This window comes from Desulforhabdus sp. TSK, from assembly GCF_022836495.1.
Taxonomy (GTDB): domain Bacteria; phylum Desulfobacterota; class Syntrophobacteria; order Syntrophobacterales; family Syntrophobacteraceae; genus Desulforhabdus.
Genome location: NZ_BQXM01000030.1, coordinates 1 through 57,671, shown reverse-complemented (window position 1 = coordinate 57,671; position 57,671 = coordinate 1). Strand labels below are relative to the sequence as shown.

Genomic DNA, 57,671 nt, shown 5'->3' with positions numbered 1-57,671 from the left:
CGCTGCTGGTGAAAAACGCTGTTGGGCTGTAACTCGTGGTGGCAGTGCGTCTGTAAACTCTGTACGTTTCGGCACTTGTACTGTCCCAGATAATATGAATGCAGCCCTCTCCGGAAAGAGAGTGCACATTCCCAGGCGCTTCGACAATCACTATGGCCTCGCCGTCACCGGGAGCCAGAAGGATCAGGAGCATAAGAAGTATTGAAAGCAACCGGATTACAACGGGCACACTGGGAGGAAAGGTCTGAGGTGAGGCATCGATGGTCCGGCATAAAACCTTGAAATCTCGCGACGGAGATGAAGAAACGTCTCTCGGCAGCATATGGCGTTCCTTTCACTGTGGAGGATCGACAAAATCGGTCCATGGTCGTCTCAACGACAAAGTCCCGAAGATCACCCCAAATGAATCGGAAAGGGCTCGTCAAAGCTTTATTCATGAAAGGAAAAAAAACATACAGTACGGGTAGTGGGGAAGGATGTATCTTATGGGATGAGTGATTTCCGCATAGACAAGCTCTACCGGGTGGACCGGACAGGGCTCGTCCACGCCAGGACAAAGAAGGGGGCGGATTGACGTTGACTCAAGCGTTTCATCTGTTATTTTCATTAGAAGAAAAGAGAGATTATGGCACTGTTGACTTTCGACACATTGAAATTTTTGAAAAAACTCCGTAAATCAGGCTTCAATGAAGATCAAGCGGAAGCTCTTTCAAAAGCACTCAAGGAAGCACAGCAAGCCAGCATTGAAGATCTTGCCACCAAATCCGACTCGCGTGAACTGGAACTTCGTCTCACCATAAAACTGGGCACCATGATGGCAGGCTCTATCGCGATCGTCGCTGCCCTGGTAAAACTTCTCTGATTTTTTCATGCAGTGAGAAAAATAGCGAAGCTCTTTACTTGTTAACTTGACACACGTGCCTCGGAGTAAATCGGCCACCCGTTCGACCGACTATACAAAAAGGATGGGATGGATCTGGTTAAAGTTAAAAAGCCAAGGGCGACCCCATTTTCTCAGGGGGGCTCTTTTCGGCTTCACCGACTTCAAAGGACAAGGGCTCGTGGTTCCTGCCGTTCAACAGGGGCTTCAATGACGGCGCGGGCAAACGGTACCGGATACAGCACTCGGCTGGAAGCGGCAAGAGCAATTCCATCGCGTGGCTGGCGCACCAATTGATCGGGTGAGAACGTAGGGGCAGACCCCAGTGTGTGCCCTAACATTCTGTGTTTGCCCTGGCGATGGGCAGACACTGGGGTCTGCCCCTACATTCGTTTCGGTCATCGTGGTGACCGACCGCCGGGTGCGGGACAAACAGAAGGGGGATACCATCAAACAGTTCGCCCAGGTGTCGGCGACGGTCGGCCACGCCGTGAGAAGCGGCGATCTGCGGCGCTTCCTGCGCGAAGGCAAAAAGATCATCATCTCGACGGTTCAGAAGTTCCCGTTCATCCTGGACGAGATCGGACACGAGCACCGGGGCCGGAAGTTCGCCATCATCATCGACGAGGCGCACTCCAGCCAGGGCGGGCGCACGTCGGCGAAGATGAACATCGCGCTGGCACCTCGCACGGCCGAGCGAACGGTCCCCCCAAACGCACGAAGGCATGTTGATGGCGGCGGAAGATCGGCGGGCAGGCGCGGGCCATGGTCATCTGCAGCGGCATCCAACGGGCGATCCAGTACTTCCATGCGGTGTCGGCGTACCTGGCCGAGCGCAAGAGCCCGTACAAGGCCATCGTCGCCTTCTCCGGCGAGCACCAGGACAGCGGTCGGCGGGTGACCGAGGCGACGCTGAACGAATTCCCCAGCGCCCAGATTGAGAAGAAGTTCCAGCAGGACCCGTATCGGTTCCTGATCGTGGCAGACAAGTTTCAGACCGGCTACGACGAACCGCTGCTGCACACCATGTACGTGGACAAGATGCTTTCCGGCATCAAGGCGGTGCAGACGCTGTCGCGGCTGAACCGGGCGCATCCGCAGAAGAGCGACACGTTCGTGCTCGACTTCATGAACGACGCCGACACGATCACAATGGCCTTCGCCGACACCTACCGCACCACGGTGCTCAGCGAAGAGACCGACCCCAACAAGCTGCACGATCTGAAGGGCACGATCGAGTGCTACCAGGTCTACGCGCCCGACCAGGTGCGGCACTTGGTCGAGCTGTTCCTCGGTGGCGCGGACCGCGACAAGCTGGACCCGATCCTCGACGCCTGCGTGGCGGTCTACAACAGCGACCTCGACGAAGACGGACAGGTCGACTTCAAAGGCAAGGCCAAGACGTTCGTGCGGACCTACCAGTTCCTGGCGTCAATCCTTCCGTATACGAACCGCGACTGGGAAGAGCTGTCGATCTTCTTGAACTTCCTCATCCCCAAGCTCCCGGCCCCGGTCGAGGAAGACCTGTCGAAAGGCATTCTCGAAGCCATCTACATGGACAGCTATCGCAACGAGGTCAAGGAGACGCTGAAGCTGACCCTGGCCGACGAGGATGGCGAGGTCGGCCCCGTGCCCCCCAGCGGCGGCGGGCGCAAGCCCGAGCCGGAACTGGACCGGCTGAGCAACATCATCAAGGCGTTCAACGACCAGTTTGGCAACATCGACTGGAAGGACGCCGACCGCATCCGCCAGGTAATCGCCGAGGAGATTCCCGGCAAAGTCGCGACCGACAAGGCGTACCAGAACGCCAGGAAGAACAGCGACAAGGCAGCAGCACGCCTGGAGCACGACCGGGCACTGCAAAAGGTGATCATCGGCATGCTGACCGATCACACGGAGCTGTTCAAGCAGTTCAGCGACAACCCCAGCTTCAAGAAATGGCTGTCAGATACGATTTTTGGCGTAACCTATGAGGAAGATGTTTGAGAGCAATGCCCCGTGAGCAAGTCGGACGCCCAAGGAGCCGAAGCCATAAAAGAGAATGGGAAGAACTTGAATTAAGGTAGTTAATTAATGATGATCCACCATTCCGAATGGATAACGTGTGAATAAAGCTAGTAAAAACGTGCCTGCTTGAAAGAGCAATATTCATGTTGGGCGGAGGTTACCGCCCCCCCCCGGTCGACAGCAGTGCCGAAGTAATCAGCCGAATCGCCTTGGTACGTGATCCGTATGCCAGATGATGTATGAGGGGGGTGGCCGCGAGGTCCCTCCCTATCCCGATTATCCTTCCCAAACGGGCGTCGCTTTAAGAGGGATTGACAGCCTGTAGCCATACGGCTACAATTAAATTATGATTGAGATCCGTAAAACCGATCTATACGGTAACTGGCTCGATAGTTTGAGCGACATCCGTGCGCGTGCTCGTATCTTGGCACGGGTCGAGCGGCTGGCTACGGGAAATCCGGGAGACGTAAAGCCCGTAGGTGAAGGCGTTTCGGAATTGCGGATCGATTACGGACCCGGTTACCGGGTGTATTATAAAAAGCACGGGCGGGAGCTGGTAATTCTCCTTGCTGGCGGCGACAAGCATACCCAGGCCAGTGACATCAGGACTGCCTTGCGCCTCGCCCGCAATCTATAGGAGCCTGTCATGAGCAGAACAGTCACTACTCGCTACGATGTTGCCGAACATCTTCGTACATCAGAGGAAATGGCTGCATACCTTGAAGCTTGCATGGAAGAAGCTAATGGGGATGCCGCGTTCATTGCCAAGGCATTGGGAGATATAGCACGCGCCAAGGGCATGAGTCAGGTGGCACGGGACGCTGGCTTGTCCCGCGAAAGTCTGTATAAGGCACTATCCGGGGAGAGAAGCCCCGGTTTTGATACGATTCTCAAGGTCATAAGAGCACTGGGTTTGAAACTGCATGCTGAAGCAATCTTGATCGATTCTGCTGTGGCCGAACAAAAAAATGCAGCGGACAGCGAATCCATGGATGCGTAAAAGCAAATGGTTTTTCTCCATGTTTTAAGCACTTACGCCTCCACTGATTTTGGGCGTTACACCTGCAACCTGGAGTGAATATGAGCCGTTGGGCAATACCTGACTGGCTCGAAGTGGAGGTGAAGGCGCGAGATAAGGCCTGCGTCTATTGTGGCACCCAACTGATTGAGCAGGTGCCTCCCCAGGGACCCCGGAAAGCAGTGGCTACCTGGGAGCACATCATCAACGACGCAAACCTTGTTACTCGTGAGAATATTGCCCGTTGTTGCGTGGCGTGCAACTCAAGCAAGGGAACAAAGAGGCTCGCGGATTGGCTAAAGTCGAGTTACTGTAAGAAGCACGGCATCAACAAGGATACGGTTGCGGAAGTTGTCAAAGATTCTTTGCGGGCTAATCCCTGAAACGCTTGAGGCTCGGACGCAACAGCAGGGAGTTGGAATCCTCCGATGAAGTTCGAACGGGATCCAAAAAAGGCAGGTAGCAACCTGAAGAAACACGGAGTCTCTTTTGAAGCGGCGGTGACCGTATTCTATAACCCCTTTCGGCTACCTTTGACGATCCAGACCATTCCGTCACCGAAGCTCGCTTTATAACCATCGGTCATTCCACGGACAATCGGTTACGCTTTGTCCCTCATTCAGATCAAGAGCAAACCATTCGGATCATCAGCGCACGAATTGCGACCGCGCATGAGAGGATGCGTCATGAAGACCAAACATAAAGAACCCACGGATGAGTTGCGCCCAGAATATGAATTTGACTACTCAAAGGCCGTCCGCGGTAAATATTATCGACGACTTTTGGCCGAAGGCGCAAATATCGTGGTGCTCGACGCAGACATCGCAGAAGCCTTTCACGATTCAGAGGCCGTGAACACGGCATTGAGATCGCTTCTCGATCTGACCCGCTCCACCCAGCGCCTAAACGCGTCGCTCCAGCGGACCCTCAAAAAGCGCGGGCCGATGAACTCTCTTTTGAATTAAACCGCTTCGCGGTCAGACAAATGGGGGCGCTCTTGTCTTATTAACTTGAAACACGTGCCTCTCAGTAAGTCGGTCACCCGTGGGACCGACAATGCAAAAAAGGATGGGATGGACTTGGTTAAAGTTAAAAAGTTAAGGGCGTCCCTTTTTTTATTATTGAATTTCTCCTTGTGCACGATTTTATAACTCTTGCAACAGGCAAGGTTCATCATGATCGGGAACCGCGTGAGAGCGAAGAGCGTGTTTTCACATGGTTCATTCTCGGAAAAACGAACTCTCCGCACCCGCGCAAGATCAAGGAAGGATAAATGGAAATGCCCACTATTTCGCTCTTTTATGGGATTATCATTAGGATGTTCTTTCGAGATATCGAGAAGCATCATGTGCCACACATCCACGCTGACTACCAAGGGAAAGTTGCTGTGTACTCAATCCCTGACGGAACAGTGCTGGCTGGTGAGTTGCCACCGAATAAGCACAAGCTCGTTATCGCGTGGATCGAGATTCATCAGGAAGATCTACTTGCCAACTGGAGCCTGGCTGTAAACGGCAAGAAACCATTTCCAATTAGAGGACTGGACCAATGAGAATAGCAAGAGTGTCTCCAAAGCCAAATTTGATATTATCAATCGTGGCAGACGACGGACGTATTGGCAATTTTGATGTCCGCCCCTATCTAGAATATGAGGCTTTTAAACCTCTTAAAGACTACACCGAATTTCAGAAGGTGTTCAACGGCGGATACTTTGTTGAATGGGATTGCGGTGCGGATTTATCAGCAGACACCATTGAGGCACGATGGCAGATTGTTGGTAAAGCAAACCAACAGACGGCAGCCTAACGAATGGCCTGAAGCGGACGCGAAGGATCGAACCATTTCAGATCTCGTGAACGAGGCTGTCAGGCTGAGGCTTGCTGAAGATGCTGAAGACTTGCTCGCCTTTCAGGAACGGGGACCCGAACCTAATTTGAGTCTCGAAAAGGTCCTCAAGGATCTAAAGTTAAAAAGTTAAGGGCGTCCCCTCATTATACGGTGGTGTTCGTCCCCACGAAATAAAATCCCCCCTGCCCCCCCTTTGATAAAGGGGGGGAACGCAACTCCTCCCCGTTTATCAAAAGGGGATTGGGGGGATTTTCATGGTAATATTTGCTCCATCTATGGATGACCATGGAGCAGATTCAAACCATTCCGACCGGCTGCCGGCCGAGGCTTAACGCTCCACTTGGTCAATGGCGGAAAGCTGCCATTTGGGGGAGCCGATATCACGGCAGAATGTCCAGAACTCCTGGAACTTCACCGGGTTGAGCTTGTCGCCTTCCAGCACCTCGCGGGTCGTCGCATCCACCGTGTAGTCGAGGAGGTTGGCGGTAAAGAGAACCGTGATGTAGTCCTTGCCCTGTTCCTGCCAGGCTTCGGACAGCTCCACTTTTCGGATGGCAATGTTTTCCAGGCGGTTGATCACGCCTTTTTGCTTCAGGGACTCGAATTCCCGGCGGAAGAATTCACTCATTTCCGGCGTCAGGATGCTTTCAATCCCATCCAGGCTGCGGTTGGTCCACCCGGCCTGAATGCGGAAGAAAAGGTCCTGCACGGTCTCTTTGAACCGGTCCTCGTCGAAGGACGGGTCATTCCGCTTGATGGGGTCCAGTCCCCGATCGAGCTCCCCATAGCCGGGAGCGGCTCCTTGAAAGGAAGTGGCACCTCCGCCATACGGAACATCCCGCTGCGGATAACCCGAGGTGCTGTCCGACTGGGGGAAGGGCCCGTCGGAATAGTAGCCCGAGGCCGAAGCCTGCTGCATACGGCGCTTTTTGAGGAACCTGTAGCCGAAGTAGAGGAGCCCCGCCAGGAGTGCGATCTCCAGGAATCCTATTCCCCCACCTCCGCCGCCCCCCGCCGCGGCATGGCCCGTACCGCCGAAAAGAAGACTGCCGAGCATACCGCCTGCGAGCCCTCCGGCCAACCCCTGCATGAAGGGGCTACGGCTGAAGAACCCACCGGAAGGCTGAGCGGCGCTGCCGGTCATGGGATTTCTCCCCGGCATGCTCATGCCCGGTGAACCGGGAGAAGTGCTCGAGGGCATCTGTGGCGAAGAGAAGCTCTTGCTGCCGCGGCTTCCCATGGACCGCCCGCCTCCGGCTCGCGCCCAGGCGCTCGACTCGATAAAGGTCGCCATCCCAAAGAAAAACAGGGTCGAAAACACCAGTATCCAAGGCTTTTTGCCGATCATTCGTACCATCCTTTCCTCACTCGTTTTCATGTTTCAGCTTTGGAGCATTCCCAGTGACTCGCTTTTACTCGCTCCTACTGCGAAAAAATCACTTCAAGGAGCCGTCCCTCCGCCCTCTTGTACAAGGGGGCGAAATGAACGATACAGCTCTATGAAATCCGTCGCGCAAACGGCCTTAGGTAGTGCAACCGAGATGCCAGGTTAACGAGTCCGGGGAATTTCAGGCGATAGCCCCGCAAGGTCGTGGGGGACGCCGGGCAATGTTGCTGATTTGATATCGCCTCGGTGAAAACCGGAGCCCGGAAAGGCTTTATTTTCCTGTATTCCGGCTTTCGCCGGAATGACGAAAGTTGGTTAAGGCAACCGGTAACTTTTCAGAGAAACAACATTGGGGATACCGGGGAGGAGTGAACAAAATGTTCAATGGGAGAATCATTTCTTTCAATGCCTGAACACTTTGTTCCATGCTGGCGATCCCGACGGGGCAGACATGAATGGAATTGGGAAGAAGACGGCCATGGGACAGGGAAGGAAAGGCGGGCTTGCGACATCCCAAGCGCCTGGGAGCACGCCTGCAGGCTTCCTGCCGGGGGTGGACGCGGATCAGTCGGACGATTCCACCAAAAGGTTGTATTCACTGATTTTTCGTCGCAGCGTGGGACGGCTGATTCCCAGGATCTTACAGGCCTCCCCGTAATTGCCCCGCGTGTGCTTCAGCACTTTCATGATGTGTGCCCTTTCGACCTCCTCGAGGCTCTGCAGCACTTCCTGTTCATCCGGATTGGGTGCAGCCTCGGACTGCGCTTTCCGGGGCTGCTCCTTTTTTTCGAGCCAGTTTTCATTGAGCTCGAGAATTTCGCCCTTGGAAAGGATCATCCCGCGGCGAAGCACATTTTGAAGCTCCCGCACATTCCCCGGCCAGTCGTAGGACTTCAGCGCCTCGAGATGCGCCTTGGGAATGCGGGAGACTCGCTTGCCCATCTCTTCATTCAAGAGATGAACGAAATACTCCGTGAGAGGAACGACATCCTCCACGCGCTCCCGCAGCGGGGGAATTCGGATGACAAAAACCTTCAGGCGGAAGTAGAGGTCTTCCCGGAAGGTGCTCTCGCGGACCATGACCTCCAGGTCCCGATTGGTGGCGGCAATGATGCGGGCCTGCATGGGAAGGGTTTTCAGCCCCCCCACCCGTTGAAACTCCCGCTCCTGGAGAACTCTCAAGAGCTTGGCCTGAAGCTCCAGGGGAAATTCCCCGATCTCGTCCAGGAACACGGTTCCTTTGGCGGCGATCTCCAGCTTGCCGATTTTGCGCTGGGCTGCGCCGGTGAAGGCTCCCCGCTCGTGGCCGAACAGCTCGCTTTCCAGGAGATTTTCCACGATGGCGGCACAATTGATGGCCACGAAAGGCTCGTCGGGGGCCGACTCCTGGTGGATGGCCTGTGCCACCATTTCCTTTCCCGTCCCCGTTTCCCCCTCCAGGAGCACGCTGGCAGGGGTTTGGGCAACCTGGGCAATGGCCTTGATGACCTCGAGCATCGCTTTGCTGCGCCCGATGATCTGGTTCGGCTTGTAGGACTTGGAAACGACGTGGCTCACTCTTGCCAGCCGCTCCCGCTCGGCCTTTTGGATGAGTATCTTTTCCAGCAGCAGATCGAGGGCATCGAGATCGATGGGCTTGTACAGGTAATCGGCGGCCCCCAGGCGGATGGCTTTGAGGGTCGCCTCCGTATCATGAAAGGCGGTGATCATGACGACTTCCCCCTCAAGCGCTTCTCTCTTGGCATTTTCCAACACTTCGGGGCCGTCCATGTCCGGGAGCTGTACGTCCAGGAGCACCAGGTCGGGCTCCTCCCGCCGCCAGCCCTCAAAGGCTTCATGCCCCGTACGATAAGTCGTTACCTCGTAGTTCTTGCCGCGGAAATAAAGCTCGAGGGTGCGTGCCAGGGAGGCATCGTCATCGACGATCATGATGCGCTTCATTCGGCGCCTCGCACGCTGGGAAAAGTGAGGCGCACGCTGGTCCCCTTCCCTTCCTCGCTTTCAACGGAAATGCTCCCGCGGTGCGCCTCCATGATCTTCTTCACAATGGCGAGCCCCAGCCCCGTTCCTTTTGTCCTGGTGGTGAAAAAGGGCTTGAAGACGATCTTGAGATTCCGCGGCGAGATGCCCACACCCCGGTCAGCCACCACAAGGGTCAGGCCGGCCCCGGAAGGGCTCTCCTCGATGGCGGCCGAAACGCGGATTTGACCGCCCTCAGGGGAAGCTTCCAGGGCGTTCTTCAGAACATTGATCAGCACCTGCTCGATCTTGTCCGGATCGCCGATGATGGGCGGGAGGTCCGGCGGCAGCTGCTGCTCGACCTGGACATGTTTCCCCCCTAGCTCGCCCTCGAGCTCCTGGAGGCACCGATCGACCAGGGTCGGGACCGAGACATCCTTCTTTTGAATCTCCAACGGCTTGCTGTAGTTGAGAAGCTCCGAGAACATCCGCTCCATCTGCACCACCTGGTCGAAAGCGATCTCGTAGTGTTCATGGAGCACGGTTTCCTTGCCGAGGGCGCGCCCGATGATCTGCAGGTTGAGCCGGATGGAGGAGAGGGGACTCCGCATCTCGTGAGCCACCGAAGCGACCAGCTCCCCGATCGCCGCCATCCGCTCCGAGCGCAGGAGCTGCTCCTGGGCTGCAATGAGCTCATCGTAAGCCTTTTGAAGCGACTCCTCCTTCCGGTGCAAAGAAGCGATGGACTCCCCCAGTCGCTGCGCCATGGTATTGAAGCTGGCGGCGAGCCTTCCTACTTCATCTTTGCTGGAAAAGGGGATCTTCTGCTGCAGGTCCCCTTCGGCCATCCGCTCCGCGGCGTCCGCCACCTGGACGATGGGCATGGAGACCCGCCGGCTGACGGCGAAAGCCATGAGGAGGCAAACGATCCCCACAAGACCCGAGGTGCAGATGCCGATGGTCTTGATCCAGGCCAGCGGCCACATGATTTCGCTCGTTTCCATTTCCGCCAGGATGCCCCATTGGTAGCGCGGCATCCAGGCATAGGAGCCCAGCACCTCACGGCCGACATAATTGTCATAGACCGCCGTCCCCTTCCTTTCCTGCAAAGCGGACCGTATCCCATGGGTATCGAAGCTCTGCTCGGCAGTCTCGTCCCAGTCCAGGAAGCGGGATTCGGAGATGATCCGGCCATCCTTGTCGACCAGGTAGGTTTCCCCCGTCTCGCCGAGGCCGATCCGCTCCACCATGATGGGATCGACGGTCCTGGAGAGGTCGAGAACCGCCACGATGAAGGCAAGGGTCCTGTTGTCCGGGCCGTTGATCTTTGCCGCAAGCTGAACGTGCCAGCCCTCCTTTTCGGGATGCTGGTAGACGGGGCCCAGCACCGGCTTGTCGCTCGATCGCAGCCGTTCGATCACTTCCTGTTCCTGAGAGCCCGGGGTGCCCACGAGATCGGGGTGGGTGGAAGAAAGCACTCGTCCGCTGGGGAGCAGGATATAGATATTTTCATAAGAAGGCGAGGTGCCCTCGATGAGCGCGAGGGTGTCCTTCAGGAGGATTGCAGGGCTTTCCGAGGGAGAAGCCTTACTCTCATGGTATCTCCGACACGCTTCCCGAATAACGGGGAGACGAGCCAGGATCTCGACGTCGTCCAATCGTTCCTGGAGCCAGGAATCCAGGTGGTTGGCCTTGCTTTCGGCTATGGTGGCCATGTGCTGGAAAGCAAGAGTCGTGAGGGTCTTCCTGGCCAGGATATAGCTCTCGTAGCCCATGATCCCGATGGGGATCACCACGATGAGCATGATGGCCAGGAAAAAGCGATGGGAGATCTTTCTCCTCAGTTGAAGCATGTCTGTTCCCTGTAAAGTGCCCGAGCTCCACGCAGCGGTGTATCAGCTCTATCAGGAAGGACTGCCGAACGAAAGGGAACCTGCCTCCGCAACGGAGGGGCAAATCGCCGCCGCATCCCCGGCACGGTTGATCTCTTCAAATTATACAGTGAGAACGGGCAGATCCCCCTGCTGCACATTCCACAAGCGTGCATAGGCGCCATTTTTTATCAGCAAATCTTCGTGCGTACCGCTTTCCAGTATTCTGCCCCTGGCTATAAGGAAAATCCGGTCGGCATCCGTGATGGTGGAGAGCTGGTGTGTCACGATGACTGTGGTCTTCCCATGGCTCAAACGCTGCAGAGCGGCCATGACCTTCTGCTCGGATGCCGCATCCAATCCGGTGGTCGGCTCATCCAAAAGCACCAGGGGACTGTCCCTCAGAATGGCCCGTGCAATAGCCAGGCGACGCTTCTGCCCCCCTGAAAGCCCGGCGCCTCCCTCCCCCAGCGAGGTGTCGTAACCCTGGGGGAATTCCTGTATGAATTCATCAGCCTCAGCTGCTTTTGCAGCCTGAATGACCTCTTCAGTAGTGGCTTCGGGTCGGGCCAGAGCGATATTCTCTCGAATGGTCATGTTGAAAATGAAAGAATCCTGAAGCACTATGGCCATTTGTCTGCGCAAGGACGAAAGGGTGAAACGGCGGATGTCTGTTCCATCGAAAAGCACCTGCCCTTGCCAGGGATCATAAAGCCTCATAAAAAGCGAGAGAATGCTGGATTTGCCACTCCCTGAATCTCCCACGAACGCGACCTTTTGACCGGGGAGCACTTCCAAATTCACATCTTCCAGGATCGGCTGATGGGGCAGGTACCCGAAGGTAACCCCGCGAACGGAAATATGGCCGCGAAAAGGCGGGGCGGAGACGGCGTCCGGGGATTCCGCAGCTCCCATGTGATACGGGTCCATCTTCATGATTTCTTCAATGCGCTCAAGGGCGGTCGAAGATTTAGCCAAGCGCCCGGTGAATTTGCTGATTTCCCGAATGGGTTTAAAAAGGCTGTTGAGATAGGCGAGAAAAACCAGGAGTTGCCCCACAGTCAGGCAACCGTGCAGGATGCGGAGAACTCCGACAAAAAGGATCACCAGGGCAGTTACCCCTACGAGCAGATCCATCGAGGCGGTGAGCATTCCCTGAAAGCGGCCGGCGGCAACCCCGTACAGGGCGCTTTCCTTACCGGCTTCGATGAATTCCTCCAAAACATCCTCTTCCAGGCAAAGTGTCGCCACGGCCTTGTGATAATAGAGGGCTTCCTGGACGCTGGAAGCCATGGCTCCCTCCACGGACCGCTGTCTTCGGATGGCATCCCGTGTGCGGCGTGTCAGGAGCATATTGGCCCAATAAATTATGGGAATCACCAGGATGAAGGTAAGAGCGTAAATCCAGTCGAGGGTAAAGCTCACCACCAGGATACCCAGAATGGTGGGGACGCTGCGAACGCCAATGGTCAGGAGGCCCTCGAGTAAATCTTGCAGGTCCGCAGTATCCCTGGAAATGCGGCTGGTGAGATCACCCGTCTGGGCGGTTTCGAAAAAAACTTGAGGTAGAACAATGAGATGCGAAAAAAGTCTGCGGCGGACATCCAGTACGACCTGCTGCCCCAGGCGGACCAGAAGGGAGTTTTGGAAGTAGAGGAGCGCGGCGTTCGACAGGTAGAAAAGGGTGAGCAATCCGATGTTCCTGTAGAGGAAGTCGAATTCATCGGATTCCAGGAAACGCTCCATGGAAGAGAGGATAAATCGGAAGAGGCTGTATTTTACGGCAGGGTCGTGACTGTGGACGCCACTTCGGCCAATTTCGTCGATGATCGTCTGTACAGGCCAGGGCAAAAGGAGCGTCAAAACAGACTGCCCCCCCAGGGCCATCGCCACCAGTAGAAGCACACCCCAGTGCTCCTTTGCGACGAGACGTATCTGGGAGCTCTTGAAAACTCCAACTTTGCGGGATTTCGATTGTGTCAATGCTGGAGACTCCTACTTTCTGCCGGCGATTTCCAAAGGATGACTCCACTTATGCTGACCTTACCGCCACAGGGGGATCGCTGACGGCGCTCTATATTGTCCGTTTTGACAATGGTCCTGCGTGATTATTATAGACTAAATGAAATTCCCACTACCCAACCAAAAACGAAAGGAAGGATCAGCATGAAAGATATCATAGGAGTTGCCTGGTTCACCGATGAATTCACCTACCGCAGGGCGCTCGAGATCGTTGCCGATCGCGACAATATGCCCGCCACGTATGAAGACTGGAAAGCGCTTGTCCGCAGGCAATGTGAATTGATCAAGGAGAGCGGTAATATCGCCATCCGCGCGGACATCGATCCGGAAACCTTCGGCGATTGGTGCAGATCGCGTGGTTTTCAACCCGATGCCAGGGGAAGGACGGCATTCGCCAACCATATCGTGATCGAGTATCAAAAGACCGGCGTAGGAACGTTCATTGAATAACCGGTAAGCTGTTTCAAGACAAGCCTCGGCGCCGGCTCGCTCAGGCAGAATGGAATTGAGCCTTCAGCCTCTGGCTTATGTTTGAAGAATGACTATTCTATCTGTCGAAGGCGGCGTTTGAAGATCCGCATATTGGTTCAAGATCTTTAAAAAAAGCAGGCATGAGGAGTGGCGGGCCACACCGAGACTCATTTCAGTCGATTGGAAATGAGGGGAGCTCAGGGAACCGACCCCTCACAGAAGCCTGAGAAGAAAGGATCCGGAATGAGCTCAAAACCTATTTTCAGCATACTCCTTACCGGTTTGGTTTCATTTTGTATATTTCAGACATCACCTGATCTGCCGAGGCTGGAAGGATTGAATGTTTCCTGGGCTGCTGGTTCTCCTGAAAAAGCTGGGAATCAGACAGCAAATTCTTCCCTGGAGGCCGGAAAGAAGATCAAACTCGATGACAGTCACTATTTCATCTACGGGTTTGAGAAAAAACCGAAGATGGGCACGAACATCCTCAAAATTCAGGTTTTCAACAGTGACGCCAAGCGTGATACTTCGTACGAAATTACAGGAAGCTCGGGCATGCCCTCCATGGGAAGCGCGCACGACACTGGGGAGCAGCCTTTCAAGCTGAACAAGCAGGGCGATTACCTGCTCCCCGTGGATGTGGTCATGCCCGGTGAGTGGGAAGTCGAGCTACAGTTTTTTAAAGACAAGATGCCGATCTTTTCCGGAAAGGTAAATTTCGATGTTTAGCATGGTCGCTCTCCTGGCTTTGAGCCTGGTGTTTGCCGTGGACTGTGCCTTTGCCGGCAATTACCTGCTTTACCTGGAAGCACAGGGAGTGGCGGGTTATTCCTCTCAGGCGAGCCAGCCCATCTATTATTCCATGGACCCCATGGATGTGATGCAAAAGTCTGGAGTCGGCTTCGACTATCTGCAGCGTTTCTCGGGAGAAAAGGGCGACTGGGGAGCACTGGCCATCCAGGGCCGAGCGGTCTACAGCGGCGCCTTCGACGAGGACAGCCACGATGAGCTGCAACTCCAGCTCTACAACGCTTATTTCAAATATAAAGCGGGGGTCGCCGATGTTTGGCTGGGGCATAATCGTATTCCTTTTGGCCTCGGGTCTTACCTGGACAGCCACGCCCTCCTCCTCCAGCCCCTCGCCATGCGGGGGTACGGTTATGACCGAGACTGGGGCGTGGGGGCAAGCCACGATTTTCAATGGGGCGATGCATCGTTGGCCTTGAGCACCGGTTCAGGCATGCGCCTCGATTTCGACGGCAATTACCTCGTTTCTGGAAGGGTCTCCAAGGGGGTTCTCAGCCAGGACAACTACAACATCGGTATCTCTACATCTATCGGGCAACCTCTCGACACCATGGGTTACGAGAAAGTGATGCCGGATCCTGTGGAAACCCGGCTCGTCGGAACCGATATGACTTACCTGTGGAACCGCCTGGAAAACCGCTTCGAAGCCGCCGTAGGAGAGAAAGATGACCAGGAAACATATGCGTTTCTCTGGCGGGTCGGCCTGAATTTTCTGGAGGAAGACAGACTCAAGCTGGAAGCTCAGCCGGTTTACAAGAAAGTTTACGGTGAAGGGAGCTACGAGATTTCGGGGGCTGTGACGTACAAGCTCACTTCGGACATCACTCTCAGAGGCATGTATACGTACGATGACGGCTTCGATGACAATCGGATCGTCTTCCAGCTCTACTGGTACCACAGGGTTCTTTAGCTTTTGAGGCTTTACTGGAAAGGCGACGCACGTAAACCATGAACAGCGGGGGTGCTGATATGCATAAAAAAACTCGTATCCTTTGGCTATTGTTTCTTCTGCTGGTTTTGCCGGCTCGGGAGTCCCGGGGAGCGGTGGGCTGCGACCTGAACGATCCCGACCGGGATGTGGCGAGGCTCTTTCCCGGCTCCACGGGCTTTAAGACCAATTACGTATCTATAGACAAAAAAGGAGGCCCTGCCCTCCTGGCTCAAATTGAAGACCGGCTGGGAGACCAGTTTCAGGGGCTCTATGAAACCATCGATGTACCGTACACCCTCTACGAGGTCTTCAAAGGGAAAGAAAAGATCGGGTATATCCATGGAGTCAACGAAAAGGGCCAGTATGGGGGACTCCAGGTGTTCCTGGCCCTGGACCTCAATGGGGTCATCAAGACGTTCTACTTCCAGAAGTTGACGTCAAAATACGGCAGGGAGCTCCGAGATTCCACGTTTGGCGATCAATTCGTGGGACTGAGTCTGAAAGACTTCTACCGCTACGATGTGAAAACAGGCAGTACAGGGGGAGATGCCGCCCTGGAAAAGATCAAGAACCCTGTCCCCGAAGCGGAGCCGGATTTCAAAGCTGCCTTGAGGGCAACGAAGAAAAACCTGATTCTGGTGGATGAGTTCATTCTGGACAATAAATATCTACCGTATCACCAGGCGGCTGGAGGCACAAAATCATGATCAACATCTTCCAGGTAGCCTATAAAAATCTGCTTCGCAAGAAAGCCCGCAGCGCTCTCACCATTGTAGGCATCGCCCTCGCGGCGTGGGTGCTGGTGAGTCTCCTGGGCTTCAACCGGGGTTACGAAATGTCCCTGAACCGGGACATCGATAACCTGGGCTTTCAGATACTGGTCACGGCCAAGGGCTGCCCCTATGAGGCGGCGACTCTGATGCTGAAGGGAGGCACAGGACTGCGCTACATGAAGGCAGATGTGGTGGCGCAGATTTCAAAAGAGCCCGAGGTGGATGAAATCACCCCCATGCTCATGCAGGCCGTCTTTGACCCCAACAAGGGAGAAAGCGGCGGTTACAGCGCCTACCTGGGTGTAGACCCTGCCACCTTTCCCAAAATGAAGAGTTTTCTGGAATTCAAGCAGGGCAAGTGGTTTACGGACCCGGAAGCCCTGGAGGCAGTCATGGGGTATGAAGCCGCGGAGCTGGAGCAACGTGAAGTGGGTGATCCACTTCTCATCACCGAGAAGAATGTGGAAGTTAAGGTTGTCGGCATACTCAAGCGCACAGGGACCCAGGATGACGGCACCATTTTCCTCCCGTTGAAAATGGTTCAGAAGACCTTCGACAAAACCGACGATCTCACGGGCATTGGGATCAAAGTTAAAAAAGAAGCCAGCATATCGAAATTGGAGGATAAATTATATCAGCTGCCCGATGTCCAGGTGGTCAGCATGTCTCAGGTCAAGCAGACCATCATGACTCTGGTTTCCACGGCAAAGGTGATGGTTTTCTCCATCGCACTCATTGCCATCCTCATCTCTGTGGTGGGAGTCGTCAACACCATCCTCATGTCCGTCATGGAGCGTCTGCAGGAAATCGGAATCCTCAAGTCCATGGGAGCCACTGCATGGGACATCTTCAAGCTCATCTGGCTTGAAACGCTCATCCTCTGCATCAGCGGCGGTGTCATCGGGGCCTTTTTCGCCCTCGGCACCGCCAGGCTCACGGACGTGCTCATACGCCGCCTCCTGCCCTATGCTCCGAGCGGCGGTCTCGTGCAGATCAACCCCTCGCTGGTGCTGCTGACCTTTGGAATCGTTATCCTCATTGGATTGCTCAGTGGGGTTTATCCTTCCTGGAAAGCCGGAAGGGTACGTCCTCTCGAAGCAATCAGAAGCCAGGTGGAATGATGAGCCAAACATCTCCCATAGTGCTGGAGGCCCATGACCTGGTCAAGATTTTTCACAGGGGCAGCGAAGACATACCGGCCATAAACCATGTGTCTCTTTCCATCCGTGAGGGAGAGTTTGTGGCTTTTGTCGGGCCATCCGGCTCGGGAAAGACGACGCTGATCAACATCCTGGGCTGCCTGGACAATCCTACTTCGGGCAAGCTCTCCCTGGACGGGCGGGTCGTGGTAGACGAAGGCCGGGTACTGTCGGAATCCGCTCTCACCAAGGTCCGGCGGGACATATTCGGGTATATTTTTCAGAAATTCTATCTCATCCCCACCCTGACGGTGCAGGAAAACGTTCTGCTCCCCTTCACTTTCTACAGGAAGCCCGGGGCGGACGCCGAGGTGGGAAGAATCCTCAAGCTCCTGGGAATCGACCATCGCAAGGACCATCTGCCGGGGGAAATTTCCGGGGGAGAGATGCAACGCGTGGCCATCGCCCGGGCTCTGATCAATCGCCCCAGAATCCTCCTGGCCGATGAACCCACGGGCAACCTGGACACACGGAGAAGCGAAGAAATCGGGGAGCTCCTGAAGGGGCTGAATCGCCGGGAAGGGCTGACGATCATCCTGGTGACACACAATCCCGCTCTCGCCAACATCGCCGACAGGATCATCGAGCTCAGGGATGGGGCGATCTACAAGGAATCATGGAGCAGCAACAGGGAGGCATGAGCGCCCGGTGAGCTCATGCCCCTTGATCGCGGTAGCGCTCCATGATCTCATCCCGCGTCAGGAGGGATTCCACCAGGGGCACCTCCTTCGAGATATTTTCCCTTCCGTTCATTTCCTGCCGGTCTACAAGGACCACGACTTTCACCACCTCGAGCCACGCCTGTCGGCAGGCGGCGATGGCCTGGAGGGTGGACCCGCCGGTGGTGATGACATCGTCCACGACTGCGACGCGGTCGCCGGCGCTGACTTTCCCCTCGATGAGACTCACGATCCCGTGGTCTTTCTGTTTTTTCCGGACCACGAACGACTGGATGGGCTGTCCCTTCAGCCAGGAGGTGTAGGCCACGGCGTTGGCAATGGCGTCCGCTCCCAGGGTCAGCCCCCCGATGGCGGCCACGTTCAGGTCTTTCACCGCCTCGAAGACGAGGTTCCCGATGAGCACCTGCCCTTCGGGGTCCAGGGTGACGCGCTTGCAATTGAAATAAAATTGACTCATTCCCCCCGATACCAGCTTAAACGAAGGGGTTTCGGAAAAACGGAATGCATATTTCAGGACCAGGTCCTTCAGACGATCTCTCATACTTTCGAATCCTTGCTGATTGTCCATATGTTCTTTTGTATTCCCCACATCTGTTTTCTTCAGCGCAAGTCTGCGCCCGTCAGCGTCCTCAGCGTGCCGCTTTTTGAACGTCCAACCGGGAGACGCTCCCAATGTTGTTGACTCAACGTCACCTTGGTCTCACTCACTGCGAAAGTCTTCCGACCGAATGCCGTACTTGCGCATGAGCTGCTGGAGAGCCTGCCGTTCCAGGCCGCAGGTGCGCGCCGCCTGGGTGACATTGCCCTGAGTTCGGGACAGGAGGTCCCCGATATAGCGCTCATGGAACCGCTGAAGGAGCTCTTCCTTGGCCTCCCGATAATCCAGGAGCTTCACAGAATCCTCCACCAGGCATTTCTTGTCCTGGAGCCGGTCCTGCCAGCCGATGTCTTCCGCCCGGATCTCCTCGCTTGGAGCGAACAGGATCCCACGGATGAGCACGTTTTCCAGTTCCCGCACATTCCCTTCCCAGGGAGCCCTCAGAAAATATTCCATCAGCTCGGCCGATACGATCTTCCGCGGGCGATTGAGCTCGGCGCAGTGCTTCTCCAGGAGGTAACTCACCAGGTGCGGGATATCCTCACGCCGCTCCCTCAGAGGAGGCAGAACGATGGGCAGCACATTGAGGCGGTAAAAGAGATCTTCCCGGAATTCACCGGCCTTGATTTTCCCTGGAAGGTCGCGGTTGGTGGATGCGATGACACGCACATCCACGTGGACGGACTTCGTATCCCCGAGGGGCTTGATTTCCTTCTGCTGCAGGACGCGCAGGAGCTTCGTCTGGATGGTGGTGCTGATGTCCCCGATTTCATCCAGGAAGATGGTGCCCCGGTGCGCCTCCTGGAAGAGGCCGATTTTGTTTTGGGTAGCATGGGTGAAGGCCCCTTTGCGGTAGCCGAAGAGCTCACTTTCCAGGATTTGCTCGGGAACCGTCGGGCAATTCACCGCCACGAAGGCCCGATCCCGCCGGTCGCTCAGGGCGTGGATGGCCCGAGACACCAGGTCCTTCCCCGTCCCCGATTCCCCCGTCACCAGGACGGTCAGGTCGGTTTTGGCCACCATTTGAATGGATTCATAGACGCGCTGCATCTTGGCGCTGCGCCCCACCAGGTTCTGAAAGGCATCTTTCAGGTTGGCCCGGCGCTGCAGATTGAGGTTTTCCCTGAGGAGTCGGCTGCGCTCCAGCGCCTTGCGCAGATTCAACACGAGGGCGTCATGGTCGAAGGGCTTGGTGATGAAATCGTACGCGCCGCTCTTGATGGCCTCCACCGCCAGCTCGATGCACCCATGCGCGGTCATCATGACGACGGTGAGCCAGGGATGCCGCCGGCGCAGCTCCTCCAGGAGCTCCATGCCGCTCATGCCGGGCATTTTCATGTCGATGAGGGCGAGGTCCGCCGGCTCCTGCTCCAGGAGGCTCAACGCTTCCGCCCCCGACCGCGCCGTTTTCACTTGGCACTGAAGCTCCGGTTCCAGGCTCCGCTGCAGGAGCTGCAGCATGTCCGGTGCATCGTCCACCACCAGAATGGTCTCTTTCATTCCTGCTTCTTGCCTGTCTGATCCATGCCGAGGCCGGCACTTCCATCCATGACGGGCAGCACCACCGTGAAGGTGGATCCTTTGCCCGGCTCACTTTCCACCAAAATTTCCCCGCCATGATCTTTGACAATACCATAGCTCACGGACAGCCCCAAGCCGGTGCCTTCCCCGGTTCCCTTGGTGGTGAAGAAAGGGTCGAAGATGCGCGAAAGGTAATGAGGCTCGATGCCGGAGCCCGTATCCGCCACCTGGATGAAAACCTGCTGCCCCGCCCCGTCGTAACGCGTGGAGACGTTCAGATTGCCTTTTTTCCCCATGGCCTGCTTGGCGTTCATGATGAGGTTCATGAGGACCTGCTTGATTTTTTCCTCGTCCAGGACCATGGGGGGAATTTCCGGGTCGAACTGTGCCTCCATACCCACCCCGTCCAGTTGAAAATGGTACCGGACGACGCTGAGCACCGTTTCCACCGTCTGGTTGATGTGGCAGAGCACCTTTTGGGTCCGCGTGCTCCGGGAAAAGCTCAACAGGTCCCCCACGATGGTCTTGCAGGTCCGAGCATGCTTCTCGATGATTTTCAAATCCTCATAGCGCTGGGTGGTGCTCTCTTCGTTGCGCAGGAGGAGCTGCGTATAGCCCAGGATGAGGCTGAGGGGATTGTTGATTTCATGGGCGATGCCCGCAGCCAGCTGGCCGACGGAAGCGAGCTTGTCCGCCTGGAGGAGCTGCTGCTGCATGGCCTTTCTCTGGGAAATGTCCTTCACGAGAAAATGAATGCCCTCTCCATTCTTATCGGCATGGGCCTCCACGGCCGCACTGAGGAGGACACTGAAATGGGCCCCGCCCGACCGCTTCAACTCCACTTCCGTGGGGAGCGTGTACCCCTGAGAAGCAAGGTCATCCTGGAGGGCCTGCCAGGCTGCGGGGTCATGAAAAAAATCCTGGAAAAAAATCCGCACTCCCCCCTGCTGTTCCCACGAAATGCCGAGCATTTGAGCCCCGGCGGGATTGAGGCTCAGAATGGCCCCATCCCCGTCCGCCACGAGGATCATGTCCCTGGAGACCTCGAAAATGCGACGGTATTTGCGCTCGGAAGCCGACAATTCCCGTGTCCTCTCCATGACGAGATTTTCCAGGTTGCGGTTCATGAAAAGGATCTTCTCATGGGCTTCCTGCAGGACCTTCTTGTCTCCCAGGATTTGCTGGTAGACCTTCCAGATGCGCTCGAAAAAGAGCGTGATGGATGCGGCAATGACGAAGGTCAGGCTGTTGATGGAACCGCTGTAAGGCTTCAGAAGGTTCCAATAATCTTCCAGGCCGACCGTGACCAGCACACGCTTGGCGATATGACCCACCGATCGTGAGATGGCGAAAGCCGCGAAGCTGTAGCAAAGCCAGAGGAGATAAATCCAGATGACGTTGCTGGAATCCTGGTCTCTCAGCCGCCGGGCCAACCGCACGCAGAGGAAGGAAAAGACGATCATGACGCTGGAGCCGGCCAGGTCCACGACCCAGATGGGAAAGAGGGGAAGGGTCATGGCGCCGGTTCCGTGGGCCGGGAGGCTCCCGCCCTCCGAAGGAGCTCCCGCAGCCCCAGGTAGAGGCAAACGATCGCGGGAACACTCAGCAGGTGGTCCATCTTGGCCAGGTAGTACAAAACGGCCAAACCCTCGGGATCTTCACCGAGGTCCACCCAGCCGTTCCAGTGGCCGGCGTTGATGGTTTCAAAGACGACCCCCCGCCCATCCAGGTAGTGGGCGATGAAGGCATCCGCATTCCAGAGCATGAACAGGAAGGCGGCATATTGCACAAAGCGCCACCCGGTCTCCTGCACCAGGCTTCTTTGCCGCAGCCAGTAAACGAGGATTCCCATGGAAAAGAGGAAAAACAAATGAGCGATCTGATGGACATAGAGCCCTTCGGAGGCGGTATGGACCTGGGTGGCCTCGGCGGTCTGCGCCGACAGCAGGACACACGAGAGGCAGAGGACACTTTCAAGGATATGAAAGGCACCGAGACAGGGCGTGGTTTTGGAGGTCCTCATGATCCGGCAATCCCTCATGGGCAAAGCCCGCTGCAAAAGCAGCTCCAGGGTCAATTCTTTTCGGATAGCGCTTTATAAAACTTAAATGTTATGTTATCAACATCGTTTTAGTTTATATCTCCGACTCTTTAGGAATCACACGTTTTGATGTATTCGCTGGATAATGGAGGGTAAAACCGCGTGAGCACCCTCATGAGTCGCCTCAGCATCTGTTTTGCCGCAGGTTGCGTGGGTGCCCTGGTCAACTCGTGGGTGGTCTGGTACCTGGGCCGCAGGGGCATTCCGCAGCAGCTCGGGGTCGGTATTGCACCCAAATGGAGCGCGACTTACCTTTATGCGCGTCTTGTCTGGGGAGGGATCTGGGGGCTGGTCTTTGCCGTGCCTTTCTGGAGAAGCGGATTCTGGACGGGGGTTTTCAGCCGCGGCATTCTTTTCAGTTTTATCCCTACCCTGTTTCAGCTCCTGGTGGTTTTTCCCGTTTTTCAGGACAAAGGCATGTTCGGACTGGCCCTCGGGACGCTCACTCCGGTGTTTGTCTGTCTCTACAATGCGGTGTGGGGCTTCTACACGGCCCTGTGGCTTTTCCTGGCCAGGGAATGAGTCGCCGGGGGGACATTTCCTGCTCGATACGAGCGGCAGAGGGCAGGAAAGCCGGCAGGGCTGCCCATACGCCATAGATTTGGATTCATTTCATCACGGAATTTTCATGGAGGTTTTTCAGTGGGAATTACAGTTGCTTTTGGGGGAAAAGGCGGTACCGGCAAGACGACCATCGCGGGACTCTTGATCCGTTATATGATCAAAAACGGCATGAAGCCCGTCCTGGCCATCGATGCCGATGCCAATTCGAATCTCAATGACGTCCTGGGTGTGAAGCTCGAGGAAACCTTGTCGGACGCCCGGGAAATGATGAAGAAAGACGTCCCGTCGGGAATGACGAAGGATGTCTTCATGGAAATGAAAATGGAGCAGGCCCTCGTGGAAGGGGACGGCTTCGATCTCATCGCCATGGGACGCCCCGAGGGTGCCGGATGTTACTGCGCGGCCAACAATCTGCTGAGCAGCCTCATCGACCGCCTGATGAAAAACTACGATTATCTCGTCGTGGACAACGAAGCGGGGATGGAGCATTTCAGCCGCCTCACCCAGAAGGACGTCGACCTGCTCCTGCTGGTTTCAGACCCCAGCCGACGCGGCTTAACGGCGGCCTGCCGCATCATGGATCTGGTAAAAAGTCTTCCCATACGGGTCAACCAGACGGCCCTGGTGGTCAATCAGCTCCAGGCGGAGCCCACATCGTGGCCCCAGGACGTTCTCGACACCTTCAGTAAAGACCAGATCACCATTCTGCCCGCCGATCCCCTTCTGGCTCAATTCGACATGGAGGGAAAGCCGACGAGCATGCTTCCCGCGGATGCTCCCATCGTGAAAGCGGCAGACGCTCTTTTCACACGGCTGCTGGCAAAGGACAAATAGTCCGCGATCTTTTGTCGCGATAAATCCGGATACCCGGAAACGGCATCCCTAACGCCGCCGCTTCCCAGGAGGGGGATTATGTTCAAAATTCGTCGCGCACTCTTGAGCGTCACGGACAAGACCGGCCTCGCGGAATTCGCCCAGGGTCTCAAGAGCATGGGGGTTCACATGCTCTCCACAGGGGGCACGGCCCGCCTGCTGCGAGACAGGGGCATCGATATCATGGAAGTTTCGGACCACACCGGTTTCCCGGAAATGCTTGACGGGCGGGTAAAAACCCTGCATCCCAAGATTCACGGGGGCATTCTCGGAATCCGCGACAACGAAGCCCACATCAAGACCATGGAGCAGCACGGCATCGAGCCTATCGACATGGTGGTGGTGAATCTCTACGCCTTTGCCAAAACGGTTGCGCGACCCGGCTGCACGCTGGAAGAGGCCATCGAAAACATCGATATCGGCGGACCGACCCTCATACGGGCCGCCGCCAAGAATTCCCGTGACGTGGCCGTTGTGACGGACCCGGACGACTATCCCGTCATCCTGGAAGAAATGAAGCGCTCGGGGGGACACGTGTCCCGCAAGACCAGCCTCAAACTGGCCTGCAAGGCCTTCTGCCTGACGCACACTTACGACGGCAACATCTGTGAATACCTGCAGGAAGTGACCCGCGACAATTCCTGAGCGTCCTGCACCTGGAGAGAGACCCTTCATGAAAGTACTTGTCATTGGAAGCGGCGGCAGAGACCATGCCATCGCCTGGAAATTCGCCCAAAGCGACCGGGTCAAGCAGGTTTATGTGGCTCACGGAAATGCGGGCATTGCGGAAATCGCCACCTGTGTCGACGCGCAGACCGTGGAGGCCATGGCCGATTTTGCGGAGAAGGAAAAGATAGATCTCACCTTCGTGGGGCCCGAAAAACCCCTTTCTTCGGGGATCGTGGACCTTTTCGAAAGCCGTGGACTGGCCATCGTCGGCCCCAGCCGGAGGGCGAGCCGACTGGAATCGAGCAAATGCGACACGAAAATCCTCCTGAGGGAGCTGGGGATTCCCGTTCCCGAGTTTGCCGTGTTTTCCGACCCCGAACAGGCCAGGGCCTATGTTCGCCAAGTGGGTTATCCCGTCGTGGTGAAAGCCGACGGCCTGGCGGCGGGCAAGGGAGCCCTCGTCTGCGACGGGGTTGAAGACGCTCAAGAAGCCATTCGGGCCATCATGGAAGAACGTATTTTTGGAGACGCCGGGGAGCGGGTAGACATCGAGCAGCGACTCTACGGCCGCGAGCTCTCCTTTTTCTGCTTCACCGACGGCTACACCCTTGTCCCCATGGTAGCCGCCCAGGACTACAAACGGGCTCAAGACAACGATACAGGCAAGAACACCGGCGGCATGGGATCCTATTCGCCCCACCCCTGGCTGGACGAATCCCTCGTCCATAAGATCATGTCACAGGTGGCCGAGCCCCTCATCGCGGGGGTCCGGGAGAAGTACGGGTTCCTTTATCGGGGGATCCTCTACCTGGGACTCATGCTGACGGGAGAAGGCGAAAACATTGTTCCCCATGTCCTCGAAATCAACATACGCCTCGGAGACCCCGAGGCCCAGGTGATTCTCCCCCGCTTAAAAACCGACCTGGTGGACGTGTGTGAAGCCATACTGAACGGACGCCTCCAGGACCTTCAACCGGAATGGGACCCGCGCTACAGGCTCTGTCTCATTGCCGTCAGCGGTCGAACCAAGGGTAAAAAAGGCTGGTACAAAGGCTACCCGGAACGCTACAAGATCGGCCTGCCCATCACGGGGCTGGACCGCATCTCCCCAGAATGCCAGGTCTTTCATTCGGGAACGGGCTGGGACGAGGCCGGGCGGCTGGTGACGACAGGCGGCCGGGTTCTCTGCCTTGTGAGCACGGGGGACACCCTGGCTCAAGCCCGGGAAATCGCTTACAGAGAAATGGAAAAGGTCTCGTTCGAAGGCCTTTACTGCCGCAGCGACATCGGCAGGGAATGAGCGCTCCGCCAACATTGCAGGGAGTCTTGCAGCAATGAGTCAGAAGAAGGATGCCCCCCTGGTGGGCATTGTCATGGGGAGCGATTCGGATCTTCCCATCATGGAAGAGGCCTTCAAGGCCCTGGATGGCTTTGAAGTCCCCTACGAAGTCCGGATTCTTTCGGCCCACCGCTCGCCCGGAGCGACGGCGGCCTACGTAAAGACCGCCGCTGAGCGCGGATTGCAAGTCCTCATCGCCGGAGCCGGCTGGGCCGCGCACCTGGCGGGAGTCATCGCCGCGGAAACCATTCTGCCGGTCCTGGGCGTTCCCATCGATTCATCGCCGCTGCAGGGGATGGATTCGCTGCTGTCCACCGTACAGATGCCTCCCGGCATTCCCGTCGCCACCATGGCCATCGGCAAGGGCGGCGCCCGGAATGCAGCCCTGTTCGCCGTGCAGATCCTGGCCCTCCAGGACCCCCTGCTCGCCGAAAAGCTGCACGCGCATAAAAGGAAAATGGCCGAGGAGGTTGTGGGCGAGAAGAACCGCAAGCTGGAAGACTATCTGGCTGCACGGAAATCGGCTCCCAAGGGGAAATAGTCGGTTCCCTCGGGAACCGGCATTTGGATGGCCTTTTCGAAAACGTCATGGTATCTTTCGCTCCCATGTCAAACTGCCCCGTATGGAAGGTGGACCCCGCCCGGCCGGAAGCGACGGCGATAGATGCCGCAGCTGCCCTTGTGCGTGAGGGAGGAGTCATCGTCTATCCTACTGAAACCTTCTATGGACTGGGGGGGGATCCCATGAGGGAAGCCGCCATAGAACACATCTTTCAGATCAAGGGGAGGAGCTTTCACAAACCCCTTCCCCTCATCGCATCCCGGATGGACAGCCTCCGCAGCGCTGTGGGGGATTGGCCTTCCACCGCCCAAAAACTGGCCGGCGCTTTCTGGCCCGGGCCCCTGACCCTGATCCTCCCCGCGTCCCCTGCCCTGCCTTCCACTCTCCACGCGCAGACCGGAAAAATCGCCGTTCGCATCTCCTCGCACCCCGTCGCAACAGCCCTTGCGGCAGCCGTGGGGGGACTTTTGATTTCAACGAGCGCCAACACGTCCGGAGAGCCGGCGTGCAGCAATCCCGAAGACCTCTCGGAGTCGCTGCTCCACCGGGTGGACGGGGTGCTCCATGGGGGCCGCCTTCCCGGAGGAGCGCCTTCCACCATCGTGGATGTGAGCGTACGCCCGCCGCGCCTGGTGCGTGAAGGAGTCTTGCCCTGGGATGAGGTGAAAAACAGGTGTGAAGCATAAAGGACGCTGAAAACGCTGGCTGATGCGCGCTGACGGACGCTGACGGACGCTGAAGGAAATATCGGCGCTCGTTGGGGGGCATCGGTGTTTTTTAGCGTGCACCCCAATAACTTTTTTCATTTAGAGTACACCGTTGTGCAAAGTTCACTGATCGTTGCTTTTGTGTTGGTTTTCGTTTTGCTTGTGGGGCTCATTGTCCTGGCTTCCCGGCGATGGCGCCGCCTGGCCGAGAGCGAGCCGCGGGTCATCCTGACGGGCGGAGGTACAGGCGGGCACGTCAATCCAGCCCTGGCCATTGCCGAAGGGATCAAGAAACGTGACCCGGACACTCAATTCCTCTACGTTGGAGTGCGTGGCAAAGCCGAAGCCGTCATTGTGCGGCGCGTAGGCTACCCACTGGTATTTGTTTCCTCGGAGGGCTTTCCCGGCCTGAGACCTTCCTTCCGCACCCTGAGGTTTCTCTGCCGTTTGTCCCTGGGAGTCGTCCAGTCTCTTTTCATTCTGTTTCGCTTCGCGCCCCGCTGGGTCGTTGCCACGGGGGGGTATGTGAGCGCGCCCATCATCATCGCCACGCTGATATTGCAGGCGCTGCGCCTTTCACCCACGAAAATATTCCTTCACGAACAGAACAGCATTCCCGGACAGCTCAACGCCTTCCTGGGACGGTGGGTGGACCGGGTGCTCCTCACCTTTCCTCAGACGCTTTCCTTTTTCAAGAAGAACGGCGTCGTGGTGGGATACCCCATCCGCGGTTCCATCGCTCTCAAACCCAGGGAAGAAGCCCAGAAAGACCTTTCATTCACCCTTCCCCCCGGCCGCCAGGTGGTGTTCGCTTTCGGAGGCTCCCAGGGCGCCCGCACCATCAACCGCGCCCTTGTCGATGCCCTGCGACACCTGCTCCCCCACCGCGACCGCCTTTTCATCGTCCACGGCATGGGCCTCAATCAAGCCGGGGGCTACGATGCCGCCGCGGACACGAGGGCACGCCTGGAAGCCTCGTTCGAGCCGGAAGAGCGGGCCATGCTCGACACCTTCTACTATCGACAGGATTATTTTCATAACATTGGAAACGTTTACTCCATCAGTGATCTCATCGTCTGCCGCAGCGGCGCGGGCAGCCTCAATGAAATATCCCAGCTGGGAAAGCCGGCCATCCTCATCCCCAAGGCGAATCTCCCCGGAGATCACCAGGTCATGAACGCACGGGCCATGAAGCATGGAGGTGGCGCGGAAATCCTCTTCGAAGACACCATTGTGGAGCAGGGCGAAGTCCTGGAAAAGCTGGAAGGAGGAGTACTGGCCGAAAAGATCCTGCGTCTCCTGAACAGCCCGCAGCGGCTGAACGAAATGGCGGCACTCAGCGGGCAGTTTTTGCGGCGCCATGCGGTGGAGCGCATTCTGAGCGAACTGTATCAGGATGACAGCTACAACAACGGGACGGGATACAAGTCCATCCCCTTCAAGCCGCTCCTCACCAACCACCGGCTGCTCCTGGTCCTCCAGCGGGCGCACCAGGCGGACCCTATGGGCTACAACCCCGCTTCGGCCGCCGGCGATGAGGACGATCTCACCTACTACCAGCATCGGGCCGCGGGGCTCCTCAGCCATGAGCCCTGGCAGGACCGCAACCTGGGGGTCAAGCTCATCGGGCTGACCCTGTATCGTGAAAAGATCCCTACCCTGCTGCACATGCTTTCGGACACCACCCCCACGTCCTGGATCAAGCGGTGCTTCGGTGGAGATTTCAAGCAGGTCGGCTTCATTCGCAGAAACATCGTTCAAGCCCTGCAGATTCTCGATCAGCTGGATCCCGAGGTAGAGCGCCACCTGCTCCGGGCCATGGAGGATCCCTACTTCGAAGTCCGTTCCCAGGCATGCATTGCCGCCGCTCATTTTGGACCGCAGCTGGTGGGAAAAGATAACTGGCTCCAGGCCGTCATCCAGAGGCTCAAGGACTCCTGCTTCGAAGTCTCCGTGGAGGCCGGCAAGGCCGTGGGCGAAATCGGTGTGGACCACCGCGCCCTGGACGTGCTGCTGCAGTTGAAGGAATCTCACTACTGGCAGGTGCGGGATGCCGCCCTCAAAGGCATCAAACGCCTTTTGGAGCGGCGCGTCATCGCCCCCTCCCCGGAGTTGCTCAAGCAGATCGCGTCGTTCATCCTCACGACAACGGATTTTCGGCCTCACTTTTCCATCAAGGAGACCTATCAGACCCTTCAGAAGCTGTGCCGCGAAAGAGAGTCCGAGAATGTCGTGTATGCCGCTCCCGAAATCCTGCCCGAAACCGCCTTAAGGAAACGCATGTCATGATTTACGAAATATGTAACTTTCTCATGCAGCTTTCGGAAACCTTCTCCTTTTTCCGACTGGTGAACTACATCACCTTCCGGGCCATCATGGCCGCTCTGACAGCGGTGATTGTCCTCTTTCTTTTCAGCCGATATTTCATTCTTTTTGTCCACCGCCGCTGCCTCCTGGACCAGGTTCGAGAAACGGGCATCGACTCCGCGTTCGACAAGCGGGGGACCCCCACCATGGGAGGGGTTCTCATCGTCGGATCGGTGCTCTGCTCCATGATCATCTGGGGAAACTGGCGCAACCCGTTTCTCCTCTGCTCCATTGCGGGAATGCTCTGGTTCGGGCTCATCGGCTTCTACGACGATATGGCCAAGGTTCGAAGAAAGAGTGGGGACAGCGGCATGTCCGAAAAATGCAAGCTTCTGCTGCAGGGAGGCTTCGCTCTCCTCTTCGCCTGGATCTGCGTGGGTCCCTATGCCCCCCTGGGCCCGGAATTGGCCACAAAGGTGTACATCCCCTTTTATAAACACGCCCTCGTCGACTTCGGCCCATACCTCTACGGACTCTTCATCTTCCTTTTCCTCATCTTCGTCACCAATGCCGTCAACATCACGGACGGGCTGGACGGACTGGCCATCACCCCCACGATTTTCGTCGTGGGCGTCCTGGGGATCTTTGCCTACGTGGAGGGCAACCGCATTTATTCCGCCTACCTCTACTACCCCTACCTGCGCAACGCCGGGGAATTGGCCATCTTTGGGGCCGCCTTCCTGGGGGCAGGTTTGGGCTTCCTGTGGTATAATGCCTACCCGGCCCAGATCTTCATGGGCGATACGGGCTCCCTGGCCATCGGCGGCACCATGGCCGTCATTTCCGTGCTCCTCAAGCAGGAAATGCTCTTTCCCCTCCTGGGGGGGCTTTTCGTGTCCGAAGCGCTGACGAGCCAGATCCAGGATAAGATCGGAGTGCGCTGGATAGGGCGCCGGATCTTTTACCGGGCACCTCTCCATCACAATCTTCAGCACAAGGGGATGGCCGAAACCAAAGTCGTGATCCGGCTTTGGATCGTCTCGGGAATCCTGGCGCTCATTTCCCTGGCGACATTGAAGCTGCGCTGAAGGGGTTGCAGATTCTTCAGGGTCCGAAGCCCTGAATAGTGAGATAAAAAGGAAAAGCCATGCACATTCTGATACTTGGAGCAGGCGCCATGGGCAGTCTCCTGGGAGCCAGGCTTTCCAGGACGGAAGCGAGCGTCACACTTTTCAGCACCAACCGGGAGCACATCCAGGCTATCCAGGCCCACGGACTCTCCATCCTGGAGCTGGACGGCAGCGAGCAGCACTACCACCTGGCAGCGTGCGACCATCCCCACAAGATCCAGGAAGAGGTCGACCTGGTCATTGTCCTGGTGAAGAGTTACGCCACCGAGGAAGCCGTCGGGAGCATCCTGGGATCCTGCCATACCGGGACCCTATTTCTCACGCTGCAAAACGGCATCGGCAACTGGGAGCACATTGCCGGGGTGGTGGGTACGGAATCCGTCCTCCTGGGGACGACGGCGCAGGGAGTGACCCGGCTGGGGCCGGGAAAAATTCGCCATGGCGGCAACGGAGCCACCTTCATCGGAGAGCCTCGGGAACCGGCTTCCCACCGGGTGCAGTGCATCGTGGATGTTTTTCGGAACGCGGGCCTCGAGGCCCACCCCAGCGACACAATGCAGCAGCTCATCTGGGAAAAGCTCATGATCAACGTGGGGATCAACGCCATCACAGCCTTGGCGGGGATTCGCAACGGCAAGATCGTCGAGGTGGAAGAGGCCAGAGAGCTTTCCAGGGCGGCCGTCGAGGAAGCCGTCACGGTGGCGCAAGCCAGGGGATTCAAGATGCCCGGAAACATGGTGGAGAGGATGATAAAGGTCGCACAGGCCACGGCAGTCAACCGCTCCTCCATGGGCCAGGATGTCGATCGCAAAAAGCGCACGGAAATCGACGCCATCAACGGCGCCGTCGTGCATTTCGCCAGGCAGGACCAGGTCCCCGTTCCCGTGAATAAGACCCTCACACAGCTCATCAAGATCCTGGAGGCGGGGTATGCCAAAGGAGATTAAACCGGGTGATCCCGGGATTCCATAAGTCTCCCGGCTCACCCGGAGCCATAGCTGGAAGAAGTAGTGATCGGAAGTGCAGCCCGGCTTGACGGATTTTGGAAGAAATTTCGCCGCATCCGCCACCTGGCATGGACACCGACGCTAACACAACCGAAACCTCCAACCCTCGTGCGGCATTCCGGCACGAAAGAGCAGTAACGCTTTTTGTTGTGGTGATTTGAGCCGTCATGGGTAAAGGGCTCGCCAGGCCCGACCTGCCGGTCAGACACTAACACCTCAGAAGAAAGGAAAAAGACCATGCAGAAACGGACCACAGTTCCAGACATCATGGCCGCCAAGGGCAAGAGAAAGCTCACCGAACTGACCGCATACGATTACCCGACCGCCCTCTGGGTCGATCAAAGTGGAATCGATATGGCGCTGGTGGGGGATTCCCTGGCCATGGTCGTTCTCGGGCACGAAGACACCCTCTCCGTGGGAATGCCCGAAATGATTCACCACACCCGAGCCGTTTCCCGGGGGGCCCAACGCTCCCTAGTCATTGCCGACATGCCTTTCATGTCGTATCAGGCAAGTCTTGAACAGGCCCTCATCAATGCCGGCCTCCTTCTCAAGGAGGGTCGGGCCCAGGCGGTCAAGCTGGAAGGCGGCTGCAGGGTGGCACCCCAGATCCGCGCCATGGTGGATGCGGGGATTCCCGTCCAGGGGCATCTGGGACTGACCCCCCAGAGCTCGGCGCAGTTCGGCGGCTTCAAGGTCCAGGGAAAGACGGCCGAGGCGGCCAAGGTACTCATAGACGACGCCCTGGCCCTCACCGAAGCCGGCTGTTTCAGCATCGTCCTGGAAGCCATCCCTGCCTCCATTGCCGCCAGGATCACTGAAGCCATCCCCATTCCCACCATCGGAATCGGTGCAGGACCGCATTGCGACGGGCAGGTACTCGTGGTTCACGACGTGCTGGGACTCTACGAACGGTTCACGCCGAAATTCGTCAAACAATATGCGAAGCTGGGAGACCCCATCCGCCAGGCCCTGGCCCGGTACCGCGAAGAAGTGGAAAATGGGACCTTCCCCGGCCCGGAGCACACCTTCTCCATCGATGCCGGAGAGATGAGCAAGCTCGATACGACCCGGGGCAAGAAATAAACCACTGTCTCTGCCCGTCTGCAAACACGATCAGCACAGCTCCTCAGACACCCGTTGTGGCGCGGTCTCCGTTGTGGCACGGTCCCCCGACCGCCGCCCCCCGTTGTGACACGGTCTCCGACCGTGCCACAACCCCGACCAAAGGTCTCCAATCCCCGGTTGTGGCGCGGTCTCCCGACCGTGCCACGGCGCGACCGAAGGTCTCCACATCTCACGACCAGTCCAGAGCATTGATGGTAACATCGCATTCGAGGCGTCCATCCGATAAGTAGTAGAGTGCTGATGAAAACCGCCAGTGATCAGCCATGCGTACCAATCCCTTGCGGCAGGGATTCGCATGCAGGTAGTCCAGTTTCTGTCTCCAGAATGTTTCTGTCTTGATTGCCTCGGGATGTCGGCCAGGCTGCCAAAAACGCCTGGACCTGTCGGCCGTTGCTGCCTCACGGAAAACCCTCGCAAAACACTGCGGGAGGTGCCGGGTGCAAAAATCGCTCAGTGACCGGCCTGTGAACTTTCGAAAATCCGCCAGAGATGCTCTCAGCCGCTGTGAATCGAAATCTTTGTCAAAGAGGATCGCGTGCATATGGGTCGGCATGATCACATACGCATTGGTTCGGAGGCCTTTGTGTTGGTGGCAGAAGTTGAGACTATCGGTAATGATGCGGCACGCGGAATCCGAGACGAACACAGGTAGCCATTCGACAATGGAGTAGGTGACAAAATATACTGCAGCTTCGGAATGTATCCGATAACGTTCCATGGTGGTTCCAACCCTTCACTCCTGGGGGAGACCTTCGGTCAAACCGGTGGCACGGTCAGGAGACCGTACCACAACTAATTGGGAGACCGCGCCACAACTGAGTCAGGGGTTCGCGCCACAGCCGGGGGCATCCTATATGGTGCGAGATCTCCCTTCGAGGGCTTCACCCAGAAGGTTGGGGTCGGTTTCCTGAGCGGCGAAGGGAGGGATTTCTCAGTCCTTGAGCGCCTGTCGGTACTGCCCCAGAGCCATGAGGGGAAAATAGAGGCGGTAGTAACGGTAGCGGATGTAAAAGTGATTGGGAAATCCGGTTCCCGTGAAATACCTTTCATCCCAGGTGCCGTCGGCATTCTGCGTTTCCAGGAGATACTGCACCCCTTTGCGCACTTCCGGGCTGTCGGCTTCTCCGCAGACCAGCAGTCCCATCAGGGCCCAGGCGGTCTGTGACGGCGTGCTGGGGCCCTTTCCGCGCAGGTGGGGATGCCGGTAGGATGCACAGGTTTCGCCCCACCCTCCATCGAGATTCTGATGGGTCTTGAGCCAGCGCACCGCTCCCTGGATGTAAGGTGACGAAGGATCTTCCCCGATGGAAACGAGCCCTCGAAGGGCCGACCAGGTGCCGTAAATGTAGTTCACCCCCCAACGCCCCCACCAGGCTCCATCGGGCTCCTGCAGGGATTTGATGAACTGAATGCCGCTTTGAGCCCTGGGATGGGAACGATCGTACCCGAAGTATCCCATGGCCTCCAAAACCCTTCCACTCACGTCGGCCGTAGGGTAGTCCACCATGGCTTCCTGATCCGCGAAGGGAATCCTGTTCAGAATCGTCATGGTGTTGTTGCGATCGAAAGCGGCCCAGCCTCCGCAGGAGCTCTGCATGCTCAGGCACCATTCCATGCCCAGCGATTTACCGCACTCCATGCCCTCGCAGTTGGGCGGGCTTACACGGTGGAGTGCCAGCAGCACCACAGCCGAATCATCCACATCGGGGTAGTGATTATTGACGAATTCGAAGGCCCAGCCTCCCGGAGCGCAGCAATTTTTCACCTGCCAATCGCCGCCGGTCTTGATCTGTTTCTCCAGGAGCCAGCGGGTGGCCTTCATCAACACCGGGTGGTCCGAAGGCATTCCCGCATCGAGGAGTGCCAGGGCCGCAAGGGCGGTATCCCAGACGGGCGAAATGCACGACTGCAAACGCAGCCCGCCCTCATCCTCCAGGCAGAAATTCTCCAGGGCCTGCAATCCCCTCGCAATGGGAGGATCCTGCAGGGAATACCCCAGGTAATGCAGCGCCAGGAGAGAATAGACCATGGCCGGCTGGATCCCCCCCCAATCCCCTGATTCCTCCTGGTGCTCCAGAATCCAGGTCTCCGCTTCCTGTACCGCGCGGTTTCGCAATGACGGCAGGGGATTCCGTTCAATGGCTTTGGCTACACGGTCGAACAGATAAAAAAGCTTGTGGGTCATGGACTGGAAACGGTGCAATCCAATTTCCGAGCCTTTCACGTACAGTTCGGAAATTCCCAGAGATGCCGGCAAGGCGTATTTGGGACGGATGTTCAGAACAATGGAAAGGGGAACGGCGGTTCCCCTGGCCCAACTGGAAAATTCATAAATGCTGAAGTAGAAGTGAGAGGGAAGCAGGACCAGTTCCACGGGCATGGAGGGAACTTCGTTCCAGTCGTATTGAGAGAAGAGGGCCAGCCATATTTTGGTGAAGACGCGCGCCGATTCGACACCTCCCCTGGCAAGGATGAATTCCCGCGCCCTGCGGAGAGGCTCCGATGCGGGATCCTGGCCTGCAAGCTTCAGAGCGAAATACGCCTCTATGGTCGTACTGAGCTCTCCACCGTCTCCGTAGTAGAGTCCCCAGGAGCCGTTGGATGCCTGCTCCCTGAGCAGGTACTTCACTATGCCTTTTTCCCGCTCCGGCTGTGAAATTTCCAGGAGCCGGAGGAGCATGAGGTACTCACTGGTGATGCTGACATTGGAGTCCAGTTCTGCCCACCAGTAGCCCTCCGGATGCTGCGCCTCCATGAAGAAGCCAGTCGCCTTCTCCAGGGTCCTTTCCACCCTGCGCCTCCAAAAGCTCCTGGAGCCGAGAAGCTGGTCCTCCACTACAGCAGGTCCCAGGGGCCCCCCTCCATTTTGAGCGGTCCAAAACGCCTGCAACCGGTCCCCCAGCGAGCTGTCGAAGTCGCTGAATGATCCCTCATATCCCGTTTCGAGGAAATCCGACTTGCTCTCTTTTTTTCCTGTAACTGGATTCATAATCCCACCTACTGTTCGAGTGACGCATTCTCATACTGTGAAGCGACAGAAATTAAATATGGACGTGTGTGTCGAAAGGCTTCCACGAACGGCCCTCACGATGAATTTGAGTAATTTATTATATTTTAGAGATATTATCAAGCTTACCCCATTGGGCTCCAGAAGCTCAAAAACCTCCTGCACGTGGAGAGCCTCCTGCCGTTTCCTCCCAGCCTCCACCCAGCGCTTTATACAGGCTGATGAGGTCGCTCACCACCCGCGTTTCCGTAACGGCGAGGCCGTTTTCGATGTCGTTCAATCTCCTCTCGGCATCGAGAACTGTCAAGAAATTCTGCAATCCGTTCCGATACTGAGCGTCGGCCATTGTAACAGCTTTGGCCTGAGCGGTGTACGATGCCGCAATCCGTTCCTGCTCCAGCCGGCGTTGAGCGTAACGCACGAGAGCCGTTTCCACATCTTTGAGAGCTGAAAGCACCGCCTGTCGGTAGGTAGCCAGGATCTCGTCCCTGCGGGCTTCACTCGCGGCGATGTTGGCCCGGATCCGCCCGCCCTGAAAGACGGGCCAGGAAATACTGGGACCCAGGGACCAGGCCAGGCTGTTGGCTTGAAAAACTTCGGTGAATTTCTTGCTCTCCAAGCCGGCGGATCCTGTCAGAAAGAAGCGTGGGAAGAGATCTGCAGTGGCTGCACCGATATCCGCCGTCGCGGCGTGCAGGTTCCGCTCAGCCCTCCGTACGTCGGGCCTGCGGCGCAAGAGGTCCGAAGGCAGTCCCACGGGCACGACGTCGGGAGGGCCGGGCAGAGGCTGCGTTTCCAGCAGCTCCTGGAGAAGCGCATCCGGCGGTTCTCCCGTGAGAACGGCAATAGCGTAAGCTGCAGCCCGAATGTTGGCCTGGAGGGGAGGAATGCTCGAGAGGGTCTGTTCCAGCTGGGCGCGAGCCTGCTCGACCTCCAGCTGGGAAGCCAGCCTGGCTTCTCGCTTGTTTTCCACCAGCCTCAGAGTGTGTTTCTGGATTTCAGCGTTCTTTTCGGCGACGGCCAGCTGTCGCTGAGCGCCTCTCAGCTCCACATAGAGCCTGGCCGTTTCAGCTGCAACGCTCACGAGGACATCCCGGTAGCTTTCCTGTGCGGCTTCCTCCCGTGCTGTGGCGGCTTCCACCGATCGCCTTGCCCCCCCGAAGACGTCGATTTCCCAGGAGGCGTCAAACCCTGCCTGGTAGAGATCCTGGTCTATGGCATCGATCCTTTTCATGAACGGCCCCATGACCGTGGTCTCACTGCCCTTGGAGCGGGCGTACCCCGCCCCCGCGGTGACGGACGGCAGCAGCGTCCCGAAAGCGGCGGCGCGCTGGGCCCTGGCCTGCCGCACCCGGGCTTCCGCCGCTTTGAGGTCCTGGTTGTCGCTGAGGGCCTTTTCCACGCACTGAACCAGGAGGGGATCTTCCAGCTTCAGCCACCACGTCGACTCCACGGGCTGGAGCGCATCGCTCCCCTGGGGCTGGGTCCATTGCTCCGGGCGGGGAACCGGGGGTGGAGTGTAATTGGGCCCGACGGGGGCGCATCCCCACAGGAACGACCCCATCAGAAGGAACGGTACCAGGCGCACTCTCCGTCGGGAATTCATCGGGGTTCCTCCCTGCTCCACTGCTGCTGGAGTCGTTTCAAGCCGCCCAGGGAGAAAGTCGTGATATGGCGGGCCAGTTCATCGATGCTTCCCGGGTGAAAATCCAGCTCCAGCAAAAAGCGCTCGATGGTTGTCCGGTTCTGAAACACGAAAAGGCATTGAGAAATGATGCTCAGCGCCCCTCGAATGACGGCCGGATGATCCGGCGGGAGGCAGATGATTTCCGCCACGATGCGGCGAAAGAGGAGCAGGCTCGGCCGGATCTGGGTTGCGAAGATTTCCCCGAAGGCCTCCGTCGGGCAGCTCATCTCCCGGACGAAGAGCTTGTTGTGCCAGCTGCCGACCTCCCCATCGAGGAAGGCGTGGAGCAGGTCGGAAATCACCCGCCCGAGCTTCTCTTCAGGGTCTCCCTCCTCCACAAGGATAGCCTTTATGGCCTCGCGGTCCACCACGCGGCGGTCTGTCTCCCGGATGACTTCCAGATAGAGCTGTCGTTTGCCCCCGAAATGGTAATTGACCGCAGCCGGGTTGACCTGAGCCAGCTCACAGATCTCGCGGGCGGTGGTCCGCTCGTATCCCTTATGGGAAAAAAGTCTTCCGGCAGCTTCCAGGATGCGGCTGCGTGTCTTATGCTCCCCGGCCGACAGGGCATTCCTCTGCGCCGGGGCCTCGATGGTCATGACACTGTTCATGGAATCATTTTTCCTTTCAGCACTGCATGGACGGTTTCACCCTGTTGGTAGCACCCTGTCCCCGAATATGTCAAATTGAAATCTTAAATTCAAATTTTAATTTGACTTCCCTGCACCTCCCTGCGTAGGATGCGGCTGGAAAAGGGGGAGGACATCCACGGTGAAAAAGAGACTTTTGTTGCTGATCGTCCTGCTGGCGGCCCTGGGGGCTGCGGCCTACTGGTTTCTTCAAAGGCAGAAGGGGGAGGTTCGCAGGGAGATCACCCTCTACGGCAATATGGACCTGAGGCAGGTGGCGCTGGCATTCAACGGATCGCAGCGCATTGCCCGGCTCCTGGTGGAAGAAGGGGATACTGTGCAGCCCGGCCAGGAGCTGGGAGCTCTCGAAAAGGATCGCCTGGAGGCGTCGGTGCAGCAGTCCCAGGGGAAGGTGGAAGCCCAGCGGCACGCCGTGGAGCGTCTCGAGAATGGAACACGCCCGGAAGAAATCGCCCAGGCGCGGGCCAATGCACAGTCGGCTCGGGTGGACCTGAAAAACGCCCGCCTCAGGCATGACCGCCTGAAGAAGGTGGTCTCCACGGGTGCGGCCAGCGAACAGGATGTGGACAACGCCCGCACGGAAATGGACGTGGCCGAGGCGCGCCTGGAGGTGACCCAGAAGGCCCTGGACCTGGCCGTGGCGGGACCGAGAAAGGAAGATATCGCTGAAGCGAAGGCCCGCCTCCGGGCCGATGAAGCCGAGCTCGCGCGACTGCAGAGAGAGCTGGCCGACGCAACACTGGTTTCACCCACCCACGGGGTGATTCAGAACCGCATCCTGGAACCGGGCGAAATGGCGTCTCCAGGCAAACCGGTTTTCACCATCGCCGTGACGGATCCCAAATGGGCAAGAACGTACGTCACCGGACCGGATCTCGGGAAGGTGAGAAACGGGATGGCCGCTGCCATCACAACGGACAGTTTCCCGGACAAACGCTACGAGGGCTGGGTGGGGTTCATTTCTCCCACGGCGGAATTCACCCCCAAGTCCGTGGAGACGACGGAGCTCCGGACGGCCCTTGTCTATGAAGTCCGTGTCCACGTGAGAGACCCGTCCGATGAATTGAGACTGGGCATGCCCGTCACCGTGCACCTGCCTCTGGCTCAGGATGGGACGCCGTCCGCCTCCCTCGAAAACTCCCAGCGTTGAAGAGCGATGCCATGGCGACAGAAGCAGCTTCTCAAACGTCAGGGATGGAATACCACCATTCGACAGAACCGGTCATTCTCTATGAAGGGGTCACCAAGCACTTCACTCGCGGCAAACGGGAGATCTTTACAGCCCTCGAAGGCATCTCGTTCCGCGTCGAGAAGGGAAGCGTCACGGGAATGGTTGGACCCGACGGCGCCGGCAAGACGACCCTCATTCGGCTGGCGTGCGGGCTCCTCTTTGCCGATGAGGGCAGCGTCCGCGTCAGGGGGTGGAACGTCTCCGACCATCCTCAACAGGTACAGTCCCGGGTGGGGTATATGCCCCAGAAATTCGGGCTCTACGAGGACTTGACCGTCCAGGAGAACCTCGATCTTTACGGCGATCTCCACGGGATCACCGGGGAGCAGCTGGCCGAGCGCACACCGGCCTTGATGCAGATGACCGGGCTCGGCCGTTTCATGGATCGCCTGGCCGGAAGGCTTTCCGGGGGCATGAAGCAGAAGCTCGGTCTGGCCTGCACCTTGCTCAGCTCCCCGGACGTGCTCCTGCTCGACGAGCCCACCGTAGGCGTAGATCCCCTATCCCGCCGGGACCTCTGGGAAATCATCCATCAGCTGGTCGCCGACCAGGGGCTCAGCGTGCTGGTGAGCACCTCCTATCTCGATGAAGCCGAACGCTGCCACCGGGTGGCGGTGCTGCACCACGGGCGGCTGCTGGGAGAGGGACCGCCGTCGCGGGTGAGCGAGGCGGCGGCGGGCGGATCGTGGCTGGCCGAGCCTCCGGCCTCCCTCAAACTGCGTCAGCTCCAGTCCCGCCTCATCACGTCACCGGGCATCGTGGATGCCACCCTGGAAGGGAAACGGGTGCGTTTCGTCGCCTCCGACCACACTCCCTGGGAGTCCGGGATCCTGGAAAATGCTACCTGCCATGAAACGTCGCCCCGCTTTGAAGACGGGTTCATGGTGCTCCTTCGCCGGGCAGCGGGAACGGGCGCATCGATCCCGGCCGCCGATGGAGAAAAAACACCGACCGTTGTCGAGTCGTCTCCCGAGGTGGTGGTCGAGGTCCGTGACCTGGTGCGGCAATTCGGAACGTTCTATGCGGTTAAGAATGTCAATTTCCAGGTACGGCGGGGCGAGATCTTCGGCTTGCTCGGGCCCAACGGTGCGGGGAAAAGCACGACCTTCCGGATGCTCTGCGGGCTGCTTCCCGCTTCGTCCGGCACACTCCGTGTCGCCGGCGTGGATCTGCGTCACGCACGTGCGTCCGCCCGGCAGCGCATGGGGTACGTGGCTCAAAAGTTTTCCCTCTACGGTCAGCAGACCGTCATGGAAAACCTCGAATTTTTCGCCGGCGCCTACGGACTTAGGCGGGAGCGCAAAAACCGGCGCATTCAATGGGCACTGGATCAGTTCGAGCTCCAAAAGCACGTCAACCTGCCCAGTGGAGAGCTCCCCGGCGGTTACAAGCAGCGCCTCGCCATGGCCTGTGCCCTCATGCACGAACCTGAGATACTCTTTCTGGACGAGCCCACGTCGGGCGTGGACCCCATTGCCCGGCGCGAATTCTGGTACCGGATCAACGGTCTGGCCGACGGGGGGGTGACGGTGATCGTTACGACGCACTTTATGGAAGAGGCCGAATACTGCGACCGCATGGTCATTATGCTAGATGGTGAAATCCTGGCGGAGGGAGCTCCTTCAGAAATCCGTCAGCTGGGACATGGACCGGAGGGACGGGAACCGACCATCGAAGACGCCTTCATCGCGATAGTGGAGGATTTCCAGGCGGCAAAAGCGCGGGAGGCGGCCTGATCCCATGGGCTTTGTGTCTCCTCAAGACGCGCAGGGGAAAAAGCGCAAATCGCCGGGGGCCGCATCCCTGAGACGCGTGGGTGCGCTCATCCGCAAGGAAATGCTCCAGGTCGTTCGAGATCCCAGCAGCCTTGCGCTGGCCGTGGTGCTGCCCCTCCTCCTGATTCTTCTTTTCGGCTACGGCCTCTCTCTCGATGTGAAGGACGCCCCCGTGGCCCTGGTCCTGGAAGAGGTTTCCCCGGGCATGACGGAGCTGGTGGGCGGGTTCATGCTTTCGCCCTATTTCAAGTCCACGGTCACCCCTTCCATGAAGGAGGCGGAAGACCTCATGAAGGCCCGCAAAGTCGACGCCATTGTGAGGCTTCGGGACAACACATCCCGAGAACTGGCGTCGGGAAGGGCGCCGGTCCAGATCATCGTGCACGGCGTTGACGCCAACCGGGCGAGAATCATCCAGGGATACGCCCAGGGAACGGTCGCGCTCTGGGCCGCCAAACGGGGCCTCCGCATGCCGGATTCATCGGGTGGGCTCGTACGCCTCCAAAGCCGCATGTGGTTCAACGAAGCGGTCGACAGCCGTTACTTCCTGGTGCCGGGCCTGCTGGTGCTCATCATGACCCTCATCGGGGCGCTGCTGACGGCGCTGGTCATTGCCCGCGAATGGGAGCGCGGCACGCTGGAGGCGCTCCTTGTCACTCCCGTTCAGTCGGGAGAAATCCTCCTGGGGAAGGTTGTGCCCTATTTCCTCCTGGGCATGGGGGGGCTGATGCTGAGTGTGTTTGCGGCGCGCGCGCTCTTTCATGTGCCGCTTCGGGGCTCCTTCCTCGTCCTCGCAGGTGTGTCAGCCCTCTACCTGCTGGTGGCCCTCGGCATCGGGCTGCTCATCTCCTCGGCCACACGCAACCAGTTCGTGGCCAGCCAGCTGGCCCTCATGATCACGTTCATGCCCGCGTTCATCCTTTCCGGGTTCATCTTCGACATTGCCAGCATGCCGTTGCCGGTCCAGATCATGACGCGCATCCTGCCGGCCCGCTATTATGTCACTCTGCTTCAGACGGTCTTTCTTGCCGGAAATGTCTGGAGTGTCATATTGCCCAACGCGTCGGTCCTGGCGGGCATGGCGGTGCTGCTGCTGACCCTCACCCGCCGGAAGACCCGGAAGCGGTTGGAATGATGGAGTCGTCGAGGCTGGTGAGAAAGAACAACGGCCTTTCCGCTCCGTGACCCCAAAAGAAAGTCGACCTTGAATGGACCTGGATTCCCTCAGACGCATACTGGCCCTGATCGTGAAAGAGCTCCTGGCGATCCTCAAGGATCCCCGCAGCCGATACACCGTATTCGTGCCGTCCACCATCCAGCTCCTGGTCTTTGGATACGCGGCAACCTACGACCTTTCGCGCATCCGGTACGCCGCCTGTGACCAGGATCGCAGCGCCGCCTCGCGTGAATTCCTGGCGAGCCTGGAAGGATCCGGGACGTTCCTGCGGGTGGCCAACCTTGAATCGGCGGAAGAAATCCAGCCCTGGATCGATGCCCGCAAAGCCTTGGCCGTCGTGCAAATCCCTCAGGATTTCGAACGGAATCTGCTTGCGGGACGCCATGCCGATGTACAGGTGATCGTCGACGGGCGCAATTCCAACACGGCCGGAACGGCCCTCAACTACATCGGCACCATCACCGATTCCTTCAATGTGGCCTGGAACAGGGAGCACCAGGGGGTCGAACCTCCTATCCGCATCGAATCCCGCGCCTGGTACAATCCCAACCTGGAAACCCGGTGGTTCATGATTCCCGGCCTCCTGGGCATGCTGGCCCTCATCCAGGTGATCATCATCACGGCCATGTCGGTGGCCCGCGAGCGGGAGCAGGGGACCTTCGACCAGCTCCTGGTGACGCCCTTCCGGCCCTTCGAGATCATGATTGGGAAGGCCCTTCCGGGTATCCTGGTGGGGATGGTCCAGGCCACCTTTGTCGTCGTTGTGGCGCGTTTCTGGTTCGGGATCCCGTTCAACGGGTCGCTGGGGACACTGTATACGGGGATTTTCATTTTCCTGCTGTCGGCGGTGGGCATGGGGCTCATGATTTCATCGCTGGTCACCACGATGCAGCAGGCACTTCTGGGAGCCTTAGTCATCGTCATGCCCTGCTCTCTCCTGTCCGGTCTCGGCACCCCCATCAGCAACATGCCCCAGGCGGTGCAATATTTGACCCTCATCAATCCCCTTCGCTACGCCATCTCCGTCACCCACCGGGTCTTCCTGGAGGGAGCGCCGTTCCATCTCATCCTTCCGGAACTCGTCCCCATGGGGGGCATCGCCCTGGTGACCCTCTCCGTGGCCGTCTGGATGTTTCGCCACAAGCTGACCTGACGAGGAAAGTCATCCCCTGGCCCGGGTATCAAGATCCGCGTAGTCTATGGCCCGGCAGCAGTGGAACCGGCATGGACTTGCATGGCAAGGCTTTCCCAAAAGTGGGCTTTGAGAGGAGCCGATCTGTGGCACCTGGCCCTGGCAAAATGTCTTCGGGATCAAGTCCCGGAATTGATGCTCCTCACATTTGACAAGCAACTTCAAGCTTCATCCAGGGGTGAAGGTCTTGAGGCAAAAAGTCTTTCATAACCGGATGGTTCATTCCGGTTGCTCTTCCCTTTTCGACCAGCTTCATGCCTTCCGGAGGCTACGCCATGGTTAAAACCACCAGGGAGGGGTCAGGCCGGGTGTGGATCAGGAAGCACACCAGATTTGTCCACAGGCTACTTGATGACTTGCGATCATGTGGGAGGGGGCGGAAGGGTGACCCACAGCGGGGGAACGGGGGCCTCTTTTCAGTCTGATACTGACGACTAAAGGGACAAGACCTGCTGAAGCCCTTTGCCGATGGATTCGAGTGACTCCTGGTCCATCACCTCAATCCAGTCGGTGAGGCGGGTCTTGTCCACCGCCCGTAATTGGTCGCAGACAGCGAGGGCATTCTTCCCCATGCATGAAACCTTGACGGTGTGATTGGCGGGTGCGGTGGGCTGCCGGATGAAGACAGCGGGACAACCAGAACTGTTCTTCTAGCTTGATTGGTGGGGGTGGCCGCTATAATTCCCCCCAGATTTTGGACAGCAGGTTAAGCTTATGACCGAGGTTCAAAATGGACATTTTTTGTCTGGGGTGAATACCGATGCAACGGAAAAAGCATGACGCAGCATTGAAAGGCAGAGTGGCCTTGGAGATGGTGAAGGGCCAGAGGACGGTCAACGAGATTGCGGCCGACTACGGGGTGCATCCGAATCTGATCACGAAGTGGAAAAGGCAACTCCTAGACGGTGTGCCCGGAATCTTTTCCTCAAGAGCCGCTCTGGATGTACAGGGTAAAGAAACGGAAAGACTCATTGCCTCTCTGTACCAGAAGATCGGGCAGCTGGAGGTGGAAAGAGAGTGGTTGAAAAAAAAATCTTTACAGCTCGGTGGCAAATAGAAGGGATCTTATTGAGCCGGCGCACCCGAAGCTGAGTATCGCAAGGCAGTGTGAGCTTTTGGGTATCTCCCGATCCGGCTACTACTATGAGCCGGCAACGGAGAGCCCGTTCAATCTTATGCTGATGCGCCTCATCGACGAGGAGTACACCCGGTTCCCGTTCTATGGATCTCCCCGCATGACAGCCTGGCTGCGCCGGGAAGGTTATGCGATCAATCACAAGCGCATCGAGCGCCTGATGAGGGAGATGGGTATCGAGGGACTGCATCCGAAGAGGAATCTGAGCAAGAGCAACGATGAGCACAGGAAGTACCCCTATCTGCTTGCCGATCTCAAGGTGGAGCGGCCCGATCAGGTCTGGAGCTCGGATATCACCTATATTCGGTTGGCAAAAGGCTTTGTCTACCTGGTGGCGGTAATGGACTGGTACTCACGGTTCGTCCTTTCCTGGGAGATATCGAATACGCTCGATACCCACTTTTGCATGGAGGCTCTGGAGAGAGCCCTCGCAAAGGGAAGGCCGGAGATCTTCAACACGGACCAGGGGGCTCAGTTCACAAGCTCCTCCTTTATCTCCAGGCTCTCCGGGGAGAAGATCCGGATCAGCATGGACGGCAGAGGCAGGGCTTTTGACAACATCTTCATCGAAAGGCTGTGGAGATCGGTCAAATACGAAGAGGTATACCTCAAGGATTATGAGACGGTTATGGATGCAGTCACAGGGATCGGCAGCTACCTTGATCTTTACAACCGAGAAAGACTGCACCAGTCCCTTGGCTATCACACACCCGCTGAGGTCTACTTCAGTGTCAACCTGAACTGATAGTGGGGGGCTCTGCCCCCCTGATCCCCCCGGAGTTTAACGCTTTGAGGGGAATCAAAAGGGGCAGGGGAAAAGAAAGGCATGACCCTATGGTCCTGCCCCTCCGTCATCCCACCCACCTCGGCGCTCGGGTTGCTCTCCAGCAGAGCCCTATCCTCCGGGTGGGCAGCTCAATCATAACTCAGTCTGGAAGGGCTGTTTAGAGGAGGTGAAAAAAAGCTTAGATCGGCCCATTTTTTGTCTAGACTTTGGGGGGAAGCATAGATTATCCGATCGCCTATCGGCGGCACTGTCGTGGAGAGAAATGTGGAAATCGGTCAGGCGGTCGCTCCCGGCGGCCGACTTCTGCTAATCGTGGACCAAACATCTCTGAACCTGGATGTCGATTTGCCTGAAGCAGACATTGGCCGGATTGTCGTTGGAACTGTGGCGCTGATCACGACAGACGCCTTCCCGGGACATGAGTATTCAGGGAAAGTAACCGTTGTCAATCCATTGGTGGACCGAAAGACGCGTACTTTCCGCATGAGAATCGAGGTGCCGAATCCGTCCGGGAAGTTGGTGGACGGAATGTATGCCAGGGTGAATCTTTCGGCAGAGAAAAGAAGGTCCCTTGCCGTTCCCCGTGAAGCCTTGCAACGCCTCCCCGGCAGCGGCACCTATTACGTTTTTGTGGTGGAAGGAAATAAGGCCCATAAGCGAACGGTCGAAATTAGGGCCATGGATGACCAATTTGCCGAAGTGATGGTCGGCTTGGTTGAGGATGACAAAGTGGTCACCAGCGGAGCGGGGCGTTTACAGTCAGGTATGGAGGTAAGCGTGCAAGATATTTTGAATTAGAATGGGACGGATAACTCTGGGGGGAACAACTTTTCAAGAAGAACGGCGGTGAACATGTCGGACGATAACTCAGGTTTTCCGAAAAATATCGGCCTGGCTCTGGGCAGCGGCTCCGCACGGGGATGGTCTCATATCGGTGTATTGCAGGCACTAGCTGAGGCAGGAATAGAAATCAGGTACGTCGCCGGCACCAGCATTGGTTCGTTGGTAGGGGCCGCATGTGCCTTTGGCAAAATGGATGTGCTGGAAAATTTTGCCCGTCAGCTCGACTGGAAACAGATTGTTTCCTTCCTGGATGTAACTTTTCCGAGGTCGGGACTCATTGATGGAAAGAAGATCAGCGATTTCTTTCGTTCTCATGTTCGAGAAATGAACATTGAAGAATTACCTCTCCGCTATTGCGCGGTTGCCACCGACTTGGCCACGGGTCGTGAGGTCGTGTTGAACAAAGGGGACCTCATAGAGGCAATCCGCGCGAGCATCTCGGTTCCGGGCATTTTCACGCCGGTCAGGAAAAACGGCGGCTTTCTGGTGGATGGGGGGCTGGTCAACCCCGTGCCGGTGAGCGCTGTCAGGGAAATGGGAGCGGATTACGTCATCGCCGTTGATTTGAACCATGACATCGTCGGCAAAAGGAGTGCAGGCAGCATCGACCCGGTTGCTCCTTCATTAAAAGCTGCGGTTGTTCAGCCCCAGCCCGCAGAATGGAGAATCGCGCAGGATCTGACCAACAGGCTCAGCGAATTCGGTTCGCCCGCGTTATCGCAAGTGCGCCAGTGGCTGCAAAGGGACCCCGTGCCAAATATCTTTGATGTGTTGACGACTGCAATCAATATTATGGAAGTGCAGATCACCGCAACAAGATTGGCAACCGATCCGCCCGATCTGCTGATTCGGCCAAAGCTGGGGGATATTCGTTTTCTCGAATTCCATCGGGCCGAGGAGGCCATTGCCGAGGGATACCGAGAAGCCATGGCGCAGCTCAAAGAAAGATGGAAGTGTGCTGCCAAAAGAGATTTACCAGGAGGTTATTTACCGGGGAGGACGGAAGATGGGAATTAATATTTGTCAGTTACAAGAAAAACGCCTCGTTGATCGTCTGCGTTCTCTGAGGGTCAAAGGAGAAGTGATCGAGAAAAAAAGAATGGAATCATTCAGTGGACGGCCCGAAAGGAAGATTGTCGTTGTCAAGTTCAAGAACAGGATAATTGAAACAAACCTTGATGACGCAGAATTCGAACGGACTGAGATCGGGGAACGGATTTGGTTCTCTCCTCCGGTCCCTGATCGTGATCCGTGCACTTGCCATCTATTCGTCTGGCTGACTGTTGGAATCACATCTGGGGCACTGGCAATCTGGGCCATCACAACCCATTTTCATGGAAAAACCGCCGCTATCCTTTCTCTTGTCGCAGCAGGTTGGATCAGCGTTATTGCCTGGGCCAGGATATGTTCGCACGAGCAAAGCAAATGCCTTCGGGACCTTAAGACGGAAGTCGACTTTTTTGAAGCTGACGGTGACGACAAGCAAGGGGAACAGAAATGAAATTACCGGAGATATCCGTCCGCAGGCCGGTCACGACCGTTATGGTTTTCGCTGCCATTACATTGCTGGGTTGCGTGGCTTTTTTCAGGCTCAACCTCGACTTGTTACCGGATATTGAACCTCCGGCCGTGAGTGTCATCACACCCTATCCGGGGGCTTCCGCCACGGATGTTGAGTCGGAGGTGACCAAGTACCTGGAAGACCAGCTTTCCACCACACCGAATCTCGACCGGCTGGAGTCAAAGTCAAAAGACAACATCGCCATCGTCAATTGCATATTCAACTGGGGCACCGACCTGGATGTTGCGGTCAACGATATCCGGGAGAAGATCGATCTTGCCAAGCCGGACCTTGCCGATGGAGCGGAAGACCCCTTTATCTTCAAGTTCAGCAGTTCCATGGTGCCGGTGCTCATTATGACGGTGACGGCGGAAGAAAGCAGTCCCGATCTTTACAGAATTGTGGACAAGCAGATCGCCGATCCGTTGAAGCGTGTGCCCGGCGTGGGCGCTGTCGTCTATATCGGCGGTCAGGAAAGACAGATCAATGTGCATTTCGACCGCGAAGCAATAGATGCTTATCACATTTCCGTCCAGCAGATCAGAAATGTTCTCGCCGCTGAAAACCTGAACCTTCCGGTGGGCACCGTCAAGATCGGGAGGAATGAACTCCAGATCAGAGTGGCGGGGCGCTATCGGGATGCAGCGGAAATCGCAAATACGGTGATCGGAAGCAACGGCGACGCGCTTGTGCGGCTCAGAGACGTGGCCACGGTCACCGATGCCTTTGAGGAGCCGCAGGAGTGGGCACGTTCCGGCAAGCTTCCTGCGATTGCCTTGATTATTCAGAAGCAGTCCGGGGCCAACACCGTCAACGTGATCGAAGCCATAAAAGATCGCCTCAAGACACTGAAGACCGAAGTGCCGGCGGATATCGAAATCCACGGGATTCTGGATAACTCCGATCACATTTATGCGATGATCAATAGTTTGACCGAAGCCGCCGTCGTCGGAGGCCTTTTGGTCATTGTCGTCTGTTTCCTGTTTCTCCGGCGGTTTCGCACCAGCCTGGTCGTCTCAATGGCAATTCCTTTTTCGATTATCGTCGCCTTTATCGGCCTCTTCGTCATGGATTATACCATCAACGTCATTTCCCTGATGAGTCTTGCCATTGCCGTGGGAATGGTGGTGGACGATGCCATCGTCGTACTTGAAAACATCGTGCGGCATGTGGACGATGGCAAGCCTCCGCGGTTGGCCGCCGTGGAGGGGACATCCGAAGTGGGTATGGCGGTAGCCGCGTCAACATTGACCATTGTAGCTGTCTTCGCCCCTCTTCTCTTAGTGAAAGGGATCGCCGGCATCATCTTTGGTCAGTTGGCGTTCATGATCTTGATTACGATTCTGGCCTCGCTTTTCATTTCATTGACGTTGACCCCCATGGCTGCTTCCCGTTTGCTCCGTTCACGGGACCAAAGAAAGCTCAATCCGGTATTTGTATGGAGCGAGCGTTTGCTGAATGGAATCGAAGCCGGTTATTCTCACGTCCTGGAATGGGGACTAAGGCACCGTAACATTTTGCTTTCACTTATAGTTATTGTATTTATCGGCAGTCTGGCACTGATTCCTTTGGTCGGCACGGAATTTTTTCCCGAAGTGGATTCGGGGGAAGTGGAGGTGGTCCTGGAGATGGCGCAGGGCACCCGAGTGGAGGTCACGGCCGGAACCACGGAAGAAATGCTCAACGCGGTGAACGCCATTCCGGAAATGGAAGCCTCCTATGCCCTGGCAGGTCAGACCAAGAAAGGTTTTTTAACAGCCCTCGGTTTTGAAGAGGGAACCGGCATCGGTCGCATCGGAGGGCGTCTCATTGATAAAAAAGAACGGAGTCGCCATGCCAAGGAGGTCGCTTCGGAGCTTCGTGAGCAGGTCATAAAACTGCCGGGCGTTGAGAATTTTTCCGCCAGCGCCGTAAGCGTCATCCAAAAGGCGTTCCTGGGAGGCGGCCGGCCTATCAGCATCGATATTCTGGGCCATGATATCGAGACGACCGACAAAGCCGCCGCAAAGATCCAGCGCATCGTGGAAACCACACCCGGCGCAGTGGATGTCTCTGTCAGCAGAAAGAGACCACGGCCGGAAGTGCGGATTTGTCTTGACCGGGATAAGGCGGCATCCCTGGGATTGAATGTGGCGCTTGTCGCCGACGCATTGAGGACCAACTACTATGGATTCGATGATACGAAGTTCCGGGAGGCGGGTGACGACTTCGACATCGAGTTGCGACTGAAAAAGGACCAGCGGAAAACGATCCGTGAAATCGGGGAAACCCCCATCACCACCCTGACCGGTCAGACCATTAAGCTCCGAAACGTCGCGTCTGTTTGTGAAACCTTTGGGCCTGTTGAGATCGACCGGAAAAACAGGACCCGCGTCACAAAGGTTCAGGCGGGCGTCCAGGGCAGGGTTCTGGGGGATGTGGTACGGGATGTTCGAGAAAAGATGGCCTCTCTTGACCTGCCTCCCGGCGTTTCCATCGAATGGGGCGGGGAGGTGGAGGAACAGCGAAAAGCGTTCCGCGACCTGACCCTCCTTTTGATTCTGGGAATAGTCCTTGTCTACATGGTCATGGCAGGGGAGTTCGAGGATTTCGTTGATCCATTCATCATCATGTTTTCGGTTCCTTTCGCCTTCGCCGGAGTGATATGGGCCTTCGTTGCCACGGCCACTCCGCTCAACCTGATGAGCTTCATCGGGGTAATCATGCTCATGGGCATTGTTGTAAAGAACGCCATTGTGCTCGTGGATTATACCAAGCAACTGAGAGCAGGTGGGATGACGCTAAACGAAGCGGTGGTCACGGGCGGAAAAACACGCCTGAGGCCGGTGCTCATGACGAGTTTGACCACCATATTCGGCATGGCCCCATTAGCCCTTTCCAGAGGGGAAGGCTCTGAAATATGGAATGCACTGGGCATCACGGTCATTGGGGGACTGTCGGTCAGCGGCCTTGTGACATTGATTCTGGTGCCGCTAATGTATTCGCTGGTTCACCGGGGTAAAGCAAAATGACGGCCGATGTTGTAAACTTCTTCTTTTCTTTCTCCTTTTTTTCCATTCTTGGATGGATGCTGGAGGTCTCCTATCGTTCCGTGCGTGACAAGCGGTTCGTCAATCCCGGCCTCCTGAAGGGGCCGTATCTCATCCTTTACGGTGCCGGCGCAGTGATGCTTATGGCAGCGGTTTCATTGCTGCAGGAATCCAATTGGGGAACCAAGGCCTTCGCTTATTTCATAATCACAACCGGACTCGAATTCGGCTCCGGATTGGTTGCTCAATACTTTTTCCAGATCCGTCTGTGGGACTATTCGGACCAAAGATTTAATTACAGGGGGCACATCTGTCTAAAATTCTCCCTGTACTGGATACTGCTGGCCTTCGCTTTTGAATATGCCGCTTTGCCCCCCTATCAAAGCATGCTCGTCCTGCTTTCACCGGTCTTCAAGTGGATAGTGGCCGGAGCAACGATCTCAATCATGTCGATGGATTTCCTGGCGGTTGCAGCCGGGCGTTTCCTCCGCCTGACGCCGGAAGAGAAAACTCTGATGGAGGCGGAATTCGTCAACACGGCAAGGCCGCTTCTCGATCTGCCGGAGGTTGCAAAACTGGCGCAGTATAACCATCACAGGGGGAAAACCCGATTGGATCATGTGGAGGAGGTGGCCTGCCTGAGCTTTCGCTGGGGAAAAAGACTTTCCCTTGACACCCGGGCGATTATCCGGGGTGCGTTGCTGCACGATCTTTTCTACTATGACTGGCTGCATGACGGACCCAGGCTGCACGGTTTCCGGCACCATACTATCGCTCTTGAGAACGCCCGCAGCATCACCGGTCTTACCGAAAAAGAAGCGGATATTATTAAAAAACACATGTGGCCGCTTACTGTTATACCGCCGCGCCATATGGAATCGCTGGTGGTTTCTCTGGTGGATACCTTTTGCTCTGCAAGGGACTATCTGAGCATGAAGAAACAAGACAAACCCACAGAGGCGGCCTCCCGTTGCGTTCATCCGGAACCGGGAGATGAAAAAAGATGAAGAACCATGCAGAAAGTCTCTATTTTGCCGGGATCGATATCGGTTCAACTACAGCCAAGGCGGTTATCCTGGATAAAGAGGGTGGCATGGTATTTTCCCGATACTGTCGTCATCAGGGCAAAACAGTGGAAACAACACGGCGTATTTTCAATGACGCCCTTGAGAAACTTGGCGACGTGGAGCTTGATTTGGCGGTTACCGGATCGGCGGGGATGGGTGCGGCCGAATTCTTCGGCCTGCCGTTCGTGCAGGAAGTGGTGGCCTCCGCGCACGTCATCGAAAAGTTTTTCCCCGAAGCCAGGACATTTATCGAAATCGGCGGAGAAGACTCCAAAATAATATTCTTTGACGGCAGTGGCCGCCCCGATATCCGGATGAACGGAAGTTGCGCCGGCGGGACCGGTGCTTTTATCGATCAAATGGCGGTTCTCCTGGGTGTTGATGTAGCGGAACTGAACGTTCTGGCCGGAAAAGCCACGAATATTTATCCGATTGCGTCGCGGTGCGGCGTTTTCGCCAAAACCGACATCCAGGCCCTGCTGAGCCGCCATGTATCCAGGGAAGATGTGGCGGCTTCCATATTTCATTCGGTCGCCCTTCAGGTGATAACCGCCTTGTCCCGTGGACGGGAGATGGAAAGAAAAATACTGATCGGAGGCGGGCCGCTGACATTTTATCCAATCCTGCGGAAAGCCTTTGCAAATCTGCTCGGCATTGAGCATCCGGATGACCTGGTACTTCCGGATCATCCGGAACTGCTTCCCGCCATGGGAGCGGCCATGGTGCGCAATGGCAAACCATGTCGGGGCCGGATCAGCAATTTTTTATCCATGTCCGAGAGAGGCGTCAGCCGTGCAACCAACAGCGGCACCAAAAGGCTGCCCCCCCTGTTTGCAAGCAATTACGAATTTGAAATATGGCAAAAAAGGCATGAGCGAAATTTGGTTCCCAGGATTGACCTGCCTGAGGCAAAAGGAAAAGATCTTTTTTTAGGTGTGGATTCGGGGTCAACCACCACCAAGATCGTCCTCGTCGATGAGAAAGGCAAACTGGTTCTGAGCTATTACGGCCCCAACAACGGCGATCCCATCCAGGCGGTAAGAAAGGGACTGGCTGAATTCAGAAAAAAGTTTGTTTCTGCCGGCTTTGCCCCGCGGATCACCAGAACGGCGGCCACCGGCTATGGTGAAAGTCTCATAAGAACCGCCTTCGGGTTGGACGACGGCCTGGTTGAGACCATGGCGCATTACCGGGCGGCGCGGCGCTTTGAGCCGGATGTATCCTTTATTCTGGATATCGGCGGGCAGGACATGAAGGCGATCTATATTCATGACAACGCCGTGGCTGAAATTCAGATCAATGAGGCCTGCTCATCGGGATGTGGTTCCTTTATTGAGACGTTTGCCCGTTCGCTAGGGTATAGTGTCCAGGAATTCGCAGGGATTGCATGCGATAGCAAATCACCTTTTGATCTGGGAACCCGCTGCACCATCTTCATGAACTCCAAAGTGAAGCAGGCCCTTCGGGAAGGGGCGACGGTCGGCGACATTTCGGCAGGTTTGGCGTATTCGGTTATCAAAAATGCTCTGTACAAAGTGCTGAAGCTGAAGGACGTCGATGTCCTGGGGGACAAAATCGTAGTTCAGGGCGGAACATTTCGAAATCCAGCCGTATTACGCGCCTTGGAGGTGCTTCTGAACAAGGAGGTTATGAGACCGGATATTTCTGAGCTGATGGGAGCCTACGGTGCGGCCCTGACAGCCCTTGCCAATCATCGTGCGCATGTTGTGGCGGCCGTTGCTCCGCAGCAAGAAGCGCTGAAGGGTCAGGATAGGCCGGTACGGGAGACCAATGGCCTGTCTTTTGATAAATTGGCGATGGGAAGTGGTTTTTCAAAAAAGGAAATCCGCTGCCGGGGATGTGAAAACCAGTGCAGGGTTTTGAAACTGACTTTCAGCAACGGAAACCATTTTTATACAGGGAACCGATGCGAGCGGCGCTTCAGCAACAATCCGGATGCTCAACGCAAAGGAAGGAACCTGATTGATGATCAGATAAGGCTCCTGTTTGAGCGAAACACGGAGCCCGAAGGCGAGCCGATTTTCACCTACGGTATCCCCCGCTGCCTGAACATGTATGAAAACATTCCCTTTTGGTGCGCCTTTTTGACCACATGCGGCTTCAGGGTGGTTCTCTCGTCCGAGTCCAATTTTAAATTATATGAAAAGGGGTCTTTCACTGTCATGTCGGAAAACATCTGTTTCCCCGCCAAACTTGCCCATGGGCATATTTTCGATCTTGCCGGGAAAAACATCGACAGGCTGTTCTATCCGACTGTCGTCTATGAGGAAGAATACGCAGATGCCTTAAACAGTTATAATTGCCCGGTGGTCACCGGATATCCTGATCTGTTGAAGAGCGCTGTCAATCCAGAGAAAACATTCAAAATCCCTCTGGACAATCCATCTGTCAGTTTTAAGGATTTCGGTTTGCTGAAGGATCAGCTTTATCTGTTCTTCAGGCGGTTTGGAATCAATTACCGGACGATATCAGAAGGTGTTGAAAAGGGCGTCAAGGCGCAATCGAGTTACAGGACGGAACTCAGGTCCATGGCGAAAACGCTGCTGGCCAGGTCGGAGGCCGAGGGACGGACAACCGTTGTCCTCTGCGGCCGACCCTACCATGCAGACCCGCTTGTCAACCACGGTGTTCCGGATGTATTGACGGAACTCGGCGTGGACGTCGTCAGTGAAACCGCGCTTCCCCTGAATGCAGATACCGTCGCTCTGGAAGATGTCAATGTCCTGACCCAGTGGAGCTATGCCAACAGGCTGTACGCAGCGGCAAGGTGGGTAACAAACACGGCGAATGCCCAAATGGTTCAGTTGACCTCTTTCGGCTGTGGGCCGGATGCGATTTCGGCCGATGAGGTCAAAGAAATTCTGCGCCATGGCGGGAAGATTCATACCTTGATCAAAATGGATGAAATCGTCAACCTGGGCGCCGTCAGGATCAGACTGCGCTCCATGCTGGAAGCGGTGAAGGAAAAGAACGGGAAAACGAGGGCCGCAGGGGGTGGCACAATGCAAACGGGCCGGGCGGTTGTGGGCAAGTCCGGAAAGAGAACCCTGATCGCCCCCTATTTTTCACCCTTCTATTCACCGCTGGTCCCGTCGGCTTTCAGGCCCTTCGGTCACCGGGTTGAAGTCCTTCCGCCCCAGGACAGGGAGTCGGTTGAATGGGGACTTAAAACCATCAACAACGATATGTGCTACCCCTCTGTCCTGGTAGCCGGCGACATTATCAAGGCATTTCAATCAGGCAGGTACGATCCTGAAAAAACCGCTGTCGTCATGACCCAAACCGGCGGTCAATGCCGGGCATCCTCTTACGTGTCGCTTATCAAAAAAGCACTGGCCGCCGCCGGCCTGGATGAGGTTCCGATAATCGCTATATCCAATGAGGAAATCAATGCACAACCGTGGTTTAAAATAGATAAAATGGGGCTGATAAAACGGATGGGCTTGGGAATTATTTTCGCCGATCCCCTGGCCAGGATGTATTTATCAACAATGGTCAGGGAAAAGGTGCCCGGGACATCCAAGAACCTGCATGAAAAATATCTCTTTGAAATGGAAACAGGTATCGAGAATGCAGATTATTATTATCTTCTCAATCTTCTGAAAAGGGCCGTGGCGGACTTCAACCGGGTTGAGATCAACGACAAGACTGTCCCAAGAGTCGGGATCGTTGGAGAAATCTTCGTTAAATATAACTTCTTCTCCAACGGAAATATCATCGACTGGCTGTCCGGCCAGGGGGTGGAAGTGGTTCTTCCTCCTATACAGAATTTTTTCGCCCAGCGCTTTATCAATGAGACCTACGACCAAAAGGCCTTTTTTAAACGTTCTTTGGCGGATCGTATCAAGTACAGGCTGCTGGAGATATACTCAAATTACCATGTCGGCCAAATCGAGCGGATTATGCAGGGATTTCGTTTTTACAGAAAGGCTCATGACTTAAGAAAACTGGCGGCGATAACCGGCGAGGTAGTCAGTTTGGCCAATCAGTTTGGCGAAGGATGGCTTCTTACGGCTGAAATGATCGCCATGCTCAATGAAGGAATCGACAACATCGTCTGTCTCCAGCCCTTCGGCTGCATTGCCAACCACATCACCGGGCGGGGCATGGAAAACAAACTCAGGGAGATGTTTCCTCATCTGAACCTACTTTCACTGGACATGGATGCAGGGGCAAGCGAGGTCAACATGATGAACCGCCTCCATTTTATGGTGACAGCCGCACGGGAAGAGGTGGACCGCGAGGTGGGAACACAGCCGGCGCAGAAGACCGCTCGAAGATTTGCCATTCCCGATGCATGGCCGCGCGAACTGGATTCTTTCAACGCCTACACGTCTTTGGAGGTCGAAAAATGGAGGGCCTGGGCGTCCAACCTGGGACTGTGGGAGAAGACGCGGCAGATGAAGCGTTGGATCGGCATGTAACCTGCAGCATTGCTGAATTTGACGGTCAGAAGGCAGAGGGCATAACCCTCCGCTCGTCAAACGAGAAGCAGGATGCCGTCGATGCCGGGCGCAAGATCAGCCAGAATCAAGGCACCGAGTTCTACATCCACGGCAAGGATGGAAAGATCCAGAACAAGGACAGCCACGGCAACGATCCATATCCGCCGAAGGGGTGATCCAGTGCATATGCTTTCAGGGAGTTTTGGTTCTGTATGACACTGGCCTTCATCGCTGTAATTTTTGGCTTGGCGCTCCTCGTCTGGAGCGCCGACCGTTTTGTGGAGGGCTCGGCCTCCACCGCACGCCATTTCGGTATGCCGCCGCTTTTGATCGGCATGGTGATTGTCGGGTTCGGTACCTCCGCGCCGGAGATGGTGGTCTCAGCGCTGGCCGCTTCGCAGGGTAACCCTGGCATCGCGCTGGGCAACGCCTACGGCTCGAACATCACCAACATCGCCTTGATCCTGGGGGTGACAGCTCTGATCAGCCCCATCGCCGTCCATTCGCAGGTGCTGCGCAAGGAATTACCCCTCCTCACGGTAGTCACGGCGCTGGCGGCATGGCAACTCTGGGATGGCGAGATCACCCGCCTTGATGCCATCGTGCTGCTGGCCGTGTTCGGAGGCCTGATGGCCTGGACCATCTGGCAGGGGCTGTGGAAAAAAGAGGATGCGCTGGGAAGCGAGATGGAGCAGGAGCTGGACGTTCGCGCCATGCCCATCCGCCGTGCGGTCTTCTGGCTGGTGGTGGGACTACGCTTTTGATTGTCAGCTCCCGTATCCTTGTCTGGGGCGCGGTGGAGATCGCTCATGGGTTCGGGGTCAGCGACCTGATCATCGGCCTGACCATCGTCGCAGTGGGCACCTCACTTCCAGAGCTCGCCTCATCGATTATCGCCACCCGTAAGGGGGAACATGACATCGCCTTGGGCAACGTACTCGGCTCCAATCTATTCAACACCCTGGCGGTGGTCGGTATCGCTGGCACGATTCATCCCATGGCGGTAGGACCGGAGGTCTTTAGCCGCGACATACTGGTGATGGCCGCGCTGACTCTATCGTTGTTCGTGATCGGCTACGGGTTCCGTGGGCCGGGACGTATCAACCGTATCGAAGGCGCGGTGCTGCTGGCTTGTTATGTGGGCTACACGGCCTACCTGGTCAGCACGGTTTTTGTCGGGCAGGCATAGGTCAATTCGATTCCCGTTTTGGGAACCGAACCGGCGTCCGAAAACCGGATTCGAAGTTGTTGCGGCTCGACGCCAGGTATCCGTTTTTACTGCAAACCCGTCACCCTCGTCCGGTGCCGGGAAATCAGGGTAGAAAATCGTTTCTCTGGTCTGGTTGGCGGAAAATGGTTGTGTGAGATGACTTCGGCGCATATTATCAAGGCGTTACGAGGAGCGCGGGCTTTGAGACTGTTTTGCGGTAGGTCGTCGTTCCCTCCACCAAAATTTTATTAGTGAGATCATGTAGTTAGCCTTAGTTAGCCGCCAACTTTCACTGAGACTTTCGCCATTCATGACAGTGAGAAAGAGGTGGCTTTTTCTTTCTGGCTAATAAAATCACTATGAACCCAAATGTCAGTTAGGCCGTTATGTGGCAACGGTTCACACAGTCTGACATGCCATACTTGATCACCGTTTCGCAGCGTTTGAGGCTCGACAACCTACAGTGACGAGCAGGGTCTGATCGAGTGTAAGATG

At 56.8% G+C, this 57,671-nt stretch carries 48 protein-coding genes and 5 pseudogenes (1 of these 53 running past the window's edge); 39 read left to right on the top strand and 14 right to left on the bottom strand.

The genetic code is table 11. The features are described from left to right. Positions 1–322, bottom strand: partial view of an Ig-like domain-containing protein gene (locus tag MWC30_RS16180; RefSeq protein ID WP_244085238.1) — the beginning only. 3,419 nt of this gene lie to the left of the window's left edge; only the first 322 of its 3,741 coding nucleotides appear in the window; its start codon is at positions 320–322; its stop codon lies off the left edge, out of view. A gap of 303 nt (positions 323–625) precedes the next feature. Here MWC30_RS16180 and MWC30_RS16175 point away from each other — a divergent pair, with 303 nt between their 5' ends. The 10 genes and pseudogenes from MWC30_RS16175 to MWC30_RS23055 form a co-directional block, all read left to right on the top strand. After that, positions 626–862 carry a CCDC90 family protein gene (locus MWC30_RS16175; protein WP_244085237.1) on the top strand — a complete coding sequence of 79 codons (237 nt, stop codon included), beginning with the start codon at positions 626–628 and terminating at the stop codon, positions 860–862. A gap of 227 nt (positions 863–1,089) precedes the next feature. Further along, positions 1,090–2,866: pseudogene (locus MWC30_RS23065) on the top strand (DEAD/DEAH box helicase family protein); the annotation flags it as partial. Between the two features lie 367 nt (positions 2,867–3,233). Next, on the top strand, positions 3,234–3,524 hold the full coding sequence (locus MWC30_RS16165) for a type II toxin-antitoxin system RelE/ParE family toxin (protein ID WP_256461268.1): 291 nt from the start codon (positions 3,234–3,236) through the stop codon (positions 3,522–3,524). Between the two features lie 9 nt (positions 3,525–3,533). Then, positions 3,534–3,887 carry an addiction module antidote protein gene (locus MWC30_RS16160; RefSeq protein ID WP_244085234.1) on the top strand — a complete coding sequence of 118 codons (354 nt, stop codon included), beginning with the start codon at positions 3,534–3,536 and terminating at the stop codon, positions 3,885–3,887. Between the two features lie 80 nt (positions 3,888–3,967). Beyond that, on the top strand, positions 3,968–4,288 hold the full coding sequence (locus MWC30_RS16155; RefSeq protein ID WP_244085233.1) for a hypothetical protein: 321 nt from the start codon (positions 3,968–3,970) through the stop codon (positions 4,286–4,288). Between the two features lie 45 nt (positions 4,289–4,333). Next, positions 4,334–4,608 (top strand): annotated as a pseudogene (locus MWC30_RS23060) (BrnT family toxin). Next, complete coding sequence (locus MWC30_RS16150; protein WP_244085232.1) at positions 4,592–4,870, top strand: hypothetical protein; 279 nt, start codon at positions 4,592–4,594, stop codon at positions 4,868–4,870. The pseudogene MWC30_RS23060 and the gene MWC30_RS16150 overlap by 17 nt, the downstream one beginning before the upstream one ends. Positions 4,871–5,184: 314 nt before the next feature. Next, positions 5,185–5,457, top strand: a complete 273-nt coding sequence (locus tag MWC30_RS16145) for a DUF4160 domain-containing protein (RefSeq protein WP_368860871.1) — start codon at positions 5,185–5,187, stop codon at positions 5,455–5,457. Continuing rightward, positions 5,454–5,711 (top strand): DUF2442 domain-containing protein, encoded by a 258-nt coding sequence (locus MWC30_RS16140; protein WP_244085230.1) that lies wholly within the window; start codon positions 5,454–5,456, stop codon positions 5,709–5,711. The genes MWC30_RS16145 and MWC30_RS16140 overlap by 4 nt, the downstream gene beginning before the upstream one ends. 28 nt (positions 5,712–5,739) lie before the next feature. Then, positions 5,740–5,883 (top strand): annotated as a pseudogene (locus MWC30_RS23055) (CopG family transcriptional regulator); the annotation flags it as partial. Between the two features lie 198 nt (positions 5,884–6,081). Here MWC30_RS23055 and MWC30_RS16135 read toward each other — a convergent pair. From MWC30_RS16135 to MWC30_RS16120, 4 genes are all read right to left on the bottom strand, one after another. After that, the gene (locus MWC30_RS16135; protein ID WP_244085229.1) at positions 6,082–7,101 is read right to left on the bottom strand and encodes a Tim44 domain-containing protein; all 1,020 of its coding nucleotides are present in this window, start codon (positions 7,099–7,101) and stop codon (positions 6,082–6,084) included. Positions 7,102–7,704: 603 nt separating this feature from the next. After that, on the bottom strand, positions 7,705–9,081 hold the full coding sequence (locus MWC30_RS16130; protein WP_244085228.1) for a sigma-54 dependent transcriptional regulator: 1,377 nt from the start codon (positions 9,079–9,081) through the stop codon (positions 7,705–7,707). Next, on the bottom strand, positions 9,078–10,952 hold the full coding sequence (locus MWC30_RS16125) for an ATP-binding protein (protein WP_244085227.1): 1,875 nt from the start codon (positions 10,950–10,952) through the stop codon (positions 9,078–9,080). The genes MWC30_RS16130 and MWC30_RS16125 overlap by 4 nt, the downstream gene beginning before the upstream one ends. Before the next feature lie 141 nt (positions 10,953–11,093). Then, entirely contained in the window at positions 11,094–12,953 is a 1,860-nt protein-coding gene (locus tag MWC30_RS16120) for an ABC transporter ATP-binding protein (protein WP_244085226.1), read from the bottom strand. A 183-nt stretch (positions 12,954–13,136) separates the two neighbouring features. On the opposite strand from MWC30_RS16120, the gene MWC30_RS16115 reads away from it, so the two are divergent. The 6 genes from MWC30_RS16115 to MWC30_RS16090 all read left to right on the top strand — a co-directional run bounded on the left by MWC30_RS16115 (position 13,137) and on the right by MWC30_RS16090 (position 17,814). Further along, positions 13,137–13,442, top strand: coding sequence for a hypothetical protein (locus MWC30_RS16115; protein WP_244085225.1), 306 nt, complete (start codon positions 13,137–13,139; stop codon positions 13,440–13,442). Positions 13,443–13,649: 207 nt separating this feature from the next. Then, positions 13,650–14,192 carry a hypothetical protein gene (locus MWC30_RS16110; RefSeq protein ID WP_244085224.1) on the top strand — a complete coding sequence of 181 codons (543 nt, stop codon included), beginning with the start codon at positions 13,650–13,652 and terminating at the stop codon, positions 14,190–14,192. Continuing rightward, positions 14,185–15,180 (top strand): hypothetical protein, encoded by a 996-nt coding sequence (locus MWC30_RS16105; protein WP_244085223.1) that lies wholly within the window; start codon positions 14,185–14,187, stop codon positions 15,178–15,180. Before MWC30_RS16110 ends, MWC30_RS16105 begins: the two co-directional genes overlap by 8 nt. Positions 15,181–15,239: 59 nt before the next feature. After that, positions 15,240–15,908 carry a hypothetical protein gene (locus MWC30_RS16100; RefSeq protein ID WP_244085222.1) on the top strand — a complete coding sequence of 223 codons (669 nt, stop codon included), beginning with the start codon at positions 15,240–15,242 and terminating at the stop codon, positions 15,906–15,908. Continuing rightward, positions 15,905–17,095: an ABC transporter permease gene (locus tag MWC30_RS16095; protein ID WP_244085221.1), complete on the top strand. Its 1,191-nt coding sequence runs from the start codon at positions 15,905–15,907 to the stop codon at positions 17,093–17,095. Before MWC30_RS16100 ends, MWC30_RS16095 begins: the two co-directional genes overlap by 4 nt. Next, positions 17,092–17,814, top strand: coding sequence for an ABC transporter ATP-binding protein (locus MWC30_RS16090; protein ID WP_244085220.1), 723 nt, complete (start codon positions 17,092–17,094; stop codon positions 17,812–17,814). Before MWC30_RS16095 ends, MWC30_RS16090 begins: the two co-directional genes overlap by 4 nt. 13 nt (positions 17,815–17,827) lie before the next feature. On the opposite strand, the gene pyrE is transcribed toward MWC30_RS16090, so the two are convergent. From pyrE to MWC30_RS16070, 4 genes are all read right to left on the bottom strand, one after another. Next, a complete protein-coding gene (pyrE, locus tag MWC30_RS16085) occupies positions 17,828–18,394 on the bottom strand; it encodes an orotate phosphoribosyltransferase (RefSeq protein ID WP_244085219.1) in 567 nt (188 codons plus the stop codon). Positions 18,395–18,553: 159 nt separating this feature from the next. Next, positions 18,554–19,951, bottom strand: coding sequence for a sigma-54 dependent transcriptional regulator (locus MWC30_RS16080; RefSeq protein ID WP_244085218.1), 1,398 nt, complete (start codon positions 19,949–19,951; stop codon positions 18,554–18,556). Further along, positions 19,948–21,489 carry a nitrogen regulation protein NR(II) gene (locus MWC30_RS16075; RefSeq protein WP_244085217.1) on the bottom strand — a complete coding sequence of 514 codons (1,542 nt, stop codon included), beginning with the start codon at positions 21,487–21,489 and terminating at the stop codon, positions 19,948–19,950. Before MWC30_RS16075 ends, MWC30_RS16080 begins: the two co-directional genes overlap by 4 nt. Continuing rightward, positions 21,486–21,995, bottom strand: coding sequence for a hypothetical protein (locus tag MWC30_RS16070; RefSeq protein ID WP_244085216.1), 510 nt, complete (start codon positions 21,993–21,995; stop codon positions 21,486–21,488). The genes MWC30_RS16075 and MWC30_RS16070 overlap by 4 nt, the downstream gene beginning before the upstream one ends. Positions 21,996–22,175: 180 nt before the next feature. Here MWC30_RS16070 and MWC30_RS16065 point away from each other — a divergent pair, with 180 nt between their 5' ends. The 10 genes and pseudogenes from MWC30_RS16065 (at position 22,176) to panB (ending at position 32,317) form a co-directional block, all read left to right on the top strand. Further along, positions 22,176–22,595 carry a hypothetical protein gene (locus MWC30_RS16065; RefSeq protein WP_244085215.1) on the top strand — a complete coding sequence of 140 codons (420 nt, stop codon included), beginning with the start codon at positions 22,176–22,178 and terminating at the stop codon, positions 22,593–22,595. Positions 22,596–22,715: 120 nt separating this feature from the next. Next, complete coding sequence (locus MWC30_RS16060; protein ID WP_244085214.1) at positions 22,716–23,471, top strand: AAA family ATPase; 756 nt, start codon at positions 22,716–22,718, stop codon at positions 23,469–23,471. Between the two features lie 78 nt (positions 23,472–23,549). Then, positions 23,550–24,128 (top strand): annotated as a pseudogene (locus MWC30_RS16055) (IMP cyclohydrolase); the annotation flags it as partial. 55 nt (positions 24,129–24,183) lie between these two features. Further along, positions 24,184–25,479, top strand: coding sequence for a phosphoribosylamine--glycine ligase (gene purD / locus MWC30_RS16050; RefSeq protein ID WP_244085212.1), 1,296 nt, complete (start codon positions 24,184–24,186; stop codon positions 25,477–25,479). Positions 25,480–25,513: 34 nt separating this feature from the next. Continuing rightward, the gene (gene purE, locus MWC30_RS16045; RefSeq protein WP_244085211.1) at positions 25,514–26,059 is read left to right on the top strand and encodes a 5-(carboxyamino)imidazole ribonucleotide mutase; all 546 of its coding nucleotides are present in this window, start codon (positions 25,514–25,516) and stop codon (positions 26,057–26,059) included. Between the two features lie 23 nt (positions 26,060–26,082). Then, positions 26,083–26,766 (top strand): L-threonylcarbamoyladenylate synthase, encoded by a 684-nt coding sequence (locus MWC30_RS16040; protein WP_244085210.1) that lies wholly within the window; start codon positions 26,083–26,085, stop codon positions 26,764–26,766. 135 nt (positions 26,767–26,901) lie between these two features. Next, entirely contained in the window at positions 26,902–29,076 is a 2,175-nt protein-coding gene (locus MWC30_RS16035) for a glycosyltransferase (protein WP_244085209.1), read from the top strand. After that, the gene (mraY, locus tag MWC30_RS16030; protein ID WP_244085208.1) at positions 29,073–30,182 is read left to right on the top strand and encodes a phospho-N-acetylmuramoyl-pentapeptide-transferase; all 1,110 of its coding nucleotides are present in this window, start codon (positions 29,073–29,075) and stop codon (positions 30,180–30,182) included. Before MWC30_RS16035 ends, mraY begins: the two co-directional genes overlap by 4 nt. Positions 30,183–30,241: 59 nt before the next feature. After that, a complete protein-coding gene (locus tag MWC30_RS16025; RefSeq protein ID WP_244085207.1) occupies positions 30,242–31,171 on the top strand; it encodes a ketopantoate reductase family protein in 930 nt (309 codons plus the stop codon). Positions 31,172–31,468: 297 nt separating this feature from the next. Further along, entirely contained in the window at positions 31,469–32,317 is an 849-nt protein-coding gene (gene panB, locus MWC30_RS16020; protein WP_244085206.1) for a 3-methyl-2-oxobutanoate hydroxymethyltransferase, read from the top strand. Between the two features lie 211 nt (positions 32,318–32,528). Here panB and MWC30_RS16015 read toward each other — a convergent pair whose 3' ends face one another. The 4 genes from MWC30_RS16015 to MWC30_RS16000 all read right to left on the bottom strand — a co-directional run bounded on the left by MWC30_RS16015 (position 32,529) and on the right by MWC30_RS16000 (position 37,664). Further along, on the bottom strand, positions 32,529–33,077 hold the full coding sequence (locus tag MWC30_RS16015) for a hypothetical protein (RefSeq protein ID WP_244085205.1): 549 nt from the start codon (positions 33,075–33,077) through the stop codon (positions 32,529–32,531). A 213-nt stretch (positions 33,078–33,290) separates the two neighbouring features. Then, positions 33,291–35,348, bottom strand: a complete 2,058-nt coding sequence (gene shc, locus MWC30_RS16010) for a squalene--hopene cyclase (RefSeq protein WP_244085204.1) — start codon at positions 35,346–35,348, stop codon at positions 33,291–33,293. Between the two features lie 166 nt (positions 35,349–35,514). Next, positions 35,515–36,972 carry an efflux transporter outer membrane subunit gene (locus MWC30_RS16005; protein ID WP_244085203.1) on the bottom strand — a complete coding sequence of 486 codons (1,458 nt, stop codon included), beginning with the start codon at positions 36,970–36,972 and terminating at the stop codon, positions 35,515–35,517. Then, a complete protein-coding gene (locus MWC30_RS16000) occupies positions 36,969–37,664 on the bottom strand; it encodes a CerR family C-terminal domain-containing protein (protein WP_244085202.1) in 696 nt (231 codons plus the stop codon). The genes MWC30_RS16005 and MWC30_RS16000 overlap by 4 nt, the downstream gene beginning before the upstream one ends. 160 nt (positions 37,665–37,824) lie before the next feature. On the opposite strand from MWC30_RS16000, the gene MWC30_RS15995 reads away from it, so the two are divergent. The 4 genes from MWC30_RS15995 to MWC30_RS15980 all read left to right on the top strand — a co-directional run bounded on the left by MWC30_RS15995 (position 37,825) and on the right by MWC30_RS15980 (position 43,039). Next, positions 37,825–38,853, top strand: a complete 1,029-nt coding sequence (locus tag MWC30_RS15995) for an efflux RND transporter periplasmic adaptor subunit (protein WP_244085201.1) — start codon at positions 37,825–37,827, stop codon at positions 38,851–38,853. A gap of 11 nt (positions 38,854–38,864) precedes the next feature. Continuing rightward, positions 38,865–40,670 carry an ATP-binding cassette domain-containing protein gene (locus MWC30_RS15990; protein ID WP_244085200.1) on the top strand — a complete coding sequence of 602 codons (1,806 nt, stop codon included), beginning with the start codon at positions 38,865–38,867 and terminating at the stop codon, positions 40,668–40,670. A gap of 4 nt (positions 40,671–40,674) precedes the next feature. Continuing rightward, complete coding sequence (locus MWC30_RS15985) at positions 40,675–41,844, top strand: ABC transporter permease (RefSeq protein ID WP_244085199.1); 1,170 nt, start codon at positions 40,675–40,677, stop codon at positions 41,842–41,844. 73 nt (positions 41,845–41,917) lie between these two features. After that, complete coding sequence (locus MWC30_RS15980; protein WP_244085198.1) at positions 41,918–43,039, top strand: ABC transporter permease; 1,122 nt, start codon at positions 41,918–41,920, stop codon at positions 43,037–43,039. 473 nt (positions 43,040–43,512) lie between these two features. Here MWC30_RS15980 and MWC30_RS15975 read toward each other — a convergent pair whose 3' ends face one another. Then, positions 43,513–43,698, bottom strand: a complete 186-nt coding sequence (locus MWC30_RS15975) for a type II toxin-antitoxin system PemK/MazF family toxin (RefSeq protein WP_368860870.1) — start codon at positions 43,696–43,698, stop codon at positions 43,513–43,515. Positions 43,699–43,838: 140 nt separating this feature from the next. Between MWC30_RS15975 and MWC30_RS15970 the strand changes: the two genes are divergently transcribed. The 9 genes and pseudogenes from MWC30_RS15970 (at position 43,839) to MWC30_RS23050 (ending at position 57,155) form a co-directional block, all read left to right on the top strand. Then, positions 43,839–44,958 (top strand): IS3 family transposase gene (locus MWC30_RS15970; protein WP_244085196.1). Its coding sequence is split into 2 segments (ribosomal slippage): positions 43,839–44,113 and positions 44,112–44,958, totalling 1,122 coding nucleotides; the frame shifts between segments, so codons are not numbered across the junction. 306 nt (positions 44,959–45,264) lie between these two features. Then, the gene (locus MWC30_RS15965) at positions 45,265–45,798 is read left to right on the top strand and encodes an efflux RND transporter periplasmic adaptor subunit (RefSeq protein ID WP_244085195.1); all 534 of its coding nucleotides are present in this window, start codon (positions 45,265–45,267) and stop codon (positions 45,796–45,798) included. 54 nt (positions 45,799–45,852) lie between these two features. Next, the gene (locus tag MWC30_RS15960; RefSeq protein ID WP_244085194.1) at positions 45,853–46,860 is read left to right on the top strand and encodes a patatin-like phospholipase family protein; all 1,008 of its coding nucleotides are present in this window, start codon (positions 45,853–45,855) and stop codon (positions 46,858–46,860) included. Beyond that, the gene (locus tag MWC30_RS15955) at positions 46,850–47,344 is read left to right on the top strand and encodes a hypothetical protein (RefSeq protein ID WP_155306423.1); all 495 of its coding nucleotides are present in this window, start codon (positions 46,850–46,852) and stop codon (positions 47,342–47,344) included. The genes MWC30_RS15960 and MWC30_RS15955 overlap by 11 nt, the downstream gene beginning before the upstream one ends. Beyond that, positions 47,341–50,415, top strand: coding sequence for an efflux RND transporter permease subunit (locus tag MWC30_RS15950; protein ID WP_244085193.1), 3,075 nt, complete (start codon positions 47,341–47,343; stop codon positions 50,413–50,415). The genes MWC30_RS15955 and MWC30_RS15950 overlap by 4 nt, the downstream gene beginning before the upstream one ends. Continuing rightward, the gene (locus MWC30_RS15945; protein ID WP_244085192.1) at positions 50,412–51,440 is read left to right on the top strand and encodes an HD domain-containing protein; all 1,029 of its coding nucleotides are present in this window, start codon (positions 50,412–50,414) and stop codon (positions 51,438–51,440) included. The genes MWC30_RS15950 and MWC30_RS15945 overlap by 4 nt, the downstream gene beginning before the upstream one ends. Then, positions 51,437–55,945, top strand: a complete 4,509-nt coding sequence (locus MWC30_RS15940; protein WP_244085191.1) for an acyl-CoA dehydratase activase — start codon at positions 51,437–51,439, stop codon at positions 55,943–55,945. Before MWC30_RS15945 ends, MWC30_RS15940 begins: the two co-directional genes overlap by 4 nt. A gap of 8 nt (positions 55,946–55,953) precedes the next feature. Continuing rightward, positions 55,954–56,142 (top strand): DUF2188 domain-containing protein, encoded by a 189-nt coding sequence (locus MWC30_RS15935; RefSeq protein WP_368860869.1) that lies wholly within the window; start codon positions 55,954–55,956, stop codon positions 56,140–56,142. A gap of 36 nt (positions 56,143–56,178) precedes the next feature. After that, positions 56,179–57,155, top strand: a pseudogene (locus MWC30_RS23050) (calcium/sodium antiporter). Positions 57,156–57,671 lie beyond the last annotated feature (516 nt).

What these genes read in the sequence shown, in the direction of transcription:
- MWC30_RS16000 (WP_244085202.1), bottom strand. Translation starts at nt 37,664, where the DNA reads ATGAACAGTGTCATGACCATCGAGGCCCCGGCGCAGAGGAATGCCCTG.
- MWC30_RS16150 (WP_244085232.1), top strand. Translation starts at nt 4,592, where the DNA reads ATGAAGACCAAACATAAAGAACCCACGGATGAGTTGCGCCCAGAATAT.
- MWC30_RS15945 (WP_244085192.1), top strand. Translation starts at nt 50,412, where the DNA reads ATGACGGCCGATGTTGTAAACTTCTTCTTTTCTTTCTCCTTTTTTTCC.
- MWC30_RS16135 (WP_244085229.1), bottom strand. Translation starts at nt 7,101, where the DNA reads ATGATCGGCAAAAAGCCTTGGATACTGGTGTTTTCGACCCTGTTTTTC.
- MWC30_RS16130 (WP_244085228.1), bottom strand. Translation starts at nt 9,081, where the DNA reads ATGAAGCGCATCATGATCGTCGATGACGATGCCTCCCTGGCACGCACC.
- MWC30_RS16125 (WP_244085227.1), bottom strand. Translation starts at nt 10,952, where the DNA reads ATGCTTCAACTGAGGAGAAAGATCTCCCATCGCTTTTTCCTGGCCATC.
- MWC30_RS16095 (WP_244085221.1), top strand. Translation starts at nt 15,905, where the DNA reads ATGATCAACATCTTCCAGGTAGCCTATAAAAATCTGCTTCGCAAGAAA.
- MWC30_RS16070 (WP_244085216.1), bottom strand. Translation starts at nt 21,995, where the DNA reads ATGAGGACCTCCAAAACCACGCCCTGTCTCGGTGCCTTTCATATCCTT.
- MWC30_RS16005 (WP_244085203.1), bottom strand. Translation starts at nt 36,972, where the DNA reads ATGAATTCCCGACGGAGAGTGCGCCTGGTACCGTTCCTTCTGATGGGG.
- MWC30_RS16175 (WP_244085237.1), top strand. Translation starts at nt 626, where the DNA reads ATGGCACTGTTGACTTTCGACACATTGAAATTTTTGAAAAAACTCCGT.
- shc (WP_244085204.1), bottom strand. Translation starts at nt 35,348, where the DNA reads ATGAATCCAGTTACAGGAAAAAAAGAGAGCAAGTCGGATTTCCTCGAA.
- MWC30_RS16025 (WP_244085207.1), top strand. Translation starts at nt 30,242, where the DNA reads ATGCACATTCTGATACTTGGAGCAGGCGCCATGGGCAGTCTCCTGGGA.
- MWC30_RS16080 (WP_244085218.1), bottom strand. Translation starts at nt 19,951, where the DNA reads ATGAAAGAGACCATTCTGGTGGTGGACGATGCACCGGACATGCTGCAG.
- MWC30_RS15960 (WP_244085194.1), top strand. Translation starts at nt 45,853, where the DNA reads ATGTCGGACGATAACTCAGGTTTTCCGAAAAATATCGGCCTGGCTCTG.
- MWC30_RS16165 (WP_256461268.1), top strand. Translation starts at nt 3,234, where the DNA reads ATGATTGAGATCCGTAAAACCGATCTATACGGTAACTGGCTCGATAGT.
- MWC30_RS16115 (WP_244085225.1), top strand. Translation starts at nt 13,137, where the DNA reads ATGAAAGATATCATAGGAGTTGCCTGGTTCACCGATGAATTCACCTAC.
- MWC30_RS15990 (WP_244085200.1), top strand. Translation starts at nt 38,865, where the DNA reads ATGGCGACAGAAGCAGCTTCTCAAACGTCAGGGATGGAATACCACCAT.
- MWC30_RS15955 (WP_155306423.1), top strand. Translation starts at nt 46,850, where the DNA reads ATGGGAATTAATATTTGTCAGTTACAAGAAAAACGCCTCGTTGATCGT.
- MWC30_RS16090 (WP_244085220.1), top strand. Translation starts at nt 17,092, where the DNA reads ATGATGAGCCAAACATCTCCCATAGTGCTGGAGGCCCATGACCTGGTC.
- MWC30_RS16160 (WP_244085234.1), top strand. Translation starts at nt 3,534, where the DNA reads ATGAGCAGAACAGTCACTACTCGCTACGATGTTGCCGAACATCTTCGT.
- mraY (WP_244085208.1), top strand. Translation starts at nt 29,073, where the DNA reads ATGATTTACGAAATATGTAACTTTCTCATGCAGCTTTCGGAAACCTTC.
- purD (WP_244085212.1), top strand. Translation starts at nt 24,184, where the DNA reads ATGAAAGTACTTGTCATTGGAAGCGGCGGCAGAGACCATGCCATCGCC.
- purE (WP_244085211.1), top strand. Translation starts at nt 25,514, where the DNA reads ATGAGTCAGAAGAAGGATGCCCCCCTGGTGGGCATTGTCATGGGGAGC.
- MWC30_RS16075 (WP_244085217.1), bottom strand. Translation starts at nt 21,489, where the DNA reads ATGACCCTTCCCCTCTTTCCCATCTGGGTCGTGGACCTGGCCGGCTCC.
- MWC30_RS16110 (WP_244085224.1), top strand. Translation starts at nt 13,650, where the DNA reads ATGAGGGGAGCTCAGGGAACCGACCCCTCACAGAAGCCTGAGAAGAAA.
- pyrE (WP_244085219.1), bottom strand. Translation starts at nt 18,394, where the DNA reads ATGAGAGATCGTCTGAAGGACCTGGTCCTGAAATATGCATTCCGTTTT.
- MWC30_RS16140 (WP_244085230.1), top strand. Translation starts at nt 5,454, where the DNA reads ATGAGAATAGCAAGAGTGTCTCCAAAGCCAAATTTGATATTATCAATC.
- MWC30_RS15940 (WP_244085191.1), top strand. Translation starts at nt 51,437, where the DNA reads ATGAAGAACCATGCAGAAAGTCTCTATTTTGCCGGGATCGATATCGGT.
- MWC30_RS16100 (WP_244085222.1), top strand. Translation starts at nt 15,240, where the DNA reads ATGCATAAAAAAACTCGTATCCTTTGGCTATTGTTTCTTCTGCTGGTT.
- MWC30_RS16015 (WP_244085205.1), bottom strand. Translation starts at nt 33,077, where the DNA reads ATGGAACGTTATCGGATACATTCCGAAGCTGCAGTATATTTTGTCACC.
- MWC30_RS16145 (WP_368860871.1), top strand. Translation starts at nt 5,185, where the DNA reads ATGCCCACTATTTCGCTCTTTTATGGGATTATCATTAGGATGTTCTTT.
- MWC30_RS15950 (WP_244085193.1), top strand. Translation starts at nt 47,341, where the DNA reads ATGAAATTACCGGAGATATCCGTCCGCAGGCCGGTCACGACCGTTATG.
- panB (WP_244085206.1), top strand. Translation starts at nt 31,469, where the DNA reads ATGCAGAAACGGACCACAGTTCCAGACATCATGGCCGCCAAGGGCAAG.
- MWC30_RS15980 (WP_244085198.1), top strand. Translation starts at nt 41,918, where the DNA reads ATGGACCTGGATTCCCTCAGACGCATACTGGCCCTGATCGTGAAAGAG.
- MWC30_RS16105 (WP_244085223.1), top strand. Translation starts at nt 14,185, where the DNA reads ATGTTTAGCATGGTCGCTCTCCTGGCTTTGAGCCTGGTGTTTGCCGTG.
- MWC30_RS15985 (WP_244085199.1), top strand. Translation starts at nt 40,675, where the DNA reads ATGGGCTTTGTGTCTCCTCAAGACGCGCAGGGGAAAAAGCGCAAATCG.
- MWC30_RS16155 (WP_244085233.1), top strand. Translation starts at nt 3,968, where the DNA reads ATGAGCCGTTGGGCAATACCTGACTGGCTCGAAGTGGAGGTGAAGGCG.